The organism is Microbacterium sp. CFBP 8794 (genome assembly GCF_014841235.1).
Taxonomy (GTDB): domain Bacteria; phylum Actinomycetota; class Actinomycetes; order Actinomycetales; family Microbacteriaceae; genus Microbacterium.
Genome location: NZ_JACYTT010000004.1, coordinates 563,548 through 619,297, shown reverse-complemented (window position 1 = coordinate 619,297; position 55,750 = coordinate 563,548). Strand labels below are relative to the sequence as shown.

General features: G+C 71.3%; 56 protein-coding genes and 1 pseudogene (2 of these 57 running past the window's edge). 36 read left to right on the top strand and 21 right to left on the bottom strand.

The genetic code is table 11. The annotated features are described in order from the left end of the window. A pseudogene (locus tag IFU19_RS13890) lies at positions 1-25 on the bottom strand (DUF4287 domain-containing protein) (it extends 266 nt beyond the left edge of the window). A 127-nt stretch (positions 26-152) separates the two neighbouring features. Between IFU19_RS13890 and IFU19_RS17080 the strand changes: the two are divergent. Together IFU19_RS17080 and IFU19_RS13880 are read left to right on the top strand one after the other, a co-directional pair. Beyond that, positions 153-1,124 carry a GNAT family N-acetyltransferase gene (locus tag IFU19_RS17080; RefSeq protein ID WP_192014444.1) on the top strand — a complete coding sequence of 324 codons (972 nt, stop codon included), beginning with the start codon at positions 153-155 and terminating at the stop codon, positions 1,122-1,124. Beyond that, positions 1,121-2,923 carry a S16 family serine protease gene (locus tag IFU19_RS13880; protein WP_192014442.1) on the top strand — a complete coding sequence of 601 codons (1,803 nt, stop codon included), beginning with the start codon at positions 1,121-1,123 and terminating at the stop codon, positions 2,921-2,923. Before IFU19_RS17080 ends, IFU19_RS13880 begins: the two co-directional genes overlap by 4 nt. Positions 2,924-2,959: 36 nt before the next feature. Here the strand turns inward: IFU19_RS13880 and IFU19_RS13875 are convergent, their stop codons facing one another. Continuing rightward, positions 2,960-3,730 carry a siderophore-interacting protein gene (locus IFU19_RS13875; RefSeq protein WP_192014440.1) on the bottom strand — a complete coding sequence of 257 codons (771 nt, stop codon included), beginning with the start codon at positions 3,728-3,730 and terminating at the stop codon, positions 2,960-2,962. An 88-nt stretch (positions 3,731-3,818) separates the two neighbouring features. Here IFU19_RS13875 and IFU19_RS13870 point away from each other — a divergent pair, with 88 nt between their 5' ends. From IFU19_RS13870 to IFU19_RS13855, 4 genes are all read left to right on the top strand, one after another. Continuing rightward, a complete protein-coding gene (locus tag IFU19_RS13870; RefSeq protein ID WP_192014438.1) occupies positions 3,819-4,787 on the top strand; it encodes a siderophore ABC transporter substrate-binding protein in 969 nt (322 codons plus the stop codon). A 74-nt stretch (positions 4,788-4,861) separates the two neighbouring features. After that, on the top strand, positions 4,862-5,827 hold the full coding sequence (locus IFU19_RS13865; RefSeq protein ID WP_055938994.1) for an ABC transporter permease: 966 nt from the start codon (positions 4,862-4,864) through the stop codon (positions 5,825-5,827). Beyond that, complete coding sequence (locus IFU19_RS13860) at positions 5,820-6,830, top strand: iron chelate uptake ABC transporter family permease subunit (RefSeq protein WP_342343425.1); 1,011 nt, start codon at positions 5,820-5,822, stop codon at positions 6,828-6,830. The genes IFU19_RS13865 and IFU19_RS13860 overlap by 8 nt, the downstream gene beginning before the upstream one ends. Positions 6,831-6,861: 31 nt before the next feature. Continuing rightward, positions 6,862-7,620: an iron ABC transporter ATP-binding protein gene (locus IFU19_RS13855; protein ID WP_055839192.1), complete on the top strand. Its 759-nt coding sequence runs from the start codon at positions 6,862-6,864 to the stop codon at positions 7,618-7,620. 59 nt (positions 7,621-7,679) lie between these two features. Here IFU19_RS13855 and IFU19_RS13850 read toward each other — a convergent pair whose 3' ends face one another. Next, positions 7,680-7,901: a hypothetical protein gene (locus tag IFU19_RS13850; protein ID WP_055839190.1), complete on the bottom strand. Its 222-nt coding sequence runs from the start codon at positions 7,899-7,901 to the stop codon at positions 7,680-7,682. 74 nt (positions 7,902-7,975) lie between these two features. Between IFU19_RS13850 and IFU19_RS13845 the strand changes: the two genes are divergently transcribed. Further along, positions 7,976-8,797 (top strand): siderophore-interacting protein, encoded by an 822-nt coding sequence (locus tag IFU19_RS13845; protein WP_192014434.1) that lies wholly within the window; start codon positions 7,976-7,978, stop codon positions 8,795-8,797. A gap of 66 nt (positions 8,798-8,863) precedes the next feature. Here IFU19_RS13845 and IFU19_RS13840 read toward each other — a convergent pair whose 3' ends face one another. Both IFU19_RS13840 and IFU19_RS13835 read right to left on the bottom strand, forming a co-directional pair. Continuing rightward, positions 8,864-9,853, bottom strand: coding sequence for a DNA-3-methyladenine glycosylase family protein (locus IFU19_RS13840; protein WP_199858755.1), 990 nt, complete (start codon positions 9,851-9,853; stop codon positions 8,864-8,866). Between the two features lie 214 nt (positions 9,854-10,067). Further along, positions 10,068-10,760, bottom strand: a complete 693-nt coding sequence (locus tag IFU19_RS13835) for a winged helix-turn-helix domain-containing protein (RefSeq protein ID WP_192014432.1) — start codon at positions 10,758-10,760, stop codon at positions 10,068-10,070. Between the two features lie 433 nt (positions 10,761-11,193). Here IFU19_RS13835 and IFU19_RS13830 point away from each other — a divergent pair, with 433 nt between their 5' ends. The 7 genes from IFU19_RS13830 to IFU19_RS13800 all read left to right on the top strand — a co-directional run bounded on the left by IFU19_RS13830 (position 11,194) and on the right by IFU19_RS13800 (position 18,274). After that, positions 11,194-11,493: a GNAT family N-acetyltransferase gene (locus IFU19_RS13830; protein ID WP_192014430.1), complete on the top strand. Its 300-nt coding sequence runs from the start codon at positions 11,194-11,196 to the stop codon at positions 11,491-11,493. Positions 11,494-11,586: 93 nt separating this feature from the next. Then, positions 11,587-11,796 (top strand): hypothetical protein, encoded by a 210-nt coding sequence (locus IFU19_RS13825; protein WP_192014428.1) that lies wholly within the window; start codon positions 11,587-11,589, stop codon positions 11,794-11,796. A gap of 1 nt (position 11,797) precedes the next feature. Then, positions 11,798-12,118: a hypothetical protein gene (locus IFU19_RS13820; protein WP_055839174.1), complete on the top strand. Its 321-nt coding sequence runs from the start codon at positions 11,798-11,800 to the stop codon at positions 12,116-12,118. Positions 12,119-12,255: 137 nt separating this feature from the next. Continuing rightward, positions 12,256-13,410: an exonuclease SbcCD subunit D gene (locus tag IFU19_RS13815; protein ID WP_192014426.1), complete on the top strand. Its 1,155-nt coding sequence runs from the start codon at positions 12,256-12,258 to the stop codon at positions 13,408-13,410. Beyond that, positions 13,407-16,445, top strand: coding sequence for an AAA family ATPase (locus tag IFU19_RS13810; protein ID WP_192014424.1), 3,039 nt, complete (start codon positions 13,407-13,409; stop codon positions 16,443-16,445). The genes IFU19_RS13815 and IFU19_RS13810 overlap by 4 nt, the downstream gene beginning before the upstream one ends. A gap of 9 nt (positions 16,446-16,454) precedes the next feature. After that, entirely contained in the window at positions 16,455-16,637 is a 183-nt protein-coding gene (locus tag IFU19_RS13805; protein ID WP_055839166.1) for a hypothetical protein, read from the top strand. A 137-nt stretch (positions 16,638-16,774) separates the two neighbouring features. Further along, on the top strand, positions 16,775-18,274 hold the full coding sequence (locus tag IFU19_RS13800; protein WP_249405455.1) for an MFS transporter: 1,500 nt from the start codon (positions 16,775-16,777) through the stop codon (positions 18,272-18,274). Here the strand turns inward: IFU19_RS13800 and IFU19_RS13795 are convergent. The 4 genes from IFU19_RS13795 to IFU19_RS13780 form a co-directional block, all read right to left on the bottom strand. Continuing rightward, the gene (locus IFU19_RS13795; protein WP_192014422.1) at positions 18,262-18,819 is read right to left on the bottom strand and encodes a phosphorylase family protein; all 558 of its coding nucleotides are present in this window, start codon (positions 18,817-18,819) and stop codon (positions 18,262-18,264) included. The genes IFU19_RS13800 and IFU19_RS13795 overlap by 13 nt on opposite strands. A 149-nt stretch (positions 18,820-18,968) precedes the next feature. Beyond that, on the bottom strand, positions 18,969-19,913 hold the full coding sequence (locus IFU19_RS13790; RefSeq protein WP_192014420.1) for an aldo/keto reductase: 945 nt from the start codon (positions 19,911-19,913) through the stop codon (positions 18,969-18,971). Positions 19,914-20,051: 138 nt separating this feature from the next. Further along, positions 20,052-20,195: a hypothetical protein gene (locus tag IFU19_RS13785; protein WP_156458827.1), complete on the bottom strand. Its 144-nt coding sequence runs from the start codon at positions 20,193-20,195 to the stop codon at positions 20,052-20,054. Further along, on the bottom strand, positions 20,192-20,389 hold the full coding sequence (locus IFU19_RS13780; RefSeq protein WP_055839154.1) for a hypothetical protein: 198 nt from the start codon (positions 20,387-20,389) through the stop codon (positions 20,192-20,194). The genes IFU19_RS13785 and IFU19_RS13780 overlap by 4 nt, the downstream gene beginning before the upstream one ends. Positions 20,390-20,495: 106 nt before the next feature. On the opposite strand from IFU19_RS13780, the gene IFU19_RS13775 reads away from it, so the two are divergent. After that, positions 20,496-20,993, top strand: a complete 498-nt coding sequence (locus tag IFU19_RS13775; protein WP_055839151.1) for a DUF427 domain-containing protein — start codon at positions 20,496-20,498, stop codon at positions 20,991-20,993. Between the two features lie 74 nt (positions 20,994-21,067). On the opposite strand, the gene IFU19_RS13770 is transcribed toward IFU19_RS13775, so the two are convergent. Further along, the gene (locus IFU19_RS13770; protein ID WP_192014418.1) at positions 21,068-23,125 is read right to left on the bottom strand and encodes an NAD(+) synthase; all 2,058 of its coding nucleotides are present in this window, start codon (positions 23,123-23,125) and stop codon (positions 21,068-21,070) included. 110 nt (positions 23,126-23,235) lie between these two features. Between IFU19_RS13770 and IFU19_RS13765 the strand changes: the two genes are divergently transcribed. Beyond that, positions 23,236-26,790: a TM0106 family RecB-like putative nuclease gene (locus tag IFU19_RS13765; protein WP_192014416.1), complete on the top strand. Its 3,555-nt coding sequence runs from the start codon at positions 23,236-23,238 to the stop codon at positions 26,788-26,790. 190 nt (positions 26,791-26,980) lie between these two features. Here the strand turns inward: IFU19_RS13765 and upp are convergent, their stop codons facing one another. Beyond that, the gene (upp, locus tag IFU19_RS13760; RefSeq protein WP_055839143.1) at positions 26,981-27,613 is read right to left on the bottom strand and encodes a uracil phosphoribosyltransferase; all 633 of its coding nucleotides are present in this window, start codon (positions 27,611-27,613) and stop codon (positions 26,981-26,983) included. A gap of 86 nt (positions 27,614-27,699) precedes the next feature. Here upp and tadA point away from each other — a divergent pair, with 86 nt between their 5' ends. Next, the gene (tadA, locus tag IFU19_RS13755; protein ID WP_055839587.1) at positions 27,700-28,155 is read left to right on the top strand and encodes a tRNA adenosine(34) deaminase TadA; all 456 of its coding nucleotides are present in this window, start codon (positions 27,700-27,702) and stop codon (positions 28,153-28,155) included. A gap of 36 nt (positions 28,156-28,191) precedes the next feature. Here tadA and IFU19_RS13750 read toward each other — a convergent pair whose 3' ends face one another. Further along, entirely contained in the window at positions 28,192-29,121 is a 930-nt protein-coding gene (locus IFU19_RS13750) for a TIGR03560 family F420-dependent LLM class oxidoreductase (RefSeq protein ID WP_192014414.1), read from the bottom strand. Between the two features lie 67 nt (positions 29,122-29,188). After that, positions 29,189-30,301, bottom strand: coding sequence for an alpha/beta hydrolase (locus IFU19_RS13745; protein ID WP_055839137.1), 1,113 nt, complete (start codon positions 30,299-30,301; stop codon positions 29,189-29,191). A 123-nt stretch (positions 30,302-30,424) separates the two neighbouring features. Between IFU19_RS13745 and proC the strand changes: the two genes are divergently transcribed. Continuing rightward, entirely contained in the window at positions 30,425-31,270 is an 846-nt protein-coding gene (gene proC / locus IFU19_RS13740; RefSeq protein ID WP_192014412.1) for a pyrroline-5-carboxylate reductase, read from the top strand. 66 nt (positions 31,271-31,336) lie between these two features. On the opposite strand, the gene IFU19_RS13735 is transcribed toward proC, so the two are convergent. Next, positions 31,337-32,008 (bottom strand): potassium channel family protein, encoded by a 672-nt coding sequence (locus IFU19_RS13735; protein ID WP_055839130.1) that lies wholly within the window; start codon positions 32,006-32,008, stop codon positions 31,337-31,339. Then, positions 32,001-33,443 carry a TrkH family potassium uptake protein gene (locus IFU19_RS13730; RefSeq protein WP_156459471.1) on the bottom strand — a complete coding sequence of 481 codons (1,443 nt, stop codon included), beginning with the start codon at positions 33,441-33,443 and terminating at the stop codon, positions 32,001-32,003. The genes IFU19_RS13735 and IFU19_RS13730 overlap by 8 nt, the downstream gene beginning before the upstream one ends. Positions 33,444-33,511: 68 nt before the next feature. Between IFU19_RS13730 and IFU19_RS13725 the strand changes: the two genes are divergently transcribed. The 6 genes from IFU19_RS13725 (at position 33,512) to IFU19_RS13700 (ending at position 35,444) form a co-directional block, all read left to right on the top strand. Then, positions 33,512-33,907, top strand: a complete 396-nt coding sequence (locus IFU19_RS13725; RefSeq protein WP_055839127.1) for an ArsR/SmtB family transcription factor — start codon at positions 33,512-33,514, stop codon at positions 33,905-33,907. A 139-nt stretch (positions 33,908-34,046) separates the two neighbouring features. Continuing rightward, a complete protein-coding gene (locus IFU19_RS13720; protein WP_055839125.1) occupies positions 34,047-34,238 on the top strand; it encodes a helix-turn-helix domain-containing protein in 192 nt (63 codons plus the stop codon). A gap of 82 nt (positions 34,239-34,320) precedes the next feature. Beyond that, a complete protein-coding gene (locus IFU19_RS13715) occupies positions 34,321-34,419 on the top strand; it encodes a 30S ribosomal protein bS22 (RefSeq protein WP_003792170.1) in 99 nt (32 codons plus the stop codon). 82 nt (positions 34,420-34,501) lie between these two features. Then, the gene (locus tag IFU19_RS13710; RefSeq protein WP_055839123.1) at positions 34,502-34,795 is read left to right on the top strand and encodes a rhodanese-like domain-containing protein; all 294 of its coding nucleotides are present in this window, start codon (positions 34,502-34,504) and stop codon (positions 34,793-34,795) included. A 71-nt stretch (positions 34,796-34,866) separates the two neighbouring features. Next, the gene (locus tag IFU19_RS13705) at positions 34,867-35,145 is read left to right on the top strand and encodes a glutaredoxin family protein (protein WP_055938946.1); all 279 of its coding nucleotides are present in this window, start codon (positions 34,867-34,869) and stop codon (positions 35,143-35,145) included. Further along, positions 35,142-35,444 carry a Dabb family protein gene (locus tag IFU19_RS13700; RefSeq protein ID WP_055839115.1) on the top strand — a complete coding sequence of 101 codons (303 nt, stop codon included), beginning with the start codon at positions 35,142-35,144 and terminating at the stop codon, positions 35,442-35,444. Before IFU19_RS13705 ends, IFU19_RS13700 begins: the two co-directional genes overlap by 4 nt. Positions 35,445-35,451: 7 nt before the next feature. Here IFU19_RS13700 and IFU19_RS13695 read toward each other — a convergent pair whose 3' ends face one another. Next, on the bottom strand, positions 35,452-36,513 hold the full coding sequence (locus IFU19_RS13695) for an ABC transporter ATP-binding protein (RefSeq protein WP_192014410.1): 1,062 nt from the start codon (positions 36,511-36,513) through the stop codon (positions 35,452-35,454). A gap of 73 nt (positions 36,514-36,586) precedes the next feature. Next, positions 36,587-37,927 carry an aspartate--tRNA(Asn) ligase gene (gene aspS, locus IFU19_RS13690; protein ID WP_055839110.1) on the bottom strand — a complete coding sequence of 447 codons (1,341 nt, stop codon included), beginning with the start codon at positions 37,925-37,927 and terminating at the stop codon, positions 36,587-36,589. A gap of 113 nt (positions 37,928-38,040) precedes the next feature. Here aspS and IFU19_RS13685 point away from each other — a divergent pair, with 113 nt between their 5' ends. The 7 genes from IFU19_RS13685 to ccsB all read left to right on the top strand — a co-directional run bounded on the left by IFU19_RS13685 (position 38,041) and on the right by ccsB (position 44,053). Continuing rightward, positions 38,041-38,376 carry a hypothetical protein gene (locus IFU19_RS13685; RefSeq protein ID WP_055839107.1) on the top strand — a complete coding sequence of 112 codons (336 nt, stop codon included), beginning with the start codon at positions 38,041-38,043 and terminating at the stop codon, positions 38,374-38,376. A 98-nt stretch (positions 38,377-38,474) separates the two neighbouring features. Then, entirely contained in the window at positions 38,475-39,185 is a 711-nt protein-coding gene (locus IFU19_RS13680; RefSeq protein ID WP_055839102.1) for a DedA family protein, read from the top strand. Between the two features lie 143 nt (positions 39,186-39,328). After that, complete coding sequence (locus IFU19_RS13675) at positions 39,329-39,973, top strand: histidine phosphatase family protein (RefSeq protein ID WP_192014408.1); 645 nt, start codon at positions 39,329-39,331, stop codon at positions 39,971-39,973. Further along, entirely contained in the window at positions 39,973-40,578 is a 606-nt protein-coding gene (locus IFU19_RS13670) for a TlpA family protein disulfide reductase (protein ID WP_055839098.1), read from the top strand. Before IFU19_RS13675 ends, IFU19_RS13670 begins: the two co-directional genes overlap by 1 nt. After that, a complete protein-coding gene (locus tag IFU19_RS13665; RefSeq protein ID WP_055839095.1) occupies positions 40,575-41,324 on the top strand; it encodes a cytochrome c biogenesis CcdA family protein in 750 nt (249 codons plus the stop codon). Before IFU19_RS13670 ends, IFU19_RS13665 begins: the two co-directional genes overlap by 4 nt. After that, the gene (gene resB / locus IFU19_RS13660) at positions 41,305-43,038 is read left to right on the top strand and encodes a cytochrome c biogenesis protein ResB (RefSeq protein ID WP_192014406.1); all 1,734 of its coding nucleotides are present in this window, start codon (positions 41,305-41,307) and stop codon (positions 43,036-43,038) included. Before IFU19_RS13665 ends, resB begins: the two co-directional genes overlap by 20 nt. Positions 43,039-43,042: 4 nt before the next feature. Then, positions 43,043-44,053: a c-type cytochrome biogenesis protein CcsB gene (gene ccsB / locus IFU19_RS13655; protein WP_055839090.1), complete on the top strand. Its 1,011-nt coding sequence runs from the start codon at positions 43,043-43,045 to the stop codon at positions 44,051-44,053. Between the two features lie 571 nt (positions 44,054-44,624). Here the strand turns inward: ccsB and IFU19_RS13650 are convergent. The 3 genes from IFU19_RS13650 to IFU19_RS13640 form a co-directional block, all read right to left on the bottom strand. Beyond that, complete coding sequence (locus IFU19_RS13650) at positions 44,625-45,515, bottom strand: endonuclease domain-containing protein (protein WP_192014404.1); 891 nt, start codon at positions 45,513-45,515, stop codon at positions 44,625-44,627. A 183-nt stretch (positions 45,516-45,698) separates the two neighbouring features. Then, entirely contained in the window at positions 45,699-47,786 is a 2,088-nt protein-coding gene (locus tag IFU19_RS13645; RefSeq protein WP_192014402.1) for a YhgE/Pip domain-containing protein, read from the bottom strand. Then, on the bottom strand, positions 47,783-50,689 hold the full coding sequence (locus IFU19_RS13640) for an MMPL family transporter (RefSeq protein ID WP_192014400.1): 2,907 nt from the start codon (positions 50,687-50,689) through the stop codon (positions 47,783-47,785). The genes IFU19_RS13645 and IFU19_RS13640 overlap by 4 nt, the downstream gene beginning before the upstream one ends. Before the next feature lie 117 nt (positions 50,690-50,806). On the opposite strand from IFU19_RS13640, the gene IFU19_RS16465 reads away from it, so the two are divergent. Further along, positions 50,807-51,433: a TetR/AcrR family transcriptional regulator gene (locus IFU19_RS16465; RefSeq protein WP_197979013.1), complete on the top strand. Its 627-nt coding sequence runs from the start codon at positions 50,807-50,809 to the stop codon at positions 51,431-51,433. Here the strand turns inward: IFU19_RS16465 and IFU19_RS13630 are convergent. Next, the gene (locus IFU19_RS13630; protein WP_191916559.1) at positions 51,420-52,421 is read right to left on the bottom strand and encodes an o-succinylbenzoate synthase; all 1,002 of its coding nucleotides are present in this window, start codon (positions 52,419-52,421) and stop codon (positions 51,420-51,422) included. The two genes, IFU19_RS16465 and IFU19_RS13630, sit on opposite strands and share 14 nt — an antisense overlap. Positions 52,422-52,468: 47 nt before the next feature. Here IFU19_RS13630 and IFU19_RS13625 point away from each other — a divergent pair, with 47 nt between their 5' ends. The 4 genes from IFU19_RS13625 to IFU19_RS13610 form a co-directional block, all read left to right on the top strand. Next, the gene (locus IFU19_RS13625) at positions 52,469-53,266 is read left to right on the top strand and encodes an LLM class F420-dependent oxidoreductase (RefSeq protein WP_055839076.1); all 798 of its coding nucleotides are present in this window, start codon (positions 52,469-52,471) and stop codon (positions 53,264-53,266) included. An 87-nt stretch (positions 53,267-53,353) separates the two neighbouring features. Next, positions 53,354-54,256 carry a 1,4-dihydroxy-2-naphthoyl-CoA synthase gene (locus tag IFU19_RS13620; protein WP_055839072.1) on the top strand — a complete coding sequence of 301 codons (903 nt, stop codon included), beginning with the start codon at positions 53,354-53,356 and terminating at the stop codon, positions 54,254-54,256. A 28-nt stretch (positions 54,257-54,284) separates the two neighbouring features. After that, the gene (locus tag IFU19_RS13615; protein WP_192014399.1) at positions 54,285-55,439 is read left to right on the top strand and encodes an AMP-binding protein; all 1,155 of its coding nucleotides are present in this window, start codon (positions 54,285-54,287) and stop codon (positions 55,437-55,439) included. 85 nt (positions 55,440-55,524) lie between these two features. Continuing rightward, on the top strand, positions 55,525-55,750 hold the 5' portion of the coding sequence (locus tag IFU19_RS13610) for a 1,4-dihydroxy-2-naphthoate polyprenyltransferase (RefSeq protein ID WP_191926469.1). Its footprint extends 746 nt past the window's final position; the window shows 226 of its 972 coding nt (coding positions 1-226); its start codon is at positions 55,525-55,527; its stop codon lies beyond the right edge, outside the window.

The following is a 55,750-nucleotide window of genomic DNA, read 5'->3' as shown; positions in this document are numbered from 1 at the left end:
TGTCGAGGTACGACTGGAAGGACATGACCGGAGGTTAGCGTCCGCCTCCGACATCGGTCCAGGTCCTTCGAGTCGCCCCGGGACGACGCCGCGGTGCGCCCGCCCCGGGGGTCCGGCGCGACGATGTCGGGCGCCCGCGATACGGTCGGATGATGGCCGTCATCCTGCACCGGGCGCCCGTCGCCGAGATCGACCCCCGCACCCTCTACCGCATCCTCTGGCTGCGCGTGGCGGTGTTCGTCGTCGAGCAAGAGGCCGCGTACCCCGAGATCGACGGCCGAGACATCGAAGAGGGGGCGGAGCTGCTCTGGGCGACCGAGGGCGACGACGTCCTGGCGACCCTCCGCCTGCTCCGTGAGCACGCAAACACGCGCATCGGTCGCGTCGCCACCGCGAACGCCGCGCGCGGACGCGGTATCGCGGCCGACCTCATGCGCGCTGCCGTCGACGTGCTCGACGCCGAGGCTCCCGGCATCCCGATCCTGCTCGACGCGCAGGCGCACCTCGCCCCCTGGTACGCCCGCTTCGGCTTCGTCGTGTCGGGGCCGCCGTTCGCCGAAGACGGTATTCCGCACCTGCCCATGCGGCGCACCCGCCTCGCCACCGATCGCCTGGTGCTGCGCGACTGGACCCGCTCCGACGAGGACCGCGCGTTCCTGTTCGACATGTACCGCCGGCCCGAGGTGCGGCGGTACCTCGGCACCGGAGACGTGATGACCGACACTGCCGAGGTCGACGCCCTGCTCGATCGTTGGGTCGGTCTGGCCGACGGCATCCTGGGGGTGCGTGCCGTCGAGACGACCGACGGTCGACGCCTCGGCTCGGTGCTGCTGAAGCGCATCCCGTGGTCGTCCGGGGCGGGCGACGGTCGGCCCGAAGACATCGAGATCGGTTGGCACTTCCACCCCGACGCGTGGGGGGCCGGCTACGCCACCGAAGCGGCCTCGGCCGTGCTCGCGCTCGCCGAGCGCCAGGGCATCCGCGGTCTCGTCGCAGTGACGAACCCGGCGAACACCGCGTCGGGTGCGGTCGCCGAACGCATCGGCCTGCGCCCGGCGGGCGAGACGCGCGACTACTACAACGCCACCTGCGCCCTGTACGTCGGGCTCGGCGGCGACGCGTGAGGTTCCGTCCGCTCGTCACGACCGCACTCGCCCTCGTCTGCGTGGTCGTGCTCGCGGGGTGCGACCTGCGGTTCTCGCTCGGTTTCGGTACGGGATCCGACGGCTCGTTCGATGGGGACGAGCTGACGGTCCCGGTGCTGTACGCCCACGGCGCGAAGGGCGGCGTCACCTCCCAGCGCATCACCGCGGCCTCGGCCGACGGCGGCGATCTGAGCATCGACATCACCGAGAACGACGTCTCGGGGGTCGCCCCCGTCACCCAGTCCGCGACCTGGACCGCCGTCGCCGCGGCGACGCTGCTCACCGGCGCCCGTCCTGACACCGCCTACACCTTCGGCCTCGACGCGCGCATCGACACTCCCGGGGCCGGCGCCGTCACCGCGGTCGGGGTGCTGGCGCTGTACTACGGCACCGAGGTGCAGCCCGGGGTCGCGCTCGCCGGTGGGGTCACCCCCTTCGGAACGGTGAGCCCCGTCGCCGGACTGCCGGAGCAGGTGTCGGCGGCGATCGAGGCCGGCGGAATCGACACGATCCTCGTGCCCGCGGGGCAGCGCATCGCGGTCGACGCCGACGGGGCGGCCGTCGACCTCGACCAGCTCGCGGCGACGGGAGGAATGACGATCGCCGAGGTCGCCGACGTCGCGAGCGCCTACGCGGTCATGACCGGCGAAGACCTTCCCGAGGCGGCGTTCCCCACCCCGGCTGCCTCGCCGACGCCGCTGCCCAGCGCGACGGAGGGCTCCGAGTCACTCGCCGACACACCCGGGTCAGAGGCCATCGCCGCCGCCGTCGACGACGCGCGAGCGCGGGCCGACACCGCCCTCGCTGCAACGGTCGACGACGCCCGGGCGGTACCCGCGCGAGCGGCCCTCGCCCGCGCGCAGGCTCTGCGCGAGGCGGGCGACGAGGCCGGCGCGCTGTCGGCTGCGGTGGCGGCGGCCGACCTCGCCGCGGTCGCGGCGGCCTCCGCGGTCTCGGTCGAAGACGCGATGGCATCCGCCACGGCGACGCGCGCGGCGGCCGCCGAGCTCCTCGCGACGTGGGCCCAGAACCCGCCCGACACCCTCGACGCGGCCGACCTCGCCCTCGAGGGCATCGGCGCCGCGGCCGAGGCGTACGCGCTGGCCGGGTACACCGGCAGTGCCCTGGCGGAGCAGCCTGCGTCGGACGACGCCGACGACGGCGACCTCGAGGGGGGACGCACCGCCTCGGCGCTGGCATCGTCGTCGCTGGCGACGGCGCAGGCGAGCATCGACCGTCGCGACGTCGCCGATGACGGCGCGGGAGCGCTCGACCGCGACGCCGACCTCGACGGTCTCGCGTCGCTCCTGCGTCGCGCGGCGATCGCGGCCTCCGACGCCTACGATGCGCGAGCCGGAGACGGTCCCGTCGCCGCCGATGATCTGGCCGCCCTCCGTTCCCGAGCGCTCGCGGCGTCGCGCGACGACCTCGCGGCGCTCGCCGGCGACGACGGCAGCTGGCTCGCCGTGGCGATCGCGACGCTGTCGTTCGCACGCAGTACCCCACCGCTGCTGGCGCAATCCCGCGTCCGCGTCCCCGACGGGGTCGACCCGGCCGTCGCCGTGCAGCAGCGGATCGCGGTGGGCGACGAGTACGCCGTGCGCGCGGTCGAGGCGCTCGCCGACGCCGGCGCCGCGGTGCCTCTCGTGCGTGGAGCGCTCGCGGACGCGACCGCCACGGCCGTCGCGTCGCCCACGCCGGGCGCCTCGACGGTCTACGCCACCCCGTTCCTTCGGGCCCGCGTGCTGGCGTTCGCCGCCGGGGTGGAGCGCGACTGAGCCGATGACCGGCCGCGTGGTCGGCCGACTCCCGCGTCAGTGCGGAGCGTGGTACTCAGCGGTGCCGCGCTTCCAGTAGCCCTTCACGACGGTCGCGGCGGGGTCGCCCGACCACCGGTCGAGCAGCAGGGCGCGCCCCGCGCGGACGATCGCCTGCTCCGCCGCGACGAAGCCGAAGACGCAGCCATCGGGCTGCTCCTCGATGTCGAGCGCGTCGAGCCAGTCGGCGAGCTCCGCGCCGGGTGCGCGATCGCCGCGGTGCACCTGCACGACCTCCACTCCCCGGGGAGCGGCGACCGGGAGGTCGTGCGCGGCGTCGGGCACCTCGATCGCGATACGGCCCACGGCGTCGTCGTCCATCGCCGCCGCGAAGCGACGGATCGCCGGAACGGCCGTCTCGTCGCCGGCGAGCAACCACGCATCGGGTCGCCCGACCAGCACCAGGGATCCGCGGGGTCCGCCGACGCCCGCCGGGGCGCCGAGGGGAGCGTGCTCGGCCCACCGGCTGCCGACGCCGTTCGCGTGCAGGGCGATGTCGATGTCGAGCCAGCCCGCCGCGGCATCCCAGCTCACCGGCGTGTACTCGCGGTTGGGGGAGTCGCGCAGGTCGTCGGTGGGCGTGGCCGGGAAGAACACGCGGATGTGATCGTCGGCCCCCGGGGAGTCGAATCCGCGCAGCTCGGCGCCTTCCAGGCGCAGGCGCACGTACGCCGGGGTCAGGAAGGTGCGGCGCGCGAGAGTCGCCCTGCGGAAAACCAGCTCGTGACGGCGGGGCTCCAGACGGGCTCCGAGGGTCGGGTTCGACATCTTCACAAAGCTAAGGCTAACCTAACTTCTCGACCCGTCTCGGCATTCCCGTCGCGGCTCGAACCGACACAGCACTGGAGAGATTCGCATGAGTACCCGCCTGTTCCGTCCCCTCGCCGCCGCCTCCCTGGTGGCCACCCTCGCGCTCACCGGCTGCGCCGCGGGTGCCGCCGCGCCCGTCGACGAGACCGCCGCCGCGACCACCGTCACGGTCGAAGACAACCACGGCTCGATCGAGGTGCCCGTCGCGCCCGAGCGCGTGGTCGCGCTCGACAACACGACGTTCCAGACTCTCAGTGACTGGGGTGTCACGCTCGTCGCTGCGCCCAAGCCGCTCATGTACGACCTGTGGCCCTCGCTGTCGGGCGGCGACGAGGTGCTCGATGTGGGTCTGCACCGCGAGCCCGACATCGAAGCCGTCCTGTCGGCCGAGCCCGACCTCATCGTCGGGGGCTACCGCTTCCGTGAGATCTACGCGCAGCTGAAGGACATCCAGCCCGCGACGATCGAGACGAGCCCGCGCGACGGTCAGGATCACATGACCGAGCTGAAGCGTCAGACGGCCATCCTCGGCCAGGTGTTCGACAAGAACGACGAGGCCACCCAGCTCTCCGCCGATCTGGATGCCGCGATCGCCGACGCCCGTGCGGCCTACGACCCGTCGCAGAGCGTCATGGGCCTCATCACCTCGGGCGGCAAGATCGCCTACGCCGCGCCCGGCGAGGGTCGGGGCGTCGGCACGCTGTTCCCGACGCTCGGACTGACCCCCGCGCTCGAGCGCTCCGCCGAGGATGCGTCGCACGGCGACGACATCAGCGTCGAGGCCATCGCCGCGGCGAACCCGGAGTGGCTCTTCGTGCTCGACCGCGACGCGATGTTCGGCGAAGACGGCTACGTCTCGGCGAAGGACCTCATCGACAACGCCGAAGCGCTGAAGAACGTCCCCGCCGTCCAGAAGGACCAGGTCGTCTACCTCGACGGCAGCTTCTACCTCGACGAGGGTATCCAGGCGTACACGAAGCTCTACCGCTCGGCCGCCGAGGCCTTCGCCTCCTGAAGTCCGACCCCACCCCCGCTCGCGCGACGGGTCGAGAATCCGACCCCTCGCGCGAGTGGGGAGGGAGGGATGCCATGACCGCCACCGCCCTCCGCCCTCGTGCGCGGCTCGCGTTGCCCGCCGCTTTCGCGGGCGTCGCCGCCCTCGTCGTGCTCTCGCTGTTCGTCGGCGTCTACGACATCGCCGGCGACGGCTTCGGCGCCGAAATGTTCCTCATCTCGCGCGTGCCCCGCACCCTCGCGCTCGTGCTCGCCGGCTGCGCGATGGCCGTGTCCGGCCTCATCATGCAGCTGCTCACGCAGAACCGCTTCGTCGAACCGTCGACCACGGGCACCTCCGAGTGGGCCGCGCTGGGGCTGCTGGTCACGGTGCTCGTCGCCCCGGCCGCGCCCCTTCCGGTGCGCATGGTGGTGGCATCCCTCGCCGCCTTCGTCGGGACGATGGTCTTCATCGGCATCCTGCAGCGCATCTCGCTGCGCTCCTCGCTCGTGGTGCCGCTCATCGGGATCATGCTCGGCGCCGTCGTCTCGGCGTTCACCACCTACCTCGCCGTCTCGACGAACTCGCTGCAGATGCTCGGCACGTGGTTCATGGGCAGCTTCACCTCGATCGTCCGCGGACGCTACGAAGTGCTGTGGATCGTCGCGCTCATCGTCGTGCTCGTGTTCCTCTACGCCGATCGCATCACCGTCGCCGGTCTCGGCCGCGACCTCGCGACCTCGGTGGGGCTCGACCACACGCGCGTCCTGCTCGTCGGCACCGCCCTCGTCGCCGTCGCCACGGGAGTGACGACCGTGGTCGTGGGCTTCCTCCCCTTCCTCGGGCTCGTCGTTCCCAACCTCGTGTCGATGTGGCGCGGCGACAACGCGCGCGCGAACCTCCCCTGGGTGTGCCTCGGGGGAGTCGCGGTCGTCGTCGTCTGCGACATCGTCGGCCGCGTCGTACGGATGCCGTTCGAGGTGCCCGTCTCGATGATCCTCGGCGTGGTCGGCTCCGCGGTGTTCATCACCCTGCTGCTGAGGATGCGTGCCCGTGGCTGAGATCCCGCCCCGCCCCGCGCCCGCCCGCGCCGCCCGCCGTCGGCGGATCGGCCTGCGTTTCGGCATCCTGGCCCTCATCGTGATCGTGGCCGCCGTCGGCGTGCTCACGTGGAACGTGCCGGGCGAGCCCGGCTCGCGGGGGTTCTGGATCGCGGTGAACCTGCGCGTGGTGAGCGTCGCCACGATCGCCCTCGTCGCCTGTTGCCAGGCGGTGGCGACCGTGCTGTTCCACACCGCCACCGCCAACCGCATCCTGACGCCGTCGATCATGGGTTTCGACGCTCTGTACGTCGTGATGCAGACCGCGTTGGTGTTCTTCTTCGGCAGCGCCGCCCTGTCGGCGACCGACGGGCTGCTCAAGGTCGTCGTGCAGAGCGTGCTCATGGTGGGCTTCGCGACGCTCCTGTACGGCTGGTTGTTCGCGGGGCGCCGCGGCAACCTGCACATCATGCTGCTCGTCGGCGTCGTGCTGGGGGTCGGCTTCGGCTCGCTCTCGACGGTCATGCAACGACTGCTCACCCCCAGCGACTTCGACATCCTCTCGGCCCGCCTGTTCGGCAACCTGTCGAACTCGGATGCCGAGTACCTCCCGTGGGGAGCCCTGGTCGTCGCCGTGGTGCTCGCTCTCGTCTGGCGCGCCCGTCACCGACTCGATGTGCTGGCGCTGGGACGCGACACCTCGCTCAACCTCGGCCTGGCCTACCGTCGCGAGGTGATCGGGATGCTGGTCCTGGTCGCGGTGCTCATCTCGGTCTCGACGACGATGGTGGGACCCATGACGTTCTTCGGCTTCATCGTCGCCACCCTGGCGTACCAACTCGCCGGCAGCTCGCAGCACCGGGTCGTGCTGCCCTTCGCCGTGCTCCTCGGCATGGCGTCGCTGCTCGGCGGGTACTTCGTGCTGCGCCACGTGTTCTACGCCGCGGGCATGCTCTCGATCATCATCGAGTTCGTCGGTGGCGTGTTCTTCCTGGTCTACCTGCTGCGAAAGGGAAGTCTCTGATGCTCTCCTGCTCACCGGGGCGGTACGTCTCGTGATCTCCCTCACCGACGTCACCATGACCTACGGCGACCTGACCGTCCTGGGTCCCGTGACCCTCGACATCCCCGCCGGCGGCATCACGGCCCTCGTCGGCCCGAACGGCGCGGGCAAATCGACCCTGCTGACGATCGTGGGGCGCCTGGCGACCGCCACGAGCGGCCGCGCCACGATCGCGGGCAACGACGTCACCACCACGCCGGGTCGTGCCCTGGCGAAGATCGTGTCGATCCTGCGTCAGGAGAACCACTTCGTCACCCGCCTCACCGTACGCGAGCTCGTGGGTTTCGGGCGCTTCCCTCACTCGCAGGGGCGCCTCACCGCCGAGGACCACGTGAAGATCGACGAGGCCATCGCGTTCCTCGATCTCACCGAGCTGTCGGGCCGCTACCTCGACCAGCTCTCGGGCGGGCAACGGCAACGCGCCTACGTCGCGATGGTGCTCGCTCAGGACACCGACTACATCCTGCTCGACGAGCCGCTCAACAACCTCGACATGAAGCACGCCGTGGCGATGATGGGCCAGCTCCGTCGCGCGGTCGACGAACTGGGCAAGACCATCGTCATCGTCGTCCACGACATCAACTTCGCCGCGGCCTACGCCGATCGCATCGTCGCGCTCGCCGACGGGCAGGTCGTGCACGTCGGGACCCCCGACGAACTCATGACCCCGACGACGCTCGAGCAGGTGTTCGGCACCCCCGTCGACGTGCGCCGAGACGGACCCTATCCGCTGGCGGTCTACTACCGATGACCTGCACGCACCGCCGCCGCTCCGGCACGCGGAGACGGGAATCCCCGCGCGGGGGCGTCTTACAGCTGGATGCCGTTGTCGGGATCGTTGACGCCGACGTTGCGCCCTCGGCTGGATTCGTAGGCGATGAGCCACCCCACCGACACCGCCGCGGCGATGACGACACCGAGCCACACGTTCTGCCACACGAGTCCGAACAGGATGCCGAGACCCAGCAGCAGCAGGGTGCCGAGGATCCAGTACGTGCGTCCGCGCGGCCAGCCGGTCCCTGTCTGCATCATGCGCCCAGCCTAGGCGGCCGCGCGCGTCCGCGCCGGTCGTCGCCCACCCGTCCCCGAAAGAACGAGGAAGCCCGATGACCACACGCGTGAAGCCCGAGAAGAGCGAGCTGCTCACCCTGCACGTCCTGCGCCGGCAGCGGCTGTCGCCGTCGTTCGCCCGCGTCACCCTGGGCGGCGACGATCTCGCGCGCTTCGTGCCCCTCGGTCGCGACCAGTGGTTCCGCCTCTTCCTCCCGGTCGCCGAAGGCACCCTGACCCGCCTCCCGCAGCGCCTCGACTCGTTCGCGTACCTGCGGTACCTGGCGATCGCGAAAACGGAACGCCCGGTTCTGCGCAACTACACCGTCGCCGACTTCCGCCCGGCGGGGGAGCAGCCGGCGGAGCTCGACGTCGACTTCGTCCTGCACGGATCCGCCGCCGAGGGGACGGCGGGTCCGGCAGCAACGTGGGCCGAGACGTGCGCCCCGGGAGACGCCGTCGCCATCCTCGACGAGGGGGTGCTGTTCACCCCGCCCGCCGATCTCGCCGGCCCGATCGCCCTCGTCGGCGACGAGACCGCGCTGCCGGCGCTCGCCGGCATTCTGGCGTCGCTCGATCCCGCCGCGACGGGGACGGCCGTCGTCGAGGTTCCGGATGCCGGCGATGTGCGAACACTCGCCGCCCCGGACGGCGTCGACGTGCGGTGGGTCGTGCGCGCCGATCCGCACGCGACGCCGGGAGTGGCCGCGCGCGACGCGGCGACCGAGGCGGCGCCGGGTGATGGACTCCCGGCCTACGCGGGGGTGGCGGGCGAGCAGTCGCTGGTCAGCGCGATGCGTCGGCACTGGGTGCGGGCGGGCGTCGACAAACGGGCGATCTCGTTCACCGGCTACTGGCGGGCTCCGCGCGGACACTGACCCGGGGGATCGACGGCGACCGCCACCTCCCTGCGCCGCGCGCGGGCGGACGCCGCGGGTGCGCCCTCAGCGATCGCGGTGGTCCTCGGGGTGCAGCCGCGGGCCGCGACGTGGTTCGAGGCCCGACCCGGCGTAGATCAACCGGATGACACGCTGACGGTGACCGGCGAACGGTTCGAGCAACTCGAGCATGCCGTCGTCGTCGGTGCGATGGCCGGTCAGGGCGAAACCCACCTGGTGGGCGAGGTGGTAGTCGCCCACGCTCACGGCATCCGGATCTCCGAACGCGCGGATGCGCGTTTCGGCGCTGGTCCAGATGCCGACGCCGCGCAGGCTGATGAAGACGCGGTCGCGGGCCTCGCCGTCGACCGCGGCGCTCGCCGCGCGCACGATCGTCGGGCCTCGACGCGCGGTCTCGACGATGGTCCGCGACTGCGGCGGCTCGAGGCCGGCCCGGTGCCAGGCCCACGACGGAACGTGGCGCCATCCCTCGATGTCGGGGGGAGCGAACAGGGGCCGCGGAGGGGGACCCGGTGCGCGCTCGCCGTACCAGGTGACGACGCTGCGCCAGGCCGAGAAGGCCTGCATGCTCGTGACCTTCTGCTCCATGATGGCGCTGACCAGGGCGTCGAACACCAGGTCGGTGCGGCCGATGCGCAGGTCGAGGTGCCGTCGGTGCCATTCGGCGACCAGGGGATGCCGGGAGGCGTCGAACCCGTCGGCTTCGTCGAGCTTTCCGCACAGCGCCGGCAGCTGGTCGATGGCCCATTCTGCGCCCGGTCCCCAGGCTGCGGCACGCACGGAACCGCCGACACTCTGTCGCAGAGCGAGGGTCGCGACACCGAGGGGGGTGCGGCTGGCCCGCCACACGACGCCTCCCTCGCGCAGGGGCGCCGTGGCGAAGAACGTGGGGTCGTTGCGACCGTGCCGCTGCGCCGAGACCGCGCGACCGATGTCGACGGGGCGCGCGGGACGGTACTCCGACTCGATCGGGCGATCCGCGACGACCGGCGATTCGCGCGGTGACTGCCGCGCGCGCACCCCGGTCGATCTCATGCCGACACCCTACGTCGGCCCTCCGACATCGCGGCATCCGGGCTGTGCGGGGCCGTGGGGTTCGCGGCGCCGGTCGCGGCTGGTGTTCGGCTCATCTGCATGACCGATCCATCCGCTCGCGTCCTTACACTCCCTCCCGTGCACTCCAGCCCCACCGATCATGCAGACTGACCGCGACCAGTGCGCACAGAACACCGGATGCGGCGGCGAGCGATCAGAAGCGGTCGGGCGAGGGGGTGCCGTGGCCGTAACGGATCGAGACGTCGGCGTGCCGGTCGAAGCGGTACCCGACGCCGCGGACCGTGCGCACGATGTCTTCGTAGGCGCCGAGCTTCGCACGCAGGCGCCGCACGTGCACGTCGATGGTGCGTTCGCCCGGGGCGTCGTCGTCGGTCGAGCCCTCCCACAGCGAAGCCACCAGTTCGGTGCGTTCGATCGTGCGCCCCTCGCGCAGCACGAGGTACTGCAGCAGCTCGAACTCCTTGAAGGTGAAGGCGGCCGACTCGCCGTCGATGAGCACGCGCTTGCGCGAGATGTCGACGACCACGCCGCCGGGGGCGCGGTCCTCGTCGACGGGTTCGTCCTTGGTGCGGGCGACGGCCGACGGCTCGTGCAGCGCGAGACGGACGACGTCGACGTCGCGGCCACCGGCGCCGGCCGGGGCGAGGGCCACCGTGGCGTAGGTCTCGGCGGAGGGGGCGAGTTCGCTCAGCGTGCGGCGGAGGGCCTCGACGAGGGTGCCGAGGCTGACACCGGCGGCGGCGGCCTTCTCTTCGTCGATGCCGACGTAGAGGGCGAAGCCGCGGGGCGCGGTGCCGGCGACGGGCCGCGGGGCGGCGGGTGCGGCGGGAGCCTGCGTGCGGACGGTGGAGGGCTGGGTGCGGTCGAGAACGGCGGAGATCGACATGAGTGATGAAGTCCTTGGGTGGTGAACCCGTGCGTCACGATGCGGGGTTCAGCGGGAGGTGAGGGCCGAGAGGGCCGGGGTGCGGTGCCGGGGTACGCGTGATCGACGCGGATGCCAGACGACCGGGGGACGAGGTCGGCGTTCAGAAACCGAGGTCGTCCGTACGAGGGGTCGCGGTTAGCGGCACATTCGACAACACATGACAACGCGGCCGGGCATCATCATGCCGGCAGTCCTGTTCGCCTCCCGGGCGGACAGAGAACGCGCGTTGACAGTCATGGGGGGATTATGACGCACCGAGTCGGATCGCGTCAAATCGAGCGATCGCGTGTCCCGTTGCGCATCATGCGCGGTGTTCGTCGCCCACGCGCGCGCAATTCGAGCATTCTGCTGCATCGGCGCCCGGAGTCGCGAAGCGGCGTACCCTCACGGAATGGCCGACCTGCACTTCGCCGACGACAAGACCGCCTCGCGATTCACCCTGCACGACGGCGACGACCTCGTGTCGGTGCTCGACTATCGCGACGACGGGCGCACCATCGCCCTCACGCGCGCGTTCACCATCCCCACCTTCCGGGGCCACGGATACGCCGGTGTGGTGACCGAACGCGCCGTCGACGCCATCGAGGCGGCCGGTGGCCGCCGGATCCTCCCGGTGTGCTGGTACGTGGGGGAGTGGTTCGAGGCCCATCCGGAACGCGCCGGACTTCTGCAATCGCGGCCGTCCGTCTGAGGCGACGGCGTCTAGGCAGGAGCCGCAATGCCGTCAACCCCTGCCGCCGCGGACGGTGGCGCCACGATGCTGGAGAGGTCGAAAGGGGAAGTCATGACAGACGACCGCGACCTGCCCGAGGGTGTCATCAACGCCGACCCGCCCGGTGGCTGGGAGAGTGGTGCCGTCGCCGACGGCGAGACCGCTCAGCAGAACGAGAACGCGAAGGGTTCGCCGCGCCTCAACGACGCCGAGCCCTCGGACCCGATCGAGGGGGATGCCGCCAGCCGGGGCATCGACCCCGACTTGAGCACGGAGGACTGACATGTCGGACGAGACCCGAGCCCCGCAACCTTCCGCCGGTCCCGACGGTGGCGCGTCGCCCGCCGACTCCGTGGGCGGTGCCGTGCACGAGGAGAGCAAGCGTCCCGCGCGCCCCGACGAGCAGTCGGAGCCGATGATGGACACCCACCCCACCGATGACGAGGCCCGCATCGCCGGCGTCGTGGTCCAGACCCGCGCCGACGTCGGCGGGAAGAGCGACGAGCGCGTCGCCGACGTCCTTCGTCAGCGTTTCTCCGACATCGGTCTCGATCTCGGAGACGACCGCATCCGCGCCCTCGTCGCCGAGGTCAACGGGGCCTGAGAACCGATCGACGGCGCCCCGCCCCGGTGACCCCGGGGTGGGGCGCCGTCTTCGCGTCATCCTGGTTCTGCTGAGTCGTCACCGCAGGCAGGCGTTTGCTGCGAGCCGATGTCGGAGGTGCGACGTACCGTGTCTGCATGCGCATCCTGCACACCTCGGACTGGCACATCGGGCGATCGTTCCACGGGCATTCGACGCTCGACGCCCTGCGCGGCGTGCTCGATGCGCTCGTGGCCCAGGTCCGCGAGAACGACGTCGACGTGGTCATCGTCGCCGGCGACGTGTTCGACTCGGCCACGCCCGCAGCCGCGTGCTACCCGCTCCTGTCCCACACCCTGGCGGCGGTGACCGACGCGGGTGCCCGCGTCGTGGTCACCAGCGGCAATCACGATTCCGCCGCCCGTCTCGGCTTCCAATCGGCGCTGTTGCGCGACGACATCACCGTCGTCACCGATCCGCTGTCGGTGGGAACGCCGGTCACCGTGCACGACGAGCACGGGCCGGTCCACGTCTACGGCATCCCCTACCTCGAACCCGCTATCGTGCGTCACCTGTGGGAGGGCGTCGAGCTGCGAAGCCAGGCGCAGACGATGGCGCACGCCCTCGACCTCGTGCGCGACGATCTGGCCGAACGCGGCGGCCGCTCCGTCGTCGCGGCGCACTGCTTCGCCGCGGGAGTGGAGGCCACCCCCGGCGTCGAGCGCGAGATCCGTCAGGGCGGCCTCGACGTCGTTCCCCTCTCGGCTTTCGACGGGCCCGACTATGTCGCGCTCGGGCACATCCACGGCCGGCAGCAGCTGTCCGATCGCGTGCGGTACGCGGGAGCACCGGTGCACTACAGCTTCGGCGAGGCGGGCAAACCGCGTGGTTCGTGGCTGGTCGAGCTCGACGGCGACGGCCTCGCCGACGTGCGGTGGCTCGACCTGCCCGTTCCGCGCCCCCTCGTCACCCTGCGTGCCTCCCTCGACGACCTCCTCTCCGACGAACGTTTCGACGGCCACGACGAGCACTGGGTGCGCGCCGAGTACACCGACGCGACTCCTCAGCCCGATCCCATGCGACGGCTGCAGGCACGATTCCCGTGGTGCGCCACCGTCGCGCACGTTCCGGCCGAGACCCGGGCCGACGACGGCGTCGGTTACGCGAGACGCGTGCGGGCGGCCCGCGACGACGCCGAGGTCATCGACGCGTTCCTCGCTCACGTGCGCGAGGGCGAGGGCGCCACCGAGGCCGAGCGATCCCTCATCCGCGAGGTCCTCGACACCCGAGCGGTCTCCGAGGCGCGCGCATGAAGCTCCACCGGCTCGAACTCGAGGGTTTCGGCCCGTTCCTCGACACGCAGGCGGTCGACTTCGACGCCTTCGCCGACGACGGCATCTTCCTCATCACGGGGCGCACGGGGGCGGGCAAGTCGAGCGTGCTCGACGGCGTCTGCTACGCCCTGTACGGGGGCGTGCCCCGCTACGACGGAGCGGAACGGCGCCTGCGCAGCGACCACTGCACCCCCGACGACCCGACGCGCGTCACGCTCGAGTTCAGCGCCGACGGCGAGAGATGGCGCATCACCCGCTCGCCCGAGTTCGAGCGGCCCAAGCGTCGTGGCGGCGGCACCACCAAAGAGCCGCACCGCGCCCTTCTCGAGGTGCAGACTCCGCAGGGCTGGACCGGGGTCGCGGCGCGCCCCGTCGACGTCGCGACCCGCCTCGACGAGATCGTGGGGCTGAGTCAGCAGCAGTTCCTCCAGGTCATCCTGCTGGCGCAGAACCGTTTCGCTCGATTCCTCCTGGCCAAGAACGACGAGCGACTGACGCTGCTGCGCACCCTGTTCGGCACGCGTTCGTTCGAGCAGTACACCGCAGATCTCGACGAACGTCGCAAGCGCGCCCAGGTGCGCCTCGCCGCCGAGGGGATCGAGGTCTCGACCCTCCTCGACGAGGCCGAGCGTCTGGCGGCGGAACTCGACGGCGGTGCCCCCGACTCCGAGGTCACGTCGTCGTCCGGCGATTCCCCGGCGTCCGACGACGCCCCCCGCGCCGTCGCCGACAGGCTGGCGTTCGTCGTCCGCGCCGTCGAGAGGGCCGCCTACCTCGTCGATACCCTCGCCCGAGATCGAGAGTCGGCCGATGCGGGTTTCGATGCGGCTCTCACGGCGGAACGCGAGGCCGCGACGCTGCACGAGCGTCAGCGCGACCGCGTGCGCGTGCGCCGGGAGCTCGCCGCCCTCGAGGCGCAGAGCGACGCGGTCGAGCGCGCGCGTGACGAAGCGGCCGCGGCGGCCGCGGCCGAGGCGCTCCGGGCGACGGTCGACGCCGCGGAGCGGGCCGCGACCGCGGTGACCGCCGCAGAGAAGCGTCACGGGACAGCCCTCGACCGTGCGCGCGCCGTGGGGGAAGGCGACGCCGGAACCGACGACGCCCTCGCCGCACGAGACGATGAGCTGACCGCACTGCTCGCCCAGGCCGAGGCCGCGCGTGTCGCCGAGCAGCAACTGGTCGACGCCGACGCCGCGGTCGCGCAGGCCACCGCGCGCGTGCAGACGCTCGAGCGGGAGCGCGACGCCCTCGTCGACGGTCGCCGCGAGGTGCCCGATCTGCTCCAGACGCTCGACGAGCGCCTCACCGCCCTCCAGGGCGCCCCCGACCGGCGACAGGCCGCGCTGGCAGCTCGCGACGAGGCTCGACGTCGGCTGGATGCCGCCCACCAGGCGGCGCGACTGCTCGAGCAGCGCGACCAGGCCGACCTCTCCTCTCTCGTCCGCGCCGACGATCTGCAGCGTGCGGTCGACGCGTGGACGACGCTGCTGCGGCGTCGCCTGGCGGGCGCCGCCGCAGAACTCGCCCACGAGCTCGTCGACGGAGAACCGTGCTCCGTCTGCGGCTCCCGAGAGCACCCGGCCCCCGCCGTGGGTGGCGATGCCTCGGTGACCGACGAGCAGATCGCCGCCGCCGAAGATCGCAAGAACGCCGCGGTCGACGCCGACCGGCTTGCCTCCGACGCCGCCCGGATCGCCCGCGACGACCACGCTCTCGCTGCCGCTCGGGCGGGAGGAGACAGCGTCGCGACCCTGACCGACCGCCTCGCCGCGGCCGAGACCGCGCTCGCGAGCGCTCTCGCCGACGTCGCCGACCTCGAGCAGCGTCAAGCGGAGCGTGCGCGTGCCCTCGAGATCGACGTCGCCATCGCGGCGCGGATCGAGAGCCTGACGGCCGACCTCGTCACGGCGCGGCAGGATGCCGCCCTCGCGCAGCAGCGGGGCGACGCGCTGCGCGACGACGTGCGTCGGGCGCGCGGCGACTTCGCGACCGTCACCGCGCGACAGAACGACCTGCAGTCGCATCGGACGGCGGTGCGCGACCTGCTGACCACGCGCGCCGACGTGGCCGCCGCGCGGGCCGCGCACCTCGACGCCCGGACGACCCTCGACGACCTCGTGGCCGACACCTCGTTCGACGACGTCGACGCGGTCGTCGTCGCCCTGCGGCCGGCGGCCGAGCGCCGACGTCTCGACGCGATCGTCACGGAGCACGCGACGGCGATTGCCTCCGCCCGGCAGCGCCTGCTCGACCTGGAGCTGGCGCTCGTCGACGCGAGCGACGAGCCGCTCGATCTCGCGCCGTACACGGCCGCCGTGCGGCAGGCGCGCGAGACCGTGCAGCAGGCCGCCGCCGCGCACGCCGAGGCGCGGACTCTCGCTGACCGTCTGCGAGGCCTCGCCCAGCGGGCCGATGCCGGCCACTCGGCCATCGCGGAGCTGGCCGAAGAGCACGCGGTCGTCGCCCGTCTGGCGGACACCCTCGCCGGACGCGCGCCCAACACCCGCCGCATGACGCTCGAGACCTTCGTGCTGGCCGCCGAGCTCGAAGAGATCGTCGTGGCCGCCAACCTGCGTCTCGAGCAGATGTCGTCGGGCCGCTACCGACTCCAGCACACCGACGCGCTCGCGGCCCGCGGGGCCGCCAGCGGGCTCGGGCTCGAGATCATGGACGCCTTCACCGGCCAGTGCCGTCCGCCGCACTCGCTCTCGGGCGGTGAGACCTTCTTGACGTCGCTCGCCCTGGCCCTCGGACTCGCAGAGGTGGTCACGGCCCGGGCGGGGGGCATCCGGCTCGACACCCTCTTCATCGACGAAGGCTTCGGCTCGCTCGACGACGACACCCTCGATCTCGCCATGCGCACCCTCGACGAGCTGCGGCAAGGCGGCCGCACCGTGGGCGTCATCAGTCACGTGGCGTCGATGAGAGACCAGTTGCCCGCGCAGTTGCAGGTGACCGCGACACCGAGGGGACCGAGCGTCATCTCCCAGGATGCCGCCCTGCTCCCCGCCTAGGCTGGTCGCATGCGCAAGAGCACCCTCTGGACCATCCTCGGCGTCATCGTCGCCGTGGTCATCGCCTGGGTCGTCGTGAACATCCTCCTGTCGATCCTCGCGTTCGCGTTTCGGGTGGTCGCCGTGGCGATCGTCGCGGTGATCGTGTTCTTCATCCTGCGCGCGGTCTTCGCTCGTCGCGACATCGACTGAGCGCGCGGAAGGCTCGGCGCCCCGGTCCTCGGGCGCCGGCGGCCCGCCGAGCGAGATCGTCCGCGATCACCGTGCCGGCGGGACGGTCCACGCAAGCCCGACCGTCGTGTCCGACCCCCGGAGTAGCGTGGCACGCGATGTCTGATCAGCCGCCTGCCCCCTCGGGCTCCACCCATCCCCCCACGCGCGATATCGTCCTGTCGTCGAAGCATCGCTGGCGTGCCTATTGGGTCGCCGTGGCGGTCGCCGCGCTCACGATCCTCGACCTCACCAAGGTGAACGTCGCCCTGCCCTCGATCGAGGCGGCGTTGAACGCCGGGCCGACCGAGTTGCAGCTCGTGGTGTCGGGCTACATCCTCACCTTCGGTCTCGTGCTGGTGCCCGCCGGTCGTCTCGGAGACCTGCGCTCCCGGCGCGTGCTGTTCCTCGTCGGCCTGTCGCTGTTCCTCGTCACGAGCCTGGCGTGCGCCCTCGCCCCCAACACCGGAGTGCTGCTGGTCGCTCGTCTGCTGCAGGGGGTGGCCGCCGGCATCCAGATGCCGCAGGTCCTCGGGCTGGTGCAGCAGCTGTTCCAGGGCAAAGAACGCGGTCGCGCCTTCGGGCTGTTCGGGGCCACCATCGGCATCGCCACCGCGTTCGGTCCCACGCTCGGCGGTCTGCTCATCGCCCTGGGAGGCGAGACCGACGGCTGGCGTCTGATCTTCTGGATCAACATTCCGCTGGTCGCGATCGTCATCGCCCTGGCCGCCTGGTTGCTGCCCGACACCCGCACCAAGTCGCGTCGCAAGCTCGACCTCGACCCCGTCGGCGTGCTGCTGTTCGCGCTCACGATCCTGGCCCTCATGTGGCCGTTCCTCTTCACCACGGGTGCGCCCGGCGACGATCCCCGCCGCTGGTGGCTGCTTGTGGTGTCGGTCGTCTTCGCCGCCGGCTTCGTGTTCTGGGAGCGCCGATACGCCGACCGGGGTGGGATGCCGCTCATGCCGTTCTCGATCTTCGGCCTGTCGTCGTACCGGAACGGTGTGCTGATCTCGACCGCGTACTTCGCCGCGATCCCCGCGATGTTCCTGCTCGGCACCCTCTTCCTGCAGGGCGGGCTGGGACTCGAACCCGTGTTCGCGGGCATGGTGACGATCGGGTTCGCGGTCGCGTCGGCGTGGAGCTCGTGGATCGGCGGCAATCTGGTCACGCGTCTGGGGCGTCCGTTGGTGGTGTGGGGAATCCTGGGCATGGTCGCCACGGCGGGCGGTCTCGTGCTGGTGGCGTTGTTCACCGCACCCGAGTGGACGCCGTGGGCGATGGCCGGGGTGATGGTCGTCGGCGGGTTCGCCGGCGGTCTGGTGATCTCGCCCAATCAGACCCTCACGCTCGCCGACATCCCCGTCACCAGCGGGGGTGTCGCGGGCTCGGTGGGTCAGTTGGGACAACGCATCGGCACCGCCGTGGGTACGGCCATCGCGCTCGCACTTTTCTACGCGACGGTCTATCGCGAGCAGGACACCGCCGACATGACGGTGGTCTACCACGACGCCTACGCGTCCGGCATGATCACCGTGGGCGTCTTCCTGGGTATCGCGCTGATCGTGGGCGTCGGCGACCTGGCGGGTCGGGCTCGTTCGGGGTCTCAGACCCCGTAGAGCTCGCCGATCTTCGCGCGCAGCTCGTGGCTGCAGCGCTCAACGATGACATCCCACAGTTCGGTCGCGCCGTCGTGCGCGCGGTCCGAGACGGCCCGCAGGATGCGGATCGGCACGTCGAACTGCTGCGCGACCCAGATGAGCGCGTACGACTCCATGTCGACCAGCCGCGCTCCGAGGCCGCGAATGAGCCGAACCGCCTCGGCGTCGTCGACGAAGTGGTCGCCGGTGGCGATGACGAGCCCTTCGGCGCCGGTGTCCACCCGCGTCGGCAGTGACACGTGCTCGCCGAACGTCCCGTCGAGCCCCTTCACGTCGTGCTGGATGGCTCCGGCGATCTCGTAGATGCCCCCCTCGACGTCATCGTCGATCGCCCCCGCCGTGCCGACGACGACGATCTCGTCGTAGTCGCCCTCGCAAAGAGCGCGTGTGAGGGCGTAGGCCGCGGGGATCTTCCCCACGCCCGTCAGCAGCCGGGTGAAGCCGGGGATGTCCTCCTCGAAGGCGACGAGTTCGGACACATGGGCGGCGACGAGGAGCTTCACCCCTCCATTGTCGTCGATGACGTCACGACGATGACGTCACGACGATGACGTCACGAGGATGACGCGCTCGGGCGTCGCCCGACCGCCGGGGTCCGAAGACGCAGCGAGGCCCCGACACGGTGTGTGCCGGGGCCTCACTGCGAGCGACGTCAGTCCTGCGCGGCGTCCGACGCCCGCGACAGGTGGGCGAGCTCGTCGGCGCTGAGCTCGAGGCGCGCGCTCGCGAGCAGATCGGCGACCTGCTCGACCTTCGACGCGCTGGCGATCGGGGCGGCCACCGCGGGCTGCGCGCGCAGCCACGCCAGCGCGGTCGTCGCGATGGAAGCGCCGTGGGCGTCTCCGACTTCCTCGAGCGCGTCGATCAGCGCGAGGCCGGCGGGGGTGGCGAGTTTCGCGGCGCCCTCGGCACGGGGCGAGTCGCCCGTGGCATCCGCCGTCCGGTACTTGCCGGTCAGGAAGCCACTGGCCAGGGCGAAATACGGCACGAGTGACATGCCGTACTGCTCGGCGACGGGCACGATGTCGCGCTCGACGTCGGTGCGGTGCACGAGGTTGTAGTGCGGCTGGATGGCGACGGGCAGGGCGACGCCCGAGGCCTCGGCCAGAGAGACCCATTCGCGGATGCGCTCGGCGGTGTAGTTCGACACGGCCACGTGGCGCACGAGACCGTCGGACACGAGGTCGCCGAAGGCGGCCACGGTCTCTTCGAGCGGGGTCTCGGCGTCGTCGAAGTGGGCGTAGTACAGGTCGATGGTGTCGACACCCAGGCGCTGCAGCGAGGCTTCGGCCGCCGCGCGCACGTTCGCCGCCGACAGGCCGCGGAAGTCGGGGTGGGTGCTCACCTTCGTCGCGACGACGACGTTCGACGGCTTGCGTGACGCGAGCCACTCGCCGATCAACGTCTCGCTCTCTCCGCCGGAGTTGCCCGGGACCCACGCGCTGTAGCCGTCAGCCGTGTCGATGAAGTTCCCGCCCCCGGCATGGAAGGCGTCCAGTACGGCGAACGAGGTGTCGCGGTCGGCGGTCCAACCGAAGACGTTCCCGCCGAGCGAGAGGGGGAGGATGTCGAGGTCGCTGCGTCCAAGGCGCGTCATGATGCCCTTCCTGTCGAGGTTCGTTGACCTCAGGGACAACGATGCTCGGCAGCGGGCATTCCCTCGACGCGCCGTGACCCGCCGTGCGGCAGGGGCGGCCGGCCCGGGGCTCAGCGGAGTGGGCTCAGCCCCGCCGACTCACGAACCGCCCGACAGGATGCCGATGAGGCCGCTGATGAGCAGCCAGAGGCCGATCCCCGCACCGGCGATCCAGATGACGACCGTGCCGGTCGGGTACTTCTTCTTGCCGTCGGGGCGGTCGGAGCCATCGGGGACGCTCACGAGCGCACCATCGTCACGATCGATACGACAAGCACGGTGAGACCTCCGATGACGGCGATGGCGGCGATGATGGGGCCGCCGCCGGCGAGGAACGCGGCGACGCCGAGCGCGAGGAAGAGGACGGCGAGCACGATGCCGCTCACCTGGTAGACGCGGAACCTGCCCCCGCCGTCTGTGACTTTCTGTTCGCTCACGTCGACCCCCTGCTCCCAGGCTACCGAAAAGCCGGATGTCTCCCGTGACGGCGAACGCACGATCAGATCTCGATCCGCATTCCGCCCCGAGGCGTAGCGTAGGGATATGGCGCGCCCCGTTCCCGATCCCGTCCGCCCCGGCCAGGAGTCCGTGTGGGACTACCCCCGCCCGCCTCGCGTCGAGACCGTGCGAAAGCGCGTGCAGATCGACTTCGGCGGGGTGCGCATCGTCGACACCGATGACGTCGTCCGCGTGCTCGAGACGAGCCACCCGCCCGTCTACTATCTGCCGATCGCCGCGTTCGGTGAGGCATTGACGCTGGGCGAGGGCGCGTCGTTCTGCGAGTACAAGGGCGGAGCGCGCTACTTCGACGTGCACGGCGGTGGGGGAGCGGTGGCCGCGCGCGCGGCGTGGAACTATCCGAACCCCATGCCGGGGTACGAGATGCTGGCTGACCGCGTGGCCGTCTACGCCGGGCCGCTGGACCGCGTGGTGCTGGGCGGAGAGACGGTGCAGCCGCAACCCGGAGGCTTCTACGGCGGGTGGGTGACGAAGGACCTCGCGGGCCCGTTCAAGGGTGTTCCGGGGTCGATGGGCTGGTGACCCGGGGTCACCCTCGCCCGCGTTCCGCTATACCGATGACGGAGTGACCGGCTTCGTTGAGTGGAGAGACCGCGTCAGTCGTCGAACGCCTGCGGAACGGCGGCGTGCAGGTCGGCGAGCCAGGCCCGCGCGTTGCCGTCGGACGGCGCCCTCCAATCGCCGCGCGGTGACAGTGAGCCGGCGGGAGAGACCTTGGGGCCGTTCGGGATGGCCGTGCGCTTGAACTGCGCGAATCCGAAGAACCGTTGCAGGAACACCTCGAGCCACCGCGCGACCGTCACCAGGTCGTACGCCGGCCGCTCACCCTCGGGATAACCCGCGGGCCAGGTTCCTGCATCCGGATCCTTCCAGGCGTGCGCGGCGAGGAACGCGACCTTCGACGGACGGAACCCGAATCGCAGCACGTGGTACAGCGTGAAGTCGTGGAGGTTGTACGGACCGATGCGGTCTTCGGTGGACTGCATGCGCCCGTCCTGACCGGCCGGGACGAGCTCGGGGCTGATCTCGGTGTCGAGCACGGCCTGCAACACCTCGACAGTGTCCGCGCTCAGCTCGCCGGCCGAGATCACCCAGCGGATGACGTGCTGGATGAGGGTCTTCGGTATGCCGGGATTGACCGAGTAGTGGCTCATCTGGTCGCCCACGCCGTAGGTCGACCAGCCGAGGGCGATCTCGGACAGGTCGCCCGTGCCCACGACGATGCCGCCGTTCTGATTGGCCAGACGGAAGAGGTAGTCGGTGCGGAGCCCCGCCTGCACGTTCTCGAAGGTGACGTCGTGCACCGGCTGCCCCGAGGCGAAGGGATGCCCCATGCGGGCGAGCATCTCGGATGCCGCGGGTCGGATGTCGATCTCTTCGATCGAGGCGCCGACGGCCTCGGCGAGGGCGATGGCATTGCGCTTGGTCTTCTCGCTCGTCGCGAAGCCCGGGAGCGTGTACGTGAGGATGTCGCTGCGGGGACGCCCCATGCGATCCATCGCCTGAGCGATGACGAGCAGCGCATGGGTGGAGTCGAGGCCACCGCTCACACCGAGCACGGGCTTGGGATCGCCGATCGCCCGCAGACGCTGCACGAGCCCCGACACCTGGATGTTGAAGGCCTCGTAGCAGTCCTGGGCGAGACGAGCGGGGTCGTCGGGCACGAACGGGAAGCGGTCGAGGGTACGGCGCAGGCCGATGTCGGTCGCGGGCGGCGCGAGCTCGAACGACACGGTGCGGAACTGCGGGCCGACCGTGCGACGGTTGTCGTCGAAGGTGCCCTGACGCAGGCGGTCCTGACGTAGCCGATCGAGATCGACGTCGGCGACGCTCCGGCGTGGACCATCGGGGAAGCGCTCGGTCGTCGCGAGCAGCTGTCCGCCCTCGTAGATCATCGTCTGGCCGTCCCACGAGACGTCGTTGGTCGACTCGCCCTGGCCCGCGGCGGCGTAGACGTACGCCGCGAGGCAGCGCAGCGACTGCGACTGTGACAGCAGGGTGCGGTCGTCGGCACGGCCGATCGTGATGGGGCTGCCCGAGAGGTTCGCGAGCACCGTGGCTCCGGCCAGAGCCGCACCCGACGACGGCGGGATCGGAACCCACACGTCTTCGCACACCTCGGCGTGCAGCGTCAGCCCCGGCACGTCGACGGCGTCGAACAGCAGGTCGGGGCCGAACGGCGCCGTGGCGCCGGCGACGGTGATGTGCTGGCCCGCCTGGTCGTCGCCGCGGGCGTACCAGCGCTGCTCGTAGAACTCGCGATAGGTGGGCAGGTAGGCCTTGGGGACGACGCCGAGTACCCGACCGCGGTGGATGACCACGGCGCAGTTGAACAGCCGATTGCCGTGCCGCAGGGGAGCGCCCACCATCAGCACCGAGAAGAGGTCTGCGGATGCCACGACGAGACGCCCGAGCGCCGCCTCGACCGCGTCGAGCAGGGGGTCCTGCATGACGAGGTCGTCGATCGAGTAACCCGTGAGGCACAGCTCGGGGAACACCGCGACGGCCACGCCCTCGGCGTCGCACGCGCGGGCGGAGTCGAGCACGGCGTCGGCGTTCGTCGCCGGGTCGGCCAGGGCGACGGGGATCGTGCACGCGGCGACCCGAGCGAAGCCGTGCCGGTAGACGCTCTCGAACGGCAGGTCGGTGATCACCCGTCCAGTCTGTCAGGTGCCTCCGACACGGTGGCAGTCCCTTCGCGGCCCGGTCCGGCCTGTGGAGGCACTGATCGTGATGTCGGTGGTCCCCGTTAGCGTGGGTTCCCATGCGGTACATCGAACAAGACGGGCGGATCGTCTGGAGCGCCAGCGATCTCAAGGCGGCGGCCGAGTGCGAATTCGCGTGGCTGCGCGCCATCGACGCCAAGATCGGCCGCATCGCCCCCGTCGACGACCCCGCAGACGCCACGCTCGAACGCGCCGCACAGCTGGGCACCGCGCACGAACTGCGGGTGCTCGACGACTACCGGGCCGGTCTCGGCGGCGCGGTCCGCGAGATCCCCGCCGCGCGTTCCTCCGACGCGGTCGCGCTCGCCGAGGCCGTGCGCCTCACCGACGCGGCCCTCGCCGACCCCACCGCCGAGGTCGTCTACCAGGCCGCCTTCGCCACCGACGAGTTCGTCGGCTTCGCCGACTTCCTCGTGCGCGAGACCCACCCCCGCCCCGACGGCACGCGGCCCTGGGTCGTGCAAGACACGAAGCTCGCCCGCCGCGCCCGCGTCACCGCCCTCATGCAGCTCGCCGCCTACGTCGACCAGCTCGACCGCCTGGGCGTCGCACGCTCCGACCGCGTGGAGCTGTTGCTGGGCGACGGCTCGACGAGCACGCACCGTGTCGACGACCTGCTGCCGGTCTTTGGGCTGCGGCGCACGCGTCTGCGCGCTCTCATCGCCGACCGCCGCGTCGGGCTCGGTGTCGCCGGCCCGGTCATCGAATGGGGCGACGCGCGGGGTGACCTGGGCGTCGTGGCCTGCGGCCGCTGCGCCACCTGCGAGCTCGAGGTCGTCGCGCACCGTGATCTGCTGCTGGTCGCCGGCATGCGTCCGGTGCAGCGCGATCGGCTGCGCGCGGGCGGCATCCCCACCATCGACGCGCTCGCCAGCGCGACCGAGCCCCCGGCCGCGATGGGATCCGACACCTTCGTCTCGCTTCGCACCCAGGCGCGACTGCAGCTCGACAGCCCGGCGGGCGTCCCCACCGAGGCGACGCCGGCGCACGCCGTGCCCACCTACGAGGTCGTCGCACCCAAGTCGCTGGGAGTGCTGCCGCGCCCCGACCACGGTGACCTGTTCTTCGACTTCGAGGGCGACCCGCTCTACACGGAGGGCGTCGGCGCGCACTGGGGCATCGACTACCTGTTCGGTTGGGTCGACACGCGCGAGACCTACGGGGCGCTCTGGGCCCACACATTCGACGAAGAGCGCGTCGCGCTCGAGCGCTTCCTCGACATGGTGGCGCTGCGCCGTCAGCAGTACCCCGGAATGCACATCTACCACTACGCCCCCTACGAGCCCACCCATCTGCTCACGATGGCGGCCACCTACGGGGTGCGCGAAGCCGACGTCGATCGACTGCTGCGCGACGGGATCTTCGTCGACCTCTATCCCGTGGTCCGTCGCGCCCTGCGCGTGGGATCCCGCTCGTACTCGATCAAGAAGCTCGAACCTCTCTACATGGGCGACGAGGTGCGCACGAGCGATGTGCAGCGCGGCGACGACTCGATCGTGAAATACGTCGAGGCCCGGGCGCTCGCGGCCGACGGCGACGCGGTGGGTGCGCAGCGCGTGCTCGACGACCTCGCCGACTACAACCGCTACGACTGCGTGTCGACCCGCCGCCTGCGCGACTGGCTCGTCGACCGGGCGCGCGAGGCCGGTGCGGTGCCGGCCCACGGCGCCGATCCCGACGAGCAGGCCTACGAGCCTTCGCCCCGGGCGACCGCCCTGCAGCGGTGGGCCGCCGCCGTCGAGTCCGGTGCCGATTCGCGCGATGCGACAGCGCTGCGCCTCGCCGCCGCCGCGATCGACTACTACCCCCGCGAAGAGAAGAGCTACTGGGCGACGCACTTCCTGCGGTTGCGCGAGCCGATCTCGGTGTGGGAAGAGACGCGCGACGTCGTGGTCGTCGACGCCGCCCGCTCGCGGGTCGTCACGGATTGGCACATCGCCGAGTCGGGGCGGGGCTCCGAGCGCCGCCTGGTGGAGCTGCGCGGAGAACTCGCCCCCGGAACGCGCCTGAGCCCGGATGCCGAGCCCTTCGCCGTCTACGACCTGCCGGCGCCGTTCCCGCTCGACACCCGCCCGCGTTGGATCCACGGTGCCCGCCGGGTGACGGTGCGCGAGGTGCTCGACGACGGCGCGATCGTCGAAGAGATCGCCGCCGACGGCGTCACCTGGGACGATCTGCCGCTCGCCCTGACCCCGCCGGCCCCGCCGCGCGCGGGCAACCAGCAGAAGGCGATCGACGCGTGGGCCGACGCGGTGCTGACGGTCGCCCCGGCGATGCCCGGCGGCGCCGCCGCCGACGTTCTGCGTCGAGTGCCGCCGCGCACCCGTTCCGGCGCGTTGGCACCTGTCACCGCCGTCGACGGCGCCCCGGGCGACGACGAGGTCACCGCCATCGCCCGCAGCGTGGCCGATCTCGACCACAGCTATCTCGCCGTGCAGGGCCCGCCCGGCACCGGCAAGACCTACGTCGGGTCGCACGTCATCGCCCGCCTGGTCGCCGAGCGGGGGTATCGCATCGGCGTCGTCGCGCAATCGCACGCGACGATCGAGCACATGCTCGATCAGGTCATCGCGGCCGGGGTCCCGGCATCCCGGGTCGGCAAGGCGCCGAAAGACCCGAGCGTCCCGCATGCCTTCACGGTGCTCCCGAAGAACGGCGTCGCCGCCTTCACCGCCGAGAACGCGGCGCAGGGTTTCGTCGTGGGCGGCACCGCGTGGGACTTCAGCCACGAGACGCGCATCCCCCGCGGCAGCCTCGACCTGCTCGTCATCGACGAAGCCGGACAGTTCTCGCTCGCCTCGACGATCGCCGTCTCGCTGGCCGCGCAGCGACTGCTGCTGCTCGGAGACCCGCAGCAGTTGCCGCAGGTGAGCCAGGGCACGCACCCCGAACCCGTCGATACGTCGGCGCTGGGGTGGATCATCGACGGCGCCGAGGTGGTGCCCGCCGAGCTCGGCTACTTCCTCGCGCGCACCCGGCGTCTGCACCCCGCGGTCGCGGGTCCCGTGTCGCGGCTGTCGTACGAGGGCCGCCTCGCCGCCCACCCGTCGACGGCCCTGCGCCGACTCGACGGCGTCGAACCCGGGGTGCACATCGTTCCCGTGCGCCACCAGGGCAACTCGACCTGGTCGGCGGAGGAAGCGGCCGAGGTCACACGCCTCGTGTCCGACCTCGTCGGCCGCGAGTGGACGGGGGCCGAAGGAGGGGCCGGTGATTCGGCCGTCGTGCATGAGCCGCGGCCCCTGCGCGCCGACGACATCATCGTGATCACGCCCTACAACGCTCAGCAGGTGGCCGTCGAAGAGGCCCTGGCCGCGGCGGGCTTCTCGGACGTCCCCGTGGGCACCGTCGACCGCTTCCAGGGCAAAGAGGCGGCGGTCGCCATCCTCACCCTCGCGGCGTCCTCGGGGCGCGAGGCACCGCGGGGCTTGGAGTTCCTCCTGCTGCGCAACCGCATCAACGTCGCGATCTCGCGTGCGATGCAGGCGGCGTACGTCGTGTATTCACCCGCGCTGCTCGACGACCTTCCGCGTACTCCCGAGGGGGTGGCACGCCTCAGCGCCTTCGCGCGGTTGGTCGACGGAGTCGAGTGAGGGGCCGGGCTGCCCGATCGCCGTCGACCATGGCGCCGAGCCCGGCCCGTTCACCGCACACATATCGCCGGGCACCGGGGTGCGGGCCGCACCCGTTCGCCGGAAACCGGGTGCGGGGCGGGAGCGGGCGGCCGGGGTTCGGTTCTCACGCCCCGCCGCTCGCCGCACCGAATCGGGCCGAACGAACGCGTCAGGCCGTACCGTACAACCGGTCGCCGGCGTCGCCGAGACCGGGCACGATGTAGCCCTTCTCGTTGAGTCGCTCGTCGACGGCGCCGAGCACGAGGGTGACGTCGTGTCCCTCGACCTGCTTCTCGATGGCGGCGACGCCCTCGGGGGCGCCGAGCAGGCAGATCGCGGTGACGTCCTGCGCGCCGCGGGCGAAGAGGAAGTTGATGGCCGCACCCAGCGAGCCGCCGGTGGCGAGCATGGGGTCGAGCACGAAGCACTGGCGGTCGCTCAGGTCGTCGGGCAGGCGTTCGGCGTACGTCGTGGGCTCGAAGGTCTCTTCGTCGCGCACCATGCCGAGGAAGCCGACCTCGGCGGTGGGCAGAAGCTTCACCATGCCCTCGAGCATGCCGAGACCGGCGCGCAGGATCGGCACGACGATGGGGCGGGGCTCGCTGATCTTGACGCCCTGGGTGAGGGTCACCGGGGTCTGGATCTCGATCGGTTCGACACGCACGTTGCGAGTCGCCTCGTAGGCCAGCAGGGTCACCAGCTCTTCGGTGAGCTGGCGGAACACCGGCGAGGATGTCTGCACGTCACGCAGCACCGTGAGCTTGTGGGTGATGAGCGGGTGGTCGGCGACGTGGACACGCATAGGCTCAAGGCTAGCCGCTTCCCCTGATCTCCCTCGTCCGTTTTTTCGGAGCCCCCGTGACCCCCACCGCCGCCGACCGCTCCGCGATGCGTCGCGCGTTCGCGCTGGCCGCCGAGGCCGCCGTCGACGGTGATGTGCCCGTCGGCGCCGTCGTCGTCGACGCCGAGGGGCGGATCCTAGGCGAGGGCCGCAATCTGCGCGAGGTCACGGCGGACCCCACGGCGCACGCCGAGGTGCTGGCGTTGCGTGCCGCGGCCGAGACCCTCGGCTCGTGGCATCTCGCCGACTGCACGCTCGTGGTGACCCTCGAGCCGTGCGTCATGTGCGCCGGTGCGATCCTGCAGGCGCGCGTGCCCCGGGTGGTCTTCGGGGCGTGGGATGCCAAGGCCGGCGCCGCGGGTTCGATGTACGACCTTCTGCGCGACCGGCGCCTGCCGCACCGCGTCGAGGTCGTCGGCGGGGTGGACGAGGACGAAGCCGCCGCGCAGTTGACGGCGTTCTTCGAGGTTCGGCGCGAACACCCGCACGACTACGACGCGTAATCGGGCACCCGCCCTCCGCCCCGCGGCCAGCGTGCGTCAGCGGGGCAGCAGGGGGAGCAGCTCGGCGCCGACGAGATCGGCGTGTGCGACGTCGCGCAGATCCAACAGCTGGAAGTACACCCGCTCGGCGCCCAGCGCCCGCAGGCGCTCGACCTTGTCGGCGATCTGCGCCGGAGTCCCGATGAGGTTGGCGCCGTTGTCGAACTGCGCACGGGTCTGCCCGATCGCGGCGACCCGTCGCTCGATCTCGGCGTCGTCCGTGCCCACGATGGTCGGCAGAGCGACCGAGAGCTTCAGCGTCGCGGGGTCGCGCTCGGCGGTCTCGCACGCGGCGCGCACGCGCGCGAAGGCAGCCGAGATCTGGTCCTCGGCGACGAAGCCGATGTTGAACTCGGTCGCGTACCGCGCGGCCAACGCCGGCGTCCGCTTCGGACCGCCACCGCCCACGATCACGGGGACCGGCGACTGCACGGGACGGGGGAGGGCGGGGGCGGCGTCGAGACGGTAGTGCTCTCCGTCGAACGAGAAGGTCTCGGCATCCGGGGTCTGCCACAGGCCCGTCACCACCTGCAACTGCTCTTCGAGCAGGTCGAAGCGCTTGGCGGGGAAGGGGATTCCGTAAGCGGCATGTTCGCGCTCGAACCAGCCGGTCCCGAGGCCGAGCTCGACACGGCCGCCCGACATCGCGTCGATCTGCGCGACCTGGATGGCGAGGATCGCGGGCACGCGGTAGGTCACCGACGACACCAGGGTCCCGAGGCGGATGCGCGACGTCTCGCGGGCGAGACCGGCGAGCGTGGTCCACGCGTCGGTCGGCCCGGGCCGCGGGTCGCCCTCGCCCATCCGCAGATAGTGGTCGGAGCGGAAGAACCCGTCGAGGCCGTGCCGCTCGGCCGACTGCGCGAAGGCGAGCTGGTCGTCGTACGAGAAGCCCTGCTGGGGCTCGGTGAACAGGCAGTACTCCACGGGAGCCTCCGGGAAGATCGGGTGGTGCGACGGAGAGGGCGGGACGGGCCGAGTCGAGTCGCAGCGCTCAGTCGGCGGAGCGCAGGATGATCGCCTCGGTGGGCGGGGCGGGATCGGCCGGACGGCCGACGTAGCCGATGTGCGTGAGCAGGGCCCGGCGGAACGCGGAGGGACGCTCGAGATGAACCGAGTGGCCTGCTCCCTCGACGGGCACCTCGGTGACCTCGCCGCCACGGGCGGCGTAGGCGGAGAGCACGTCGCGCGTCTGCGACACCATGGGCTGCGCGGGGGCGATCTCGTCGCCGGGCCACCCGGGAACGACGCCCAGGGCGCCCAGGTGGTTCACATCCGAGAACGAGGCGTCGGAGACGATGGCATCCGCCGTTCCGTAGATCCACAGCACCGGGGGCTTGTCGGCCAGGTCGACGATGCCCGAGACGTCGAAGAAGAGGGGCGACAGCGTGTTGAGCGCCCCCGTGCGTCCGGGGGCGAAGCCGGGCCAGGTGGCGGTCGTGACCGACTCGCCCGGGTAGTTGCCCACGGCCGTCGACGTCGAGAGCATCGCCTCGACCCAGACGTCCTCGTGCTCGCTCGTGTACCCGGGCGCGACGTAGGTCGAGCGGAAGACCGAGCGCGGCGACGTGGGGGCGTCGGCGCTGGTGTCGCCGTCGGTGAGTCGCTGGACGAAGTCGGGGTTGGCGGCGCCGGCGCCGGTGCCCGCACCCTCGTCGTCGAGCCGCGAGCCGTCGCGTCGGGTGCCGCCGAACCCGTAGGGCGAGACCGGCGACTGGAGGGTCAGCGAGAGCACCGGGTGATCGAGGGCGTACTGCAGCACGACACCTCCGCCGAGCGACCATCCCACGAGGTGGGCGGATGCGATGCCGAGGGCTTCGAGGGTCGCGTGCAGGTCGTCGCTGAAGTCGCGCACGCCGCGGGTGGCGTCGATGGGGGTGTGCTCGGTGCGACCGAAGCCGCGGAGGTCGACCGCGACGACGCGCAGATCGCTGGGGAGGTCCTGCATGATCTCTTGCCAGAACAGCGACGACGCGACGTTCCCGTGCACCAGCACGACCGTGTGCTCCGGGGGCGTCGAAGGGTCGTCGCCGGAGCGCTCGAGCACATTGACACCCAGCCGGTCGGTCTCGAGCAGGCGCGCGGTGATGCCGTCGAAGAGAGTCATGGAAGGTCCTCCGTGTCGATCGCGGGTGCCCCGGTACACCGTCGTCCGACTCTAACGCCCGCCCCTATCGGTCGCACTCAGGGTTGCCTGTCGCGGCGTGGGGGCGCTTCGTAGACTGGAGGCATGACGGATGCCATCACCTCGCTGCCCCCGATCGCGATCCTCGGAGCCGGCTCGATGGGAGGGGCCATCCTGCACGGCCTCGTCGCCGCGGGCCTGAGCGCGGGGGGCGTCACCGCGACCAACCGCTCGATCGCGAAGGCCGCCGAGCTCGCCGATCTCGAGGGGGTGACGAGCGTCGCGCTCGAGGCCCACCCGAACGGCAACATCGAGGCCGCGGCATCCGCCGAGGTGGTGTTGATCGGCGTCAAGCCCGCGATGGTGCCCGACCTTCTCGACGAGATCGCCCCGCACCTGCGGGACGGCGCGGTCGTGGTCAGCCTGGCCGCGGGGGTCACCCTCGACACCTTCGCCCGCCACCTCGGCGCGGGTGTCGCGACGCTGCGCTCCATGCCGAACACGCCGTCGCTCGTCGGCAAGGGAGTGACCGGTCTGGCCGCGGGGCCGGCTGCCTCGGCCGACGACGTGGCCGTCGTCCGCGCTCTGTTCGAGACCGTGGGTGCGGTGCTCGAGGTGCCCGAGGAGCAGATCGACGCGCTCTCGACGATCTCGGGATCGGGGCCTGCTTACGTCTTCCTGCTGGTGGAGGAGTTCATCAAGTCGGCCGTCCGCATGGGCTTCGACGACGCGCAGGCGCGTCTGCTCGCCGAGCAGACCTTCATCGGGGCCACGACGCTCCTGGCCGCCTCCGACGTCGACCCGGCGGAGCTGCGTCGCCGGGTCACCAGCCCCAAGGGCACGACCGAGCGGGCCGTCGCGGTGCTGCAGGAGGCCCGACTCGACGACACCTTCACCGAGGCCGCCGAGGCTGCACTCGCGCGCGCCAAGGAACTCGCCGAGGGGCGGTGACGTGCCGGCCGAGCACGGGGCCCGTTACGGGCGAAGGCGCCGGAGCGAAAGCCTCCGAGCGAGTGCTCAGCGGTCGAGCGACGCGAAGCGTTCGATGTCGGAGTTCGTCCCCGACACGATGATGAGGTCGTGGTTCGTGACCACGGTGTTGGCTTCGGCGTAGCGGAACGCCCGCCCGGGGCTCTTCACCCCGACCACGGTCACGTTGTACTTCGAGCGGACACCCGACTCGTTCAGGCCCACGCCGCGTACGAGCTTCGGCGGGTACATCTTGGCGAGCACGAAATCGTCGTCGAAGCGGATGAAGTCGAGCATGCGTCCGCTCACGAGGTGCGCGACGCGCTCGCCGGCTTCGGCCTCGGGGTAGATCACGTGGTTGGCGCCGACACGGGCAAGGATCTTGCCGTGCGACTGCGAGACGGCCTTGGCCCAGATCTGCGGAACCTTCAGGTCGACGAGGTTGGCGGTGATGAGCACCGACGCCTCGATGAGCGAGCCGACGGCGACGACGGCCACCTGAAAGTCCTGCGCGCCGATCTGGCGCAGAGCGTCGATGTTGCGCGCGTCGGCCTGTACGGCGTGCGTGACGCGCTCCGACCACTTCTGCACGAGTTCGAGGTTGCCGTCGACGGCCAGGACCTCGCGGTCGAGGCGGTCGAGTTCGCCGGCGCACGCCGCGCCGAAGCGCCCGAGGCCGATGACCAGCACGGGCGCGTCGCTGCGGATGCGTTCAACCAACGATGGGCCTTTCGACGGGCAGCGCGTACAACTGCGATCGAGACGACGCAGCCACGGCCGCGGCGAGTGTCACTGTACCAATGCGGCCCATGAACATCGTGGCGGCCATGACGTAGACGGCGGGGTCGGGAAGCTCCGCCGTGAGACCGGTCGACAGGCCGACCGTCGCGAAGCCCGAGATCACATCGAACAGGACGTGCTCGATGGGGGCGTCGGTGATGCGGCTGATCGTCACGGTCGAGATCGCGACGATCGTGGCGCCCCACGCGACGACCGAGAGGGCCACGCGCTGCACGTCGCTGGGGATCCGGCGCCCGAACGCCTGTACCGACGGCCGCCCCTTGGCCTCGGAGAACACCGCGAGGGCGAGCACGGCGAGGGTCGTCACCTTGATGCCGCCGGCGGTGGATGCCGAGCCGCCACCCACGAACATCAGCATCGAGCCGACGATGAGCGTCGCGCCGTTGAGGTCGCCGATGTCGATGACCGAGAACCCGCCCGACCTCGTCATGGCGGAGAGGAAGAACGCCTGGAAGGTCGTGTCCCACGCATCCATGCTTCCGAATGTGAGGGGGTTGTCGTATTCCAGCAGCAGAATGACGCCCGCGCCGAAGAAGAACAGGATGACCGTGGTGATCAGGGTGAGCTTCGTGTGGAGCGACCACAGACGGAATCGCCAGTGGTGCCGCCACAGGGTGAAGATCACCGGGAAGCCGATCGAGCCGAGGAAGACGCCGATCATCAGCACCGACAGCAGGAAGTAATCCTGGGCGAAGGGCGTCAGCCCGTCGGCGTTGGGGACGAACCCGGTGTTGGTGAAGGCCATGGCGGCGTAGTACGGGGCCTCCCACAGGGCGACGATCGGGTCGATGCCCCCGATGATGAGCGAGGGGTAGATGAGCACGGTGAGCCCGGCCTCGATCACCAACGTCGACAGCGCGACCGTGCGCAGCAGTTGGCCGACCTCGCCCAGACGGACGGTCTGCCCCTCGTTCACCGGTCCGCCGTGCGCCCGCAGGGGGTTGCTGTCGCCCGCCGCAATGAGCTTCGCGCGGAGCCCCAGACGCTTCGAGATGACCAGGCCCAGGATCGAGGCGAGGGTGAGCACGCCGAGCGCACCCACGTTCACCCCGACGTAGGTGATGACGTGCCCGAGCGGAGACCAATGCGTGTACATGTTGACCGTCGACAGACCGGTCACGCAGATGGTCGACACCGCCGTGAACAGCGCGTCGGCCAGGGGCGTCGCTCGCCCGTCGGCCGACGCCGCGGGCAGCGAGAACAGCGCGGTGAAGAGAAGGATGAGCGTCACGAACACCAGCACCGCGAAACGCGCGGGTGATGCGGTGGTCAGATTGCGCAGTCGATCCCATGCCGTGAACGCGATGCGTCTCACGCGCACGGCCAATCGCACCTCGTTCGGCGTCGCCGCCATGCGCCGCTCCCTTCGGTGCCCGAACCCGAATCATGGTACTCGGGCCGGGGCGCCGCTAATCTGATGCCATGGCGGACATCTTCGACGTGATCGCTGACGGAACGCGTCGCGACATCCTTCAGCTCCTTCTGGACCGGGCCACCGGTGGCGAACGCGGAACGAGCGTGTCGCAGATCGTGGCGTCTCTGGGGGTGAGTCAACCGACCGTCTCCAAGCACCTGAAGGTGCTGCGCGAGGCCGAGCTGGTGTCGGTGCGCGAAGAGGGTCAGCACCGCTATTACAGCCTCGCGGTCGCGCCTCTCGACGAGGTCGACGACTGGCTCGTGCCGTTCTTCTCGGTCGACGAAGAGAACGAGCCCGCACTTCCCGAGTCCGCCGTCCACGCCGCCGAAGTGGTGGGTCGTGCCGCGGCGTCGGTCAAGCATTCCTTCTCGACGGCCTTCCGCAAGCTTCCGGGACGGTGAGGTGCACGGATGCCGCGGAAGAGCGGCATCCGGGAAGCACATTCGTCACAGCACGCCCAGAGGTTTACAGCCTTCACAGCCAGACCCTAGAGTGTGCACAGCATCAGAGGGTGAGTTCACCCGTAACGAGGGGTGAACCATGGCCGAGCTGCCCGACGTGCGATTCCTGACCGTCGCCGAGGTCGCCGAGCTCATGCGCGTGTCGAAGATGACCGTCTATCGTCTCGTGCACGCCGGCGAACTCCCCGCGGTGCGTTTCGGACGCAGCTACCGCGTGCCCGAATCGGCCGTCGCCGAGGTCGTGCAGCGGCCGGTGTCCGACGTCGGCTAGACTGATCTGAGGCATTTTTTCATCGCCTGCTGTTCCCGGGGGCCGACCACGGCACCCAGACCCCGACTTAGTGAGGTTTTCCGTGGGTTCTGTCATCAAGAAGCGCCGTAAGCGCATGGCGAAGAAGAAGCACCGCAAGCTGCTTCGCAAGACTCGTCACCAGCGCCGCAACAAGAAGTAACGCGGCACGACACCGAGCGCCTGTCCTCTGCGACGGGCGCTTCGTGTATCCGCCCGCGCCGTTCGCCCTCTCGGAGGTAAGCATGCAGTCCATCTCGATCCACGACCTGCACGCGGGACGCGAGCGTCCGCTCATCGACGTGCGCGAGGAACACGAGTTCGCCGCCGGGCACGTTCCCGGGGCCGTGAACCTTCCCATGTCGACGCTGGGCGAACATCTCGACGAGCTCCCCGCCGAGCCGTTCGACGTGATCTGCCAGGCCGGCGGCCGCTCGGCGCGTGTGGTCGAGGCGCTCTCCGCGCGCGGTCACGACGCCACGAACGTCGAGGGCGGCACGGGCGACTGGATCGCCGCGGGGTACGACGTCGCATCCTGATCCGGTGCCCGGACCCGCGTCATCCCGCGCGTCCCGAGCGCCGCGATCCACGGCCCTCCTAGGATGAAGGCGTGACGACCCTCACGCTGATCGGAAAGCCCGGCTGCCATCTCTGCGATGTGGCCGAGCAGATCGTCGAGGCCGTCGTGGCCGATCTTCCCGCCGACGTCGCCGACCGTGTCGAGATCGCGCACGCCTCGATCGCCGATGACACGGCGTTGTACGAGAAGTGGTGGGAGAAGATCCCCGTCATCCTGATCGACGGCGAGCTGCACGCGCACTGGCGCGTGTCGGCCGACCGCCTCCGCGCCGCGTTGCTGGCGTCCGAGCCCGAAGGAGCCTCCGCGTGAGCATCCGACACATCGTCCTGTGGAAGCTCGCGGCCGACGACGCCGACACCCGGGCTCTGCACGCCGAGCAGATCGCGGAGCGCCTGCTGGCTCTTCGCGGCGTGATCGACGAGATCGTGCATCTCGAGATCGGTCGCAACGTCGCGTACCCGCAGAACAACTGGGACGTCGCCCTGGTGAGCGAGTTCGCCGACGTCGAGGCGTTGGAGCGCTACCAGGTGCACCCCGCCCACCAAGAGGCCGCGGCCTTCGTGCGCTCGGTCGTCGCCGAGCGGTCGTCGGTCGACTACCCGTTCTGACGCCCGTTCAGCCGATGGGTCGAACGCTCATCGGCCCGGATGCGAGAGCGATCCGGACGTGCGCCCGATCGTCGAGGCGCCGGTCGGGCGCGTGCTCGACGACGACGCGATCGCCGTCGGCCGTGAGAACGGTCGAGCGGCGCACGCTGCCGAGGAAGATGGTCTCCTCGACCACCGCGTCGACTCCCGGGGCGCCGTCGCCCACGAGCACGACCTGTTCAGGGCGTACGACCACCTCGCAGTGACCGTCGCTCGCCGCGGCGGCGAGAGGGAGTTCCTGCCCCCACACCTCGACGACGGCTCCCTCGACGATTCCCGGCACGGCGCTGACCGGACCCAGCAGGTCGGCCACCGCGAGGTCGCCGACGCGCGCGAAGACCTCGTCGGGTCGCCCCTGCGCGGCGATACGGCCCTGGTCCATCACGACGAGATGGTCGGCGACGGCGGCGGCCTCGGCGGTGTCGCGCGTGACCCACAGGGTGGTGACCCCGGTCGCACGCAGTTCCCGCACGACGCGATCGCGGGTCTCGGCGCGCGCCGAGGTGTGCAGCGCGGCCAGCGCGTCATCGAGCACGAGGGCCCGCGGCCGCGACGCGAGAGCCCGGGCGACGGCCCACCGCTGCCGGTCGCCGTGCGAGAGGCGGTGCACCAGCCGGTCACCGGCGCCGAGCCCGACGAGCGCGCCCAGGCGTTCGGCTTCGGCGTCGGGGTCGGCGGTGCCCGCGCGACGGGCGGCGGCCACGATCGCGGCGCGCACCCGCCCGAAACGGGCGACCGGGGTGCGGTCGCGCACCTCGACGACGCGGGGCGCGGCGGCCCCGGTGCGCCCGTCGATCGTCACGGTGCCGACATCCGGCCGCTCGGCTCCCGTGATCACGCGCAGCAGGGTCGACGCGCCGCAGCCCGACGGCCCGACGACGGCGACGATGCCGCCCGGCTCGATCTCGAGGTCGATGTTCTCGAGCACCGGGACTCCCGCGCGCGCGCGGCCGACATCGCGGAGCGAGATCGCCCACCCCGTGCGCGATCGTCCCGCCGGAGACGGGGCGGCCGAGGTGAGGGCGTTCATGGCCCCACGGTAGGGCGGCCGATGAACGCGACGACGCCCGGGGAGTGAACCCCGGGCGTCGGTCGCTCGAACCTTACGGAGCGAGGCGGGTCGGGCCGCGGAAGAGATACGTCACCTCGCGGATCGACGACTCGCCCAGCATGAGCATCAGGACGCGCGCCAGGCCCATGCCGAAACCACCGTGCGGCGGGGCGCCGAAGCGGAAGAAGTCGAGGTAGAAGTCGAGGTGCTCGGGGTCGAGACCCTTCTCTTTCGCCTGCTCGATCAGCACGTCGACGCGGTGCTCGCGCTGCGCGCCGGTCGTGATCTCGACGCCGTTGAAGAGCAGGTCGTACGACTTCGTCAGCCCGGTCTCTTCGTCGCGCATGTGGTAGAAAGCGCGGATCTCGGGGTGGTAGTCGGTGATGAAGACGAACTGGTGGCCGAACGTCTCGGCCACGTGCGCCGCGATCTGACGCTCGCCCTCGGGGTCGAGGTCGCCGTCGGTGCGCGGGATGTCGTACCCGCGTGCGGCGACGATCTCACGCGCCTCGGCGAGGGGGATGCGCGGGAAGGGGAGCGTCGGAACCTGCACCTCGATGCCGAAGAGCTCCTGGATCTCGGCGCCGTGCTTGTCGGCGACGGCCTGGAAAGCGCTCTGCAGCAGTTCCTCCTGCATGCGGGCGACGTCTTCGTGCGAGTCGATCCAGCTGATCTCGGCGTCGATCGAGGTGAACTCGGTCGCGTGACGGCTCGTGAACGAGGGGTCGGCGCGGAACGCGGGGGCGATCTCGAAGATCTTGCCGAAGCCGGCGACCTGGGCCATCTGCTTGAAGAACTGGGGGCTCTGCGCGAGGTAGGCCGTCTTGTCTTCGAAGTAGGGCACCTCGAACAGTTCGGCGTTGGACTCCGAGGGCGACGCCATGAGCTTGGGGGAGTGCACCTCGATGTAGTCGCGCTCGACCCAGTAGGTACGCATCGCGTGCTCGAGAGTGGTCTGCACGCGGAAGATGAGGTTGTTGCGGCGCTGGCGCAGGTCGATGAAGCGCCAGTCCATGCGCTTGTCGGGGCTGCTGTCGGCCGCGATCGGGGTTTCGGGGTTGGCTGCCGCCGCGATGACGAGCTCGCCGACCTTGATCTCGACGCCGCCGAGCTTGACGCGCTCGTCGTGCTTGAGCTCGCCGCGCACGGTCAGGAAGGTGCCGGTCGACAGGGCGCCGATCGTCTCGGTGAGGGCGAGGGCGGCGGCATCCTGATCCGTCGCCTCTTCGGAGGGACGCGTGGCCGGGTTCACCAGCTGCACCGCGCCGGTCTCGTCGCGGAGGACGACGAACTGCACCTTCTTCTGGTCGCGGACGGTTTCGACCCATCCCGACACCTCGACGGGGCCGGCGGGAAGGGATTTCAGCTGGTTGACCAGGACGCGTTCGCTCACGATCGACCAGTCTACGTGCGCCGTGCGCGCGCACCCGGGCGCGAATCTACGATGGGGGCGTGACCTACTCGTTGCCGCCGGAATCTTTCCGGACGATGCGTCCCGAACCGACAGTGCGCAAGGCGCGTGGCTGGGACGTCGCGCTCACGATCATCCTGCTCGTGCTCCTTCCCCTGCTGGCGCTCGGGGCCTCGTACGCGGGAGTGCTGCTGGCGTTCGCCGCCGACCAGTGCGGGCCGTCGAACTGCGACACGGGGCTGATGAACATCGGCTTCTGGACGGCCGTCATCTCGCCCTGGGTCATCCTGCTGATCGGCGTGGTCGCCGCGATCGTGCGCCTCGTGCGCCATCGCCTGGCGTTCTGGGTGCCGCTGGCCACCATCGTCGGGATGGCGGCGGTGTGGTTCATCGCGGCCGCGTTCGTCGGCGCCGGAGTCTCGGCATCCTGAACAGCTCGGGGGCAACCCCCAGGAACCGCGCATGACCGGACCGTAGCCTGGAACGGGCGTCCGGTCGGGCGGCCGATCACCGAGCGCGAAGGCACCCGATGACCGACACCACCCTCACTCTCTCCCCCCTGCGCGCGAGCTCCGGCTCCGAGGACGGGCAGTCGTGGCTCACGTCGCTGGCCGACTGGACCGTGTCGCTCATGGAGATCATCGGACCGGTGGGCGCGGGCGTCGCCATCGCCCTCGAGAACCTCTTCCCGCCGCTGCCGAGCGAGGTCGTCCTGCCGATGGCGGGCCTCACCGCCAGCCGCGGCTCGTTCACGCTGTTCGAGGCGCTGCTGTGGACGACCGTCGGCTCGATCGTCGGCGCCTTCATGCTCTACGGCCTCGGGCGGTGGCTCGGAGCCGCGCGTCTGCGTTCGTTCGCCGCGAAGATGCCGCTGCTGCACCCCGAAGACGTCGACCGCACGGTCGCGTGGTTCGAGCGCCACGGCGGCAAGGCCGTGTTCTTCGGGCGAATGATCCCGATCTTCCGCAGTCTCATCTCGATCCCCGCCGGCGTCGCCAAGATGCCGATGTGGCGGTTCGGTCTGCTCACGGGCGCCGGCAGCCTGATCTGGAACACGATCTTCGTGCTGTCGGGCTTCCTGCTGGGCGAGAACTGGCACATCGTCGAGGAGTACGCCTCGATCCTGCAGTACGTCGTGATCGCCGCGGTCGTGATCGGAGTCGCGTGGTTCCTGTACGCGCGCATCCGTTCGCTTCTGGCTTCCCGCAACGACGCCCCGGCGTCGCGCACCGACGCCTGAGGGTCGGCGGACATCGCGGGGTCGAGTCCCCGTCGACGCGCGCGCACACCTCCTGCGGGCCCGGTATCCGCGGGTATCTCCACGTCGAAGCAACCCGCCCCCTCGCTCAGTCAGACCACAGAACCCGCCCGTAGACTGGCGTCGTGCCCGCCGATCGCCTTCATCTCGTGCGCCACGGAGAGGTCCACAACCCCCGTCGCGTGCTGTACGGTCGGCTCCCCGGATTCGGCCTCAGCGTCGACGGGCGGCAGATGGCGCGCCAGGCCGCCGAGTACGTCCACGGCCTCGAGCGGCCCGTCTCGGCCCTCATCGCCTCACCGCTGCAGCGCACACGTGAGTCGGCGGAGCCGTTCGTGACGCTGTTCGGCATCGAGCCCGTGATCGATGAGCGGGTGATCGAGCCGACCAACGTCTTCGAGGGACGGCGGATGAAGCGGGCGCTCGCCAACCCGCTGAACTGGCGGCATCTGCGTCAACCCGCCGTTCCCAGCTGGGGTGAGCCCTACGCGCGCGTCGTGGCGCGGGTGACCGAGGCCATGGGCGACGCGTGGGAACGCGTGCCCTCGGGCGACGTCGTCATCGTCTCGCACCAGCTGCCGATCTGGGTGACCCACCTCGCCCTCTCCCACCAACCCACCCGCCACGACCCCCGCAAGCGCCGCTGCGCGCTGTCGAGCGTGACGAGCTTCGAACGGCGAGACGGCGCCGACGGCTCGACGCGCTGGGTCGAGGTGGCGTACGCCGAGCCGGCCACCACCGCCGGAGCCGTCGACGTAGGAGCCGTCTGATGCGCCGAATCCTCACCGCCGCCGGAGCGATGGCCGCCGCCGCGGCCCTCGTGATGGGCCTCGCGGCCTGCACGCCCGACCCCCTCGCCGAGCAGTACCGGGCGGGTGACAACAAGGGCTACATCGCCGCCAACGGGCTGCAGTGGCAGGAGATCCCCGAGTCGGACCGCGGCGAGGCCGTGGAGTTCTCGGGCAGCCTCGACAACGGCTCACCGGTGTCGAGCGCCGACTACGCCGGCAAGGTGCTCGTCGTGAACTTCTGGTATGCCACGTGCGGCCCGTGCATCATCGAGGCCCCGCGCCTCGAGCAGGCCTATCAGAGCTTCCAGGGCCAGGACGTGGCCTTCCTCGGCATCAACACCTACGACCAGCCCGCCACGGCGCTGTCGTTCGCCCGCGATCACGGGGTGTCGTACTCGAGTGCCATGGCCGTCAACGACGGGGAGCTGAAGCTCGCCTTCGCCGACAAGACCCCCATCAACGCGACGCCCACCACCCTCGTGCTCGACAAGCAGGGCCGCGTCGCCGCCCGCGTCATCGGCGAGCTCCCCGAGGCCTCGATTCTCGAGTCCATGGTGCGCACGCTGGTCGCGGAGCCCGCGTGAACCCGGGCGCTCTCGTCTTCGACGGCGCACTCTGGGTGGCTCTTCCCCTCGCGCTCGCCGCCGGTCTCATCTCGTTCCTGTCGCCGTGCGTGCTGCCGCTCGTGCCGGGGTACCTGGGGTACATCGGCGGTGCCGTCGCCCCGCGCGGGGGCTCGGCATCCGGAGCCGGCCGGGGGCGCCTGCTCGGTGGGACCCTGCTGTTCATCGCGGGATTCACCGTGGTGTTCATGGCGATCAACGTGCTCGGCGGAGCCGCCGGCATGTTCTTCACCCGCTACGGCGACGTCATCACGCGCGTCATGGGTGTCGTCATCATCCTCATGGGACTCGTGTTCATCGGCCTCTTCGGGGTGGCGCAGCGCTCGGTGCGGCTGCAGTCGCGCGGCAACCTGGGCCTGATCGGTGCCCCCCTGCTCGGCATCGCGCTGGGCATCGGCTGGACCCCCTGCATCGGCCCGACGCTGGCGGCGATCCTCTCGGTGTCGTACAACCTCGGCGACCCGGGCCGGGCGGCACTGCTGGGACTGGCGTACTCGCTGGGGCTCGGCATCCCGTTCGTTCTGCTCGCCCTCGGCTTCGGGTGGGCGACGCGCTCGGTGTCGTTCGTGCGCAAGCACATCCGCGTCGTCAACCTCATCGGCGGCGGCCTTCTCATCGCGCTCGGCCTGCTCATGGTCACGGGCGTCTGGGGCCAGTGGATGTCGACCCTGCAGGGAGTGATCGGCAATGTCCAACTCCCGCTCTGATCGAGGAAAGACCGTGACCGAACCCGCCGACGGCGTGCTGCGCCCGTCCGACCACGCCGACTCCGTCGTCGCGGACGGCTCCGGCGACGACGTCGTGCAGCCGCGCCTCGGCGTCGTGGGATGGGCGCGCTGGGGCTGGCGTCAGCTCACCAGCATGCGCACCGCGCTCGTGCTGCTGCTCCTGCTCGCGATCGCCGCCGTCCCCGGCTCGCTCGTGCCGCAGCGCACCGCCGACCCCAACGGCGTCACCCAGTACTTCACCGACAACCCCGACCTGGCGCCGGTGCTCGACAAGCTCAGCCTGTTCGACGTGTACAGCTCGCCGTGGTTCTCGGCGATCTACCTGCTGCTGTTCATCTCGCTGATCGGCTGCGTGCTGCCGCGCACCAAACACCACTGGAAGGCCCTGCGCTCGCAGCCCCCGCGCACGCCCGCGCGGCTGTCGCGCTTGGACGACCACCGCACCCGCCGCCTCACGGTCGCCGGAGACGCGGATGCCGTCGCCGCGGCCGCCGTCGACAGCGCCGCCGCTCAGCTGCGCAAGAGCGGATACCGCGTCGCCCGGTACGACGGGCGCGGCACGTACTCGGTGTCGGCCGAGCGCGGCTACCTGCGCGAGACGGGCAACCTTGTCTTCCACGCGGCCCTGGTGGGTGTGCTCATCGCCGTCGGCGTCGGAGGCGGCTTCACCTACACGGGGCAACGGGTGCTCGTGGAGGGCCAGGCGTTCGCGAACAGCCTGCTCGACTACTCCTCGTTCAACCCCGGCCGCTTCGTCGGCGGCGACACGCTCACGCCGTATTCCATGACGCTCGACGCCTTCGACGTCGCCTACGTGCCGCCCGGCCAGCCCGGCTCGGGTCAGGCGGGCGACTTCGTGGCGCACATGACCACGCGAGCCCCGGGCGGCGAGCCCGAGGACGGCGAGGTGCGCGTCAACCACCCGCTCGACGTGCAGGGCGACCGTGTCTACCTGCTGGGCAACGGCTACGCGCCCACCGTCACTATCCGCGACGCCGAGGGGCGGGAGGTCTTCCACGACTCCGTGGCCTTCCTTCCCCAGGATGCCAACATGACCTCGCTCGGCGTCATCAAGGTCGCCGACGGACTGCCGCAGCAGCTCGGCCTGCTCGGTTTCTTCTACCCGACGATGGACGTGCTGCCCTCGGGCGCGCTCACCTCGACCTACGGCGCGCTGGAGTACCCCGTGCTGACGCTGCGCGTCTACGAGGGCGACCTCGGCATCGACGACGGCACGCCCCGGTCGGTCTACACGCTCGACCCCTCGGGGATGACGCAGATCGCCGGCGGTGACAGCGGCACCCCCGCCCTGCAGCTCATGCCGGGCGAGACCCAGGACCTGCCGAACGGTCTCGGCACCATCACGTTCGAGAACGAGGCCCCCGCCGGCGCCTCCGGGTACGACGGTTCGGTGAAGCGCTTCGCCTCGCTGTCGATCCACCGCGACCTCGCCGGTCCCTGGGTGCTCGCCTTCGCGCTGCTCGCGCTGTTCGGGCTCATGACCGCCCTGTTCGTCCCGCGTCGGCGCATGTGGGTCAAGGCGACGCCGCAGGGCGACGCCGTGACCGTCGAGTACGCGGGCCTGGCTCGCGGTGAAGACCCCACCCTCGGCGCCGCCGTCGCCCAGCTCACCGAGAAGCACGCCTCGTCCCTTCCGACTCCGCGCCACCCCGACACCGGAAAAGTAGACTGACACCATGCCCGGAACCGACCCGCTTCTCCTCGACGAGATCTCCCTCCTCCTGGTGTGGACGGCGGTCACCATCTACGTGCTGGCGTTCATCGCCTACGCGATCGACCTCGCACGACGCTCCGACCTCGCGCTGAAGGCGAAGGACGACGTCGTCGCCCGCGAGCTCGTCACCGCGGGGGGCGGGGGAGTGATCGGCGGATCCACCGGGTCGTCGGCATCCCCTGCCGCAGCGAAGCCCCGTTACCTCTGGGCGCGGCTGGGAACGGTGCTGACGGCGCTCGGGTTCGTGTTCCACCTCACCGCGACCGTGCTGCGCGGCATCGCCGCCGAGCGCGTGCCGTGGTCGAACATGTACGAGTTCGCGATGACCGGTCTGCTGCTCATCATCGCGGTGTACCTCGCCGTGCTCACCCGCTACGACCTGCGCTTCCTCGGCGCGCTGATGACGGGCCTCACCGTGCTGCTGCTCGGCGGGGCGACGCTCGCGTTCCACGTCGACGTCGTGCCGCTGGCCGACCCGCTGAAGTCGGTGTGGCTCGTGGTCCACGTGTTCGTCGCCAGCCTGGCCACGGCCCTGTTCGCCTTGGCGTTCGGGCTGTCGGTGGTGCAACTGATCCAGACGCGCCGCGAACGCAAGCTCGCCGAGGCGGCGCCGTCGGACGACGCGCCCAAGCGCAGCTTCCTGCGGACGGTCCCCAAGGCCGACGCGCTGGAGTCGCTCGCCTACCGCTTCGCGATCGTCGGCTTCATCTTCTGGACGTTCACCCTCATCGCCGGGTCCATCTGGGCGAACGACGCGTGGGGCCGGTTCTGGGGCTTCGACACCAAGGAAGTCTGGACCTTCGTCATCTGGGTGCTCTACGCCGGATACATCCATGCCCGCGCGACCCGCGGCTGGCGCGGCACCCGCTCGGCGTGGCTGTCGATCATCGGCTTCACCGCCGTGCTGTTCAACTTCACGATCGTGAACGTGTTCTTCAAGGGCCTGCACGCGTACAGCGGTCTGACGACCTGACGCGGGGGGTCGGTCTGCCCGTTGAGTGTCCAAGACCCGCCGCGTGCCCGCCGTGCGTGGCGGCGTGTTGTGGACACTCAACGGTGTTGAGGCCGCTGAGGGGCGCCGGCTGAGCGCAGGTGGCTTTCCGTCGCGAACACGCAGAGAGCGGGCGGACGGTCGGTCGCGCACGCGCCGAACGCGGGCGGGCGCTCTTGCCGGGCCTCTGCCGTGGCTCGCGCCGCGGCCGGGGCTTGCCCGTTGAGTGTCCAGGACGCGCCGCGTGCCCGTCGTGCCTGGCGGCGTGTCTTGGACACTCAACCGTGTTGTGGCCGCGGAGGGGCGCGCGCCGAGCGCGGGCGGGGCTCCGTCGCACGCGCGCCGCGGCCGGACCCTTCCCGTTGAGTGTCCAAGACACGCCGCGTGCCCGCCGTGCGTGGCGGCGTGTTGTGGACACTCAACGTGAGGGGTGCCGGGCGAGTGCGGGTGGCGCTCCGTCGCGCACGCGCCGAGAGCGGGCGGGCGCTCTTGCGGGGCCTCTGCCGTGACTCGCGCCGCGTCCTCGCTGTGCGTCGCGGCGTGTCCTGGACACTCAACGGGGACGTGCGGCCAGCAGGGCGCTGCGGACCGGTGCGACGATGAGCTGGTTCGGCGCGTCGAGATGATGCGCGAGGACCCGGACCAGGGTCCATCCCGCGTCGCTGATCGCCCGCCACCGGTCGGCGTCGCGGCGGAACTGCGCGGCTTCAGCGTGATGGCGCCCGTCGTATTCCACGGCGACGCGCTGCTCGGGGTAGGCCATGTCGAGCCTGGCGACGAAGAGCCCCGAGGCTGTCCGGAGCGTCCAGTTGAGCTGGGGCTCGGGCAGACCGGCATCCACGAGGACGAGACGCACGGCGCTTTCGCGCGGTGATTCCGCACCCGGGCGAACGAGACCGGCCGCCTCACGGAGCGCCACCGCTCCGCGCCGTCGGGCGCGCATCGCCACCTCCTCGAGGTCCGGCACCGGATCGCCCTGGGCCACGAGCCAGTCGCCGACCGCGACGAGGTCGTCCACGCGGAGCACGGCGCCGAGTTGCGCCCACGTCTCTGTTCGAGCGGCGACGGGCAGATCGTCGAGGAGGGTGATTCCGTCGGGCGGCATCACCAGGCGGTGCCCCGTGACGCTGGACGTGCGGGGCTCCCGAGCGGGCGGTACCGCCGAGACGTGCAGCTCCTCGCCGTGCGGAAAAGGCAGCGGCATCCCCCACAGCGAGGCGGCCGTGACGTGGCTGAAGAACTGGCCCCCCGACATCCGCGGGAGGTACGCGTGGCATCGCTCCGCGACGGAACCGAGCCCGGGGTCTTCGCCGGCGTACCGGACGCCGTGAAACGGCGACCGCAGGTCGCGAGCGCGGAGCCTTCTGGGCGGGATGCCGAGACGGTCCGCGTCGCGAACGTGGAACGCGGTGCCGAGCTCGGCGGGGAGAGGTCGAGGGCGCATGCCCGACAGCAGACACCGGGCACGGTGCCCCGCGCTGCGCACCCCCGCCCCGCGTGTGGACAACCCTCCCTGTGGAGGACCCTCACGCGCAGCCCGCCCTCCGTTGAGTGTCCAGAACACGCCGCGGCCGGGGGCGGCTCAGCGGCGTGTCTTGGACACTCAACAGGGGGGAGGGGGAGCGGGTTAGGCGACGGAGACCGCTGCGGCGCGCGCCGACGTGGTGCGGCGACGCGTCACGATCAGCGTCGTCACCACCAGCGACAGCACGGCCCACACCACCAGCCCGGCGACGCCGGCGGCGACCCCGCTCGACGACGACAGGGCGCCGAGCATCGCGTCGTACACCGGGGCGGTGGGCATGAGAGATGCGGCGGCGGCGAGGGCCGGTGGCACCGTCGAGACGATCGTCGCCCCCAGGGCGAGGGCGCCGATCACGGCGGCGACCCAGCGTCCCGCTCCGCCGAACACGGCGACGAGGGCCTGGTGCACGGCGGCGAAGGCCACGCCCGCGGCGATGCAGATGACGGCGAACAGGGCCCAGTCGTCCCAGTCGTACTGGGATGCCACCTGCACCACGCCCGCGACCAGCAGACCCTGCACGGCGCCGACGGCAGCTGCGGGGGCGAAGCCGCGCAGGGCAACGAGCGCCGAGGGGCGTCGGCTCGTCAGCGCGCGCGCCGACACCGCCTGGAAGGCCACGAACGAGGCGAGCCCGCCGAACCACAGCACGGCCATGGCGAGCAGCGGAACGGCGGCCAGGCCGAAGAGCGAGTCGCTCGCGCCGGTGGCCGACACCGGGTCGGCGACGACGTCGGCGAGGGTGGTCGCCTGGGCGTCGGAGTACTTCGGCAGCTGCGACACGGCGGTGTCGAGGCCGTCGGCGAGAGACGTGGTGCCGGATGCCACCTGGCTCACGCCGTCGGCGAGCTGACCGGCGCCGTCCTGGGCGCCCAGGGTGCCGGATGCCAGTTGTGCGGCGCCGGAGCTGAGGGCCGACGCGCCGGTGCCGAACTGCCGCGCGCCGTCGGCGAGCTGGTTCGCGCCGCCGGAGAGGGCGTCGATGCCGCCGGCGATCGTGTTGATCCCCGTCTCGGCCTCGCGCGCCCCGCCGGCGAGGCCGGCTGCGCCGTCGGCGAGCTGCTGGTTGGCGTCGGCGATGGTGCGGATCCCGGCGGGGAGCTGCGAGGCCTGCCCGGCCAGCTCGCCGATCTTGGCCACCGTCTCGGTGGCCTGCGGGAGCGCCTTGTTGGCTTCGTCGGAGGCGTTGCGCAACGCCGTGCACTGCTCGGGGGTGCCGGTGCATTCGTCGGCGGCCTTCTGCAGGGCGGCGGCCGCATCGACCAGGGCGGTGTTCACCTGCGGGGCGGCCTGCGCCAGGCGGGTGGCGGCGTCTTCGAAGCCGGGCGGGATCTGGTCTGCGAGGCCGTTGATCTGCGTGGCGAGCTGCTGATTGCCGGCGGCGATGCCGTCGGCTCCACCGGCCAGCTTGCCGACGCCGGTGGCGGCATCGCGCGTTCCCTGCGCGAGGGCGCCCGCGCCGCTCGAGAGCTGAGTGGCGCCGTCGGCCAGGGGTCCCGCGCCGCTCGCGAGCTGTCCCGCTCCGCTCGACAACTGCGAGGCACCGTCGGCGAGCTGACCCAGACCGTCGCGCAGTCCGGTCGCGCCGGAGGCGGCCTGCCCGGCACCGTCGGCGAGCTGGTGCGCCCCGCTGGCGGCGGTGCCCAGCTGGTCGCCGAGGGTCGTGAAGCCGAGGAAGACGTTCTTGAGGTACTGCGACGACAGCTCACTGCCGTAGACGCTCGAGGCGGTGGAGGCCAGGGTCGCGGTGATCGCACCGTCGACGACCCGGGCGTTGGGGGCCGTGGCGACGCCGATCGTGGCCTTCTCGGGGCTCTCTCCGGGGCGGGTCGACAGCGAGGCGGCCGTGAAGTTCTCGGGGATGGTCACGACGGCGGTGTAGGTGCCGTCGGCGAGGCCCGCCGCGGCATCCGCGTCGTTCGAGATGACCCAGTCGATGTTGCTCGACTGGTCGTCGGCGCCCTTGACCAGACCGCCGGTGAGCTGACGACCGAGCGGCACGAGCTGACCGTTCAGCTCGACGGCCTTGTCGTCGTTGACGATCGCGGCGGTGATGTTCTCGAGCCGGTCGGTGGGGTTGTACAGCGCGCCCACGAGGATGCCGCCGATGACGGCCGGCAGCAGCAGCACGCCGACGAGGGTGAGCCAGGTCACGGGGCGGCGCGAGCGGGAGCGCTCGACGGGGAGAGTCATGCGAACACCTCGGAGAGATCGGCGTAGGTTTCGGGCTGCGGGGAATCCGGCGCGCGGTGGCGCCGCGGTGTCGGAAGGGCGAGCGAGGCCACGTCCGGGCGGTGCGCCTCGGCCAGCAGGGCGAGGGCCCGGCGTTCGTCGCGGGCCGACACGATGAGCGTGAACGGGGAGGAGTCCTCTCCCGAACGTTCGCGCGCCTCGGTGGCGGCGCGGCGGAGCACGTGGGCGACGTCGTCGCGGGTGTCGTCGTCGAGGCGGTCGACGTCGGACACGACGATGATGCGCGCGCGACCCGCGACCGCGTCGGCGACGGTGCGCGCGGCCTCGGCGGGGTCGTCGAGCAGGGCGACGCCGACGCGGGAGCGCACGGCTCCCGCGCGCTCGGGAACGAGCAGTCCATCGACGCGCAGACGCCCGTCGATGCCGGCGAGGCGCCCCGACAGGGCGAGGAGCAGCGTGCGGGTGGTGCGGCTCTCACCGGTGACCAGCAGGGTGCCGCCGAATCCGAGACGCAGCGAGACGTCGCGGAACACGGGCTCCTCGGCATCCGAGGCTCCGACCGTGCGCAGTTCGTCGGCGGCGACGGCCATGGCGGGCTCCGCCGGCCAGTCGGCGAGGCGCACCTCGCGCTCGACGGCTTCGCCCTCGACGTCGAGCTTCGGCAGCAGGCGGTCGAGCCAGCGCGGCATCCACCAGGCTTTGTCGCCCAGCAGGGCGAGGACCGCGGGCACGAGGGTCATGCGCACGAGGAAGGCGTCGACGGCCACGCCGACGGCCAGACCCAGGGCGATGGGCTTGAGGCTCGAGTCGCCCTCGGGCACGAACGCCACGAAGACGGCGAACATGATGACGGCGGCCGCGACCACGACGCGGGCCGAGGCCGCGAAGCCGCTGCGCACGGCGCCGAGCGCCACCTCGCGGGGCGTGCGCCCCTCGCGGTCCGCGTGCACGTAGTCCTCGCGCATCCGCGAGACCAGGAAGACCTGGTAGTCCATCGCGAGGCCGAACAATACGCCCATCACGACGATGGGCATGAAGCTGATGATGGGGCCGACCTTGGCCACGTGCAGGGCGTCGGCGAACCAGCCCCACTCGAACACCGCGGCCACGACCCCGAACGAGGCGGCCACCGACAGCAGGTAGCCTCCGGCGGCGGTCAGCGGCACCCAGATCGAGCGGAACACGATCATCAGCAGCACGAGCGACAGGCCGACGACGAAGAGGCCGAAGGGCAGCAGGGCCGCTCCCAGCTGGTCGGAGATGTCGATGGTCACGGCGGTGTAGCCGGTGACGAGCAGATGGACGCCGAACTGGTCGTACAGGCGGTCCTCTTGCGCGCGGAGCTCCCGCACGAGGTCGGCGGTGCGGGGGTCGTCGGGGGCGGTCTCGGGCACGATCTGCACGATGCCGGTGTCGGCGGTCTCGTTCGGAGTCGCCAGAGCAACCTCGGCGACGCCGGGGATCTTCGCGATCTCGTCGCCGATGTCGGTCATGAGCGTCAGGGGGTCGTTCGAGGTGACGATCGTGCCGGTCATGATGAGCGGGCCGTTGGCGCCCGGGCCGAAGTACTCGTCGGTGAGCTCGTACGCGACGCGGGCTTCGTCGCCCTCGGGGAGCTGGCCGGCGTTGGGCAGGGTGAGCGCGAGGCTGGCGGCGGGGATCGCGGTGACCCCCAGCAGGCCGACGATCGCGACGGTGGTGACGACGGGATGCCGGGTGACCAGTCCCACCCAGCGCTTGGCCGGGCCGTTGCGTTCGGCGCGCGAGGCTGCGGCCGCGATCTTCTCGTCGCGCTCGGCGGCGGCCTGGGCGACCGCCGCGGCATCGTCGTCCGAGGTGCCGCGGGCGCGGCGGGAACGCTTCTTGGGTCGCTTGTACCCCCACCCGACCACGCGGTGCCCGGCGAAGCCGAGGAATGCCGGGGTCAGGGTGAGTCCGACGCACACCGCGATCGCGACGGCGACCGACGCGGCGATCCCCATGGTCGTGAGGAACGGGATGCCGGCGAAGCTCAGGCCGATGAGGGCGATGAGCACGGTGATGCCGGCGAAGACGACGGCGGAACCGGCGGTGCCGACGGCGCGAGCGGTGGACTCCTCGGGGTCCATTCCCGCTCTCGTCTGGTCTTGATGTCGCGAGACGATGAAGAGGGCGTAGTCGATGCCGACCGCGAGACCCAGCATCACCGCCAGCAGCGGCGTGGTCGACGAGACGGTCGCGAAGCCGGTGGCGATGAAGATCAGGGCCACCGACAGGGCGACGCCGAGGATGGCGGTGGCCAGCGGCATGCCGGCCACGAGGAACGAGCGGAACGTCACCATCAGCACGAGGGCGGCGATGAGCACGCCGAGGGCCTCGGTGAGGGTGGCGCCGGGGACCTCGCTGGCGAACAGCTGGCCGCCGAGCACGGCCTGCGATCCGCTCGGCAGGGCGGAGCCCAGGGCCGTGGCCGCCTCGCGCAGCCCGTCTTCGGTGGAGGCGGGGACGGCGGTGGCTTCTCCGGCGAATTGGATGCGCACGATCGCCGCGCGGTCGTCGTCGGCGATGCCGCCCGAGATGCGGGCGTCGTAGGGGTCGGTGACGGCCTCGACGAAGTCGAGCTTGCCGATGTCGCCGGTGGTGGTGGTGATGGCATCCTGGTACGCCTGGTCGCGCACGCTCGCGCCGTCGGCAGCCACCACGATGATCTCGGCGCTCGCCCCGCTCACCTGGGGGAAGGTGCGCTCGAGCATCTCGAGACCGGCCTGCGACTCGGTGCCCGGGATGGTGAAGGTGTTGTCGGTGCCCTTGGCGAGCAGTGCCACCCCGCCGCCGGCCAGCACGAGCACCAGGAGCCAGGCGGTCAGAACGCGCCACGGGTGGCGGAACGACCAACGGCCCAGGGTGTACAGGAATGTCGACACGGTGGCTCCCACGATCGGTGAACGAGTCGATACATCACCGTATCGGATACATCAATGTATCGTAGTCGCCGAGGGGGTGGTCGTACCTGGATCTCCCCCGTGAACAGGAGGATGCGGATGACCGACACCGCCCCCGCACCGTCGCGCCGGCGCGAGAACACCCGCACCCGCCTGATGGACGCCGCCGCCGAGATGTTCGCCGAGGTCGGCATCGACTCCGCCTCGGTCGAAGCCGTCTGCGAGCGTGCCGGCTTCACCCGCGGCGCCTTCTACTCGAACTTCGCCTCGAAAGAGGAGCTGTTCCTCGCTCTGTGCGCCCGCTCGGCGGAGCAGACGATCTCGGCCGTCCGCGAGCGCGTCACCTCGATCGAGGACCGGGGACTGGATGCCACGGGCGAGGTGCTGCAGCTGGTGCAGGGAGTGCTCGAAGTCACCGGCGACGATCGCCTCGACGTGCTGCTCGGCGCCGAGATCCGTCTGCAGGCGCTGCGCAACGCCGAGTTCGCCGCGGCCTACCTCTCGTCGAACCAGGCCCTGGGCGAGAGCGTCACCCAGCTCGTGCGCGACATCGCCGAGGCGCGAGGACTGGTGCTGCGGGTGCCGGCGGAAGCGGCGACCGAGCTGCTGCTGTCGGCGTGGGTGTCGACGGCCGAGACCGCCCTCATGATGCGGGTCTCGCCCGCGGCGTCGCACGCTCAGCTCGGCGATCGCCTCGCGCAGATCGTGCGCCTCATCCTCGAGTGAGTTCGAGGGTGCGATAGCAGCGCCGCAGTCGCGCGAGCCACCAGTCGCGTCGCTCGTCGGGAGCGGCCACGCGATCGAGATCGACGGCCGAGGGGCGGGGGCGCTCGACGCGCAGCACGCCCGCCCGGGGCACCAGCGGGGATGCCACGACGTCGGCGGTGAAGAGGGCGGCGGTGCCGAGCCCGCAGTCGTAGTCCAGTTGCGGAAGAGCCGCGGCGAGGGCGGCGCCCATCGCCAGGCCGATCGAGGTGTCGAGCGCGCTGGACACCACTGCCGGCAGGCCCGCCTGCGCCACGATGTCGAGCGCCGCGTGCACCCCGCCCAGCGGCTGTGCCTTGACGACGAGCAGGTCGGCGGCCCCGGCACGTGCGACGAGAAGGGGATCGGCGGCCTTCCGCACGCTCTCGTCGGCCGCGATCGGAATGTCGAGGTAGGCGATGCGCTCGCGCAGTTCGGCGAGCTCCTCGACGGCGGCGCACGGCTGTTCGACGTACTCGAGGTCGAACTCGGCCAGGGCGTGCACGGCCCGCTCGGCTTCGTCGACGTTCCACGCGCCGTTCGCATCGATCCGCACGCGTCCCTCCGGGCCCATCGCCTCGCGCACGGCCCCGACGCGCGCGACGTCGTCGGCGAGCACCTGCCCCGCCTCGGCGACCTTCACCTTGACCGTCCGGCATCCGTCGTACCGGGCGAGGATCCGCGCCACCTCGGAGGCTGCGACGGCGGGCATCGTGGCGTTGACGGGGATGGCGTCCCGCACCGCGACCGGGGCGGCGCGCCAGCCGAAGTCGAGGGCACCGGCCAACCAGGTCGCCGCCTCGGCGTCGTCGTATTCGGGGAACGGCGAGAACTCCGTCCATCCCTCGGGGCCCTCGAACACGACGGCCTCGCGCGTCTCGATGCCGCGGAACCGGGCTGCCAGGGGGAGGGCGACCACCCGCGCGGTGGAGAGGACGTCGGCGAGGGGGGGAAGGGACGTGGAGCTCATCCCCCCATCCTGGCCTCGGGGCCGGTGCCCGGGAATAGGCTGACCGCATGCTCTTCGATACCCCGGTCCGGCTCGGCGTCCAGATCCAGCCGCAGCACGTGCAGTATTCCGACATCCGCGACGCCGTCCTGCGCCTCGAGGAGATGGGCGTCGACGTCCTCTTCAACTGGGACCACTTCTTCCCGCTGTACGGCGACCCCGACGGCGAGCACTTCGAGGCGTGGACGATGCTCGCGGCGTGGGCCGAGCAGACCGAACGGGTCGAGTTCGGTGCGCTGGTCAACTGCAACAGCTACCGCAACGCCGACCTGCAGGCCGACATGGCCCGCACCATCGACCACATCAGCAAGAAGGGCGGCGACACCGGCCGCTTCATCTTCGGAACCGGCTCGGGCTGGTTCGAGCGCGACTACGACGAGTACGGCTACGAGTTCGGAACCGCGGGTTCGCGGCTGAACGCGCTCGCCACCGACCTCGATCGCATCGTCGACCGCTGGGGCAAGCTCAACCCCGCCCCCACCCGCAAGGTCCCCGTCATGATCGGCGGCAAGGGCGAGCAGAAGACCCTGCGCATCGTCGCGCGTCACGCCGACATCTGGCACAGCTTCGTCACCCCCGACGAACTGCCCCACAAGCTCGGGGTCATCGAGAAGTGGGCCGAGACCGAGGGACGCGACCTGTCGACCCTCGTCGTCTCGAACGAGCTGAAGGACCGCGACGAGTCCGACGCCGACGCCCTGTTCGAGGCGGGCACGCGACTGTTCACCCTCGGCTTCTCGGGGCCCGAGTGGGACTACTCGCTCATCGAGCGGTGGCTCACCTGGCGCGACGGCAAGAACGCCTGATTCCGGTCGGGCACCTGCGCGGCGAGGCGGGGGTTCCGGGCGGCGACCGCCGGATCCGCCCGCCGCGTCGGGTCGTAGGGTGGAACGGTGACCGTCTCCGAGCTGTTCGACCCCGCTGAGTGGACGCTGGCGCCGGGCGCCGAGCGATACACCGACATCACCGCGCACGTCACCCACGACGGGCGGGTGGCGCGCATCGCGTTCGACCGGCCCGAGGTGCGCAACGCCTTCCGGCCGCACACGGTCGACGAGCTGTACTCGGCGCTCGACATCGCGCGACAGGATCACCGCATCGGCGTGGTGCTGCTCACCGGCAACGGTCCGAGCGCGAAGGACGGCGGCTGGGCGTTCTGCTCCGGCGGCGATCAGCGCATCCGCGGTCGCGACGGGTACAAGTACTCGCACGAGGAGCACACCGTGCACGACCCGGGTCGCGCGGGGCGTCTGCACATCCTCGAGGTGCAGCGGCTGATCCGCTTCATGCCGAAGGTCGTCATCGCGGTCGTTCCCGGGTGGGCGGCGGGCGGCGGCCACTCGCTCAACGTGGTGTGCGACCTGTCGATCGCCAGCGCCGAGCACGGCCGTTTCAAGCAGACCGATGCCGACGTCGGGTCGTTCGACGCCGGGTACGGGTCCGCGTACTTCGCCCGCCAGATCGGGCAGAAGCTGGCCCGCGAGGTCTTCTTCCTGGCCGAGGAGTACTCCGCCCAGCGCGCGTACGAGATGGGCGCGGTCAACCGCGTCGTCGCGCACGCCGAACTCGAGCGCGAAGCTCTCGCCATGGCCCGCACGATCCTCACCAAGTCGCCGACGGCCATCCGCATGCTCAAGTTCGCCTTCAACGCGGTCGACGACGGGCTCGTCGGCCAGCAGGTCTTCGCCGGTGAGGCCACGCGTCTCGCGTACGGCACCGACGAGGCCGCCGAGGGCCGTGACTCCTTCCTCGAGAAGCGCGACCCCGACTGGTCCGACGTCCCGTGGCACTACTGAGCCCCGGATGCCGTCGAGCCGAGCGCTCATGAGGCTCGAGGCTCCGGCATCCGGCGATCCCCGCGACGTGCTGCGCGCCCTGCGTACCGCGGTGCTCGGCGCCGGTCCCGCGGTGTCGCTGGGGGCGGGGGCGGACCTGCCCGCGGACGTCCCCCCGGGAACGGCCGCCGTGGTCACCACGTCGGGATCGACCGGCGTGCCGAAGTCGGTGCTGCTCAGCCGCAACGCCCTGATCAGCAGTGCCTACGCGACGGCAGCGCGCATCGGTGAGGGCGCCTGGCTGCTGGCCGTTCCCGCCACCTACGTCGCGGGGGCGCAGGTGCTCGTGCGGGCTCTGCTCGCCGATCGCGAGCCGGCGGTCGTCGCGGGTCCCTTCCGCCCCGAACCGTTCGCCGCCGCGGCGCTCGGCATGGCGTCGCACGAGAACGGCGCCCGGGTGCCGACGTACACCTCGCTGGTTCCCGCCCAACTGCAACGACTGCTGGATGCCGCCGACACCGAACCGACGGTGGCGAAGGCGCTGCGCTCGTTCGAGGCCGTCCTCATCGGGGGTCAGGCCCTGGCGCCCACGGTGCGCGAGCGCGCCGAGACCGCGGGGGTGCGGATCGTGCGCACCTACGGCTCGACCGAGACCAGCGGCGGCTGCGTGTACGACGGGGTTCCGCTCGACGGCGTCGAGGTGGCCCTCGTCGACGGCGAGGTGCGCCTGACGGGGTCGATGCTCGCCGACGGATATCTCGGCGACCCCGCGCGGACGGCATCCGTCTTCCCCTCTGACGACGCGGGCACCCGCTGGTACCGCACGGGCGACGGGGGAGAGGTCGTGGACGGCGTGCTGAGCGTGACCGGACGCCTCGACAACGTCATCGTCTCGGGCGGGGTGAACGTCTCGCTCGATCGCGTGGAAGCCGCGGTGCGCGGCATCGCGGGACTCGAGAGCGCCGTCGTGGTGCCCGTCGCGGATGCCACCTGGGGCCAGGGGTCGGCGGTGGTCGTGCCGCGGCCGACGCCCGCCGCCGATGCCGTGCTGCTCGAACGGGTGCGCGCGGTGGTCGCCGACGCGGTCGGGGCGCCCGCGCGTCCGTCGCGTCTCGTCGTCGTCGACGAGCTGCCGACGCTGTCGTCGGGCAAGCCCGACCGGGCCGCCGTGCGCGCGCGCCTCGCGCAGGATCCCTGGGTCTGACACCCGGGAGCGGTGGCGTCGCCCGGCTCGCGGGTCGACCGGTCCGCGAAGGAGGACGGTGACCACGGGCTTAGGATGAGCCACCGTGGCAGCACAGTCTCGTAAGCGTTCGACGTCGTCCTCGAAGCGTCGCCCCGGCGGCAACCCCCAGAAGCCCAAGGGCGGTGCACCGCAGGCCGTCGCGCCGGCCACGGCCCGCGACTGGATCGCGGCGGCCCGCATCCGCACGCTGCCGCTGGCCATCACCCCGGTGCTCATCGGCACCGGTGCGGCCACCCTCGTCGACGATCAGTTGCACGGGGTCATCGCCC

Bases quoted from the DNA above. Each gene is read 5' to 3' on its own strand.
- IFU19_RS13805 (WP_055839166.1), top strand. From the start codon at position 16,455: ATGCGCAAGAGCACCCTCTGGACCATCCTCGGCGTCATCGTCGCCGTG.
- IFU19_RS13850 (WP_055839190.1), bottom strand. From the start codon at position 7,901: ATGATGCAGACAGGGACCGGCTGGCCGCGCGGACGCACGTACTGGATC.
- IFU19_RS13745 (WP_055839137.1), bottom strand. From the start codon at position 30,301: ATGACTCTCTTCGACGGCATCACCGCGCGCCTGCTCGAGACCGACCGG.
- IFU19_RS17080 (WP_192014444.1), top strand. From the start codon at position 153: ATGGCCGTCATCCTGCACCGGGCGCCCGTCGCCGAGATCGACCCCCGC.
- IFU19_RS13725 (WP_055839127.1), top strand. From the start codon at position 33,512: ATGGCGGACATCTTCGACGTGATCGCTGACGGAACGCGTCGCGACATC.
- IFU19_RS13695 (WP_192014410.1), bottom strand. From the start codon at position 36,513: ATGAACGCCCTCACCTCGGCCGCCCCGTCTCCGGCGGGACGATCGCGC.
- IFU19_RS13810 (WP_192014424.1), top strand. From the start codon at position 13,407: ATGAAGCTCCACCGGCTCGAACTCGAGGGTTTCGGCCCGTTCCTCGAC.
- IFU19_RS13790 (WP_192014420.1), bottom strand. From the start codon at position 19,913: ATGACGCGCCTTGGACGCAGCGACCTCGACATCCTCCCCCTCTCGCTC.
- tadA (WP_055839587.1), top strand. From the start codon at position 27,700: ATGCGTCGCGCGTTCGCGCTGGCCGCCGAGGCCGCCGTCGACGGTGAT.
- IFU19_RS13815 (WP_192014426.1), top strand. From the start codon at position 12,256: ATGCGCATCCTGCACACCTCGGACTGGCACATCGGGCGATCGTTCCAC.
- IFU19_RS13710 (WP_055839123.1), top strand. From the start codon at position 34,502: ATGCAGTCCATCTCGATCCACGACCTGCACGCGGGACGCGAGCGTCCG.
- IFU19_RS13875 (WP_192014440.1), bottom strand. From the start codon at position 3,730: ATGTCGAACCCGACCCTCGGAGCCCGTCTGGAGCCCCGCCGTCACGAG.
- IFU19_RS13670 (WP_055839098.1), top strand. From the start codon at position 39,973: ATGCGCCGAATCCTCACCGCCGCCGGAGCGATGGCCGCCGCCGCGGCC.
- proC (WP_192014412.1), top strand. From the start codon at position 30,425: ATGACGGATGCCATCACCTCGCTGCCCCCGATCGCGATCCTCGGAGCC.
- IFU19_RS13645 (WP_192014402.1), bottom strand. From the start codon at position 47,786: ATGACTCTCCCCGTCGAGCGCTCCCGCTCGCGCCGCCCCGTGACCTGG.
- upp (WP_055839143.1), bottom strand. From the start codon at position 27,613: ATGCGTGTCCACGTCGCCGACCACCCGCTCATCACCCACAAGCTCACG.
- IFU19_RS13865 (WP_055938994.1), top strand. From the start codon at position 4,862: ATGACCGCCACCGCCCTCCGCCCTCGTGCGCGGCTCGCGTTGCCCGCC.
- IFU19_RS13840 (WP_199858755.1), bottom strand. From the start codon at position 9,853: ATGAGATCGACCGGGGTGCGCGCGCGGCAGTCACCGCGCGAATCGCCG.
- IFU19_RS13800 (WP_249405455.1), top strand. From the start codon at position 16,775: ATGTCTGATCAGCCGCCTGCCCCCTCGGGCTCCACCCATCCCCCCACG.
- IFU19_RS13625 (WP_055839076.1), top strand. From the start codon at position 52,469: ATGCTCTTCGATACCCCGGTCCGGCTCGGCGTCCAGATCCAGCCGCAG.
- IFU19_RS13765 (WP_192014416.1), top strand. From the start codon at position 23,236: ATGCGGTACATCGAACAAGACGGGCGGATCGTCTGGAGCGCCAGCGAT.
- IFU19_RS13730 (WP_156459471.1), bottom strand. From the start codon at position 33,443: ATGGCGGCGACGCCGAACGAGGTGCGATTGGCCGTGCGCGTGAGACGC.
- IFU19_RS13775 (WP_055839151.1), top strand. From the start codon at position 20,496: ATGGCGCGCCCCGTTCCCGATCCCGTCCGCCCCGGCCAGGAGTCCGTG.
- ccsB (WP_055839090.1), top strand. From the start codon at position 43,043: ATGCCCGGAACCGACCCGCTTCTCCTCGACGAGATCTCCCTCCTCCTG.
- IFU19_RS13650 (WP_192014404.1), bottom strand. From the start codon at position 45,515: ATGCGCCCTCGACCTCTCCCCGCCGAGCTCGGCACCGCGTTCCACGTT.
- IFU19_RS13720 (WP_055839125.1), top strand. From the start codon at position 34,047: ATGGCCGAGCTGCCCGACGTGCGATTCCTGACCGTCGCCGAGGTCGCC.
- IFU19_RS13825 (WP_192014428.1), top strand. From the start codon at position 11,587: ATGACAGACGACCGCGACCTGCCCGAGGGTGTCATCAACGCCGACCCG.
- resB (WP_192014406.1), top strand. From the start codon at position 41,305: ATGTCCAACTCCCGCTCTGATCGAGGAAAGACCGTGACCGAACCCGCC.
- IFU19_RS13615 (WP_192014399.1), top strand. From the start codon at position 54,285: ATGAGGCTCGAGGCTCCGGCATCCGGCGATCCCCGCGACGTGCTGCGC.
- IFU19_RS13845 (WP_192014434.1), top strand. From the start codon at position 7,976: ATGACCACACGCGTGAAGCCCGAGAAGAGCGAGCTGCTCACCCTGCAC.
- IFU19_RS13820 (WP_055839174.1), top strand. From the start codon at position 11,798: ATGTCGGACGAGACCCGAGCCCCGCAACCTTCCGCCGGTCCCGACGGT.
- IFU19_RS16465 (WP_197979013.1), top strand. From the start codon at position 50,807: ATGACCGACACCGCCCCCGCACCGTCGCGCCGGCGCGAGAACACCCGC.
- IFU19_RS13680 (WP_055839102.1), top strand. From the start codon at position 38,475: ATGACCGACACCACCCTCACTCTCTCCCCCCTGCGCGCGAGCTCCGGC.
- IFU19_RS13630 (WP_191916559.1), bottom strand. From the start codon at position 52,421: ATGAGCTCCACGTCCCTTCCCCCCCTCGCCGACGTCCTCTCCACCGCG.
- IFU19_RS13870 (WP_192014438.1), top strand. From the start codon at position 3,819: ATGAGTACCCGCCTGTTCCGTCCCCTCGCCGCCGCCTCCCTGGTGGCC.
- IFU19_RS13830 (WP_192014430.1), top strand. From the start codon at position 11,194: ATGGCCGACCTGCACTTCGCCGACGACAAGACCGCCTCGCGATTCACC.
- IFU19_RS13835 (WP_192014432.1), bottom strand. From the start codon at position 10,760: ATGTCGATCTCCGCCGTTCTCGACCGCACCCAGCCCTCCACCGTCCGC.